Origin of the sequence: Promicromonospora sp. NPDC050262, from assembly GCF_040655935.1 — a bacterium.
In the GTDB taxonomy this organism is placed as follows: Bacteria; Actinomycetota; Actinomycetes; order Actinomycetales; family Cellulomonadaceae; genus Promicromonospora.
The window spans coordinates 115,343-172,779 of sequence record NZ_JBFAKX010000011.1 but is presented as its reverse complement, the minus strand read 5'-3'; the positions used below and the strand labels follow the sequence as shown (position 1 = coordinate 172,779).

Genomic DNA, 57,437 nt, shown 5'->3' with positions numbered 1-57,437 from the left:
CAGTGCCCGCCGTCTTGTCCGCATTTGCACCTGTCGTCGTGCTGGTACCGGTGCGCGTCGAAACGCCGGCGAGAAGCAGCGGGATCAGGCCGTTGACGGTCGCCCGCCGGACCGTCCGCCCCGTCGTGTCGTCGAGCGCGACGTACAGTCCCAGGTCGTCGTCCCAGAGGTGCTCGTCCATGGCGACGGCCACGCGGGCGGCGGCCGCCTCGTGTGCGCCGGACGCCCCGGGCGCCGCGCCCCCCTCGTCCACGCCGGCCCCACGCCCGCCGTCGGGCAGCGCCTCCGCCATCCGGGACAGGGCGACCTCAGAGACCGCCAGCACCGTGCTGAACAGCGGGCACACCATGGCGAAGCCGATCGGCACGTCGTCGGCGCAGCCGGCGTCGCGATACGCCTCGGCGAGCCGGTAGTAGCGGCGGTAGTCGCGGCTGCCCGGTCGTTCGCTGGCGCCCGCGTGCCGCAGGTCGGGCCGTCGGATGGCGGTGCGCGCCTCCGGCGGCACCCGGTCGAGGGCGGCGTCCCACAGGGGTGAGTTGTCCGTACCGGTCTCCCACGGATGCTTGGTCACCGGCAGGCCGACGCCGCCCGCGCGCGGCCCGTGCAGGTACCCGTGCCAGCGGGCGAGGCGGGGATACACGCGCGCGAGGAAGTTCTCCCGCGCGGACCCGGCCGGGTCCGCGCTGTGCACCAGCCAAGCTGCCCAGGCGTGGACCGGCGGCTGCACGAGCCCGGAGGTCGCCGCGCCCCAGAACCCGGCCCCGGGGGCGTAGTCGTCGTCGCGCTCGACGTCGTACACGATCTGCGGCACCCGCCCGTCGGGCCACTGGGCGTCGAGGAGCGCGACCAGCTCCGCCCGGGCGCGCGCCGGTGCGCGGTGCCGGGTGCCGATCGCGACGAACGCCGAGTCCCAGCTCCACTGGTGCGGGTACAGGCCGGTGGCCGGGACGGTGTGCCGGCCGGTCCAGTTGGTGTCCAGGACGCGAGCCGCGGCGTCGGCGGGATCTTCCTCAAAGTCCTTGTGCATCTTTCGACAGTAGGCTAGACATAAGTGCCAGATCTACTCACTCGACGACGAGGAGAAGTCATGCTCCGGCACCACCGCGCGGCCACTGCCCGCCTGACGATCGCGGCGTCGACCGCCGCGGCGGCGGTCCTCACGCTCACCGCCTGCGGCAGCGGCGGTCCCGAGTCCGACGGGACGATCACCGTCTGGACGGTGGAGACCCAGCCCGAGCGCCTCGCGATCCAGCAGGCCGCGATGGACGCCTGGGCCGAAGAGGCCGGCCTGGAGACGGACCTGGTGCCGGTCGAGGAGGACCAGGTCTCGCAGCTCCTGTCCGCCGCGGCCCTCTCCGGCGAGGACATGCCGGACGTGGTCAACGCGATCAGCCCGGGGCTGGTCCGCTCCTTCGACCGGGACGGCTACCTCGACCGGGACGCCGCCGCCGAGGTGGTCGACGCGCTCGGCGCCGACACCTTCACCCCGCAGGCGCTGGAGCTGACCAGCGACGGCGACGAGCTGATCGCCGTCCCCTCGGACGCCTGGCCGATGATGGTCTACTACCGCACCGACCTCTTCGAGGAGGCGGACCTGGAGCCGCCCAGCACCTACGACGACCTGCGCGCGGCCGCCGAGGAGCTCACGACCAGCGGGCGGTACGGGATCACGCTTTCGACCGACGCGGCCGACCCGTTCACCCAGCAGACGCTGGAGTTCCTGGCCCAGGGCAACGGCTGCGAGCTCGTGGACGACGCCGGGGAGGCGACCCTCGACAGCCCCGCCTGCACCGAGACCATCGGGCTGTACGGCGACCTGGCGAGCGAGTTCTCGCCCGAGGGCTCGCAGGGTGTCGAGTCCACGCGCGCGTCGTACTTCGCCGGGCAGGCCGCGATGACCGTCTGGTCGTCGTTCCTGCTGGACGAGATGGCCGGCCTGCGGGAGGAGTTCACGCCCTCGTGCGACGAGTGCGCCGACGACCCGGGCTGGCTCGCCGACAACACCGGCGTCGTGCCCGTGGTGGAGGGGCCGTCCGCGGGCGGAGACGGCGGGGACGCGGCCGGCTACGTCGAGTTCGTGTCCTGGGGCATCACCGACGGCGCGGACCCCGAGACGACGGACTTCGTGGAGTACATGATGTCCGACGCGTACGAGGACTGGCTGGCCATGGCGCCCGAGGGCAAGGTGCCCGTGCGCACCGGCACGGCGGAGAGCCCCACCGAGTACACCGACGCCTGGTCCGGGCTGGAGATCGGCATCGACAGCAGGGAGACGTTCTCCGACGTCTGGCCCGACGAGGTGACCGACACCCTGGCCGCCGCCCCCGAGTCCGCGGACCGCTGGGCGCTGCCGCAGGGCCAGGGCGCGATCCTGGGCCCGATCACGAGCGAGCTGCCGCTCGCCAAGGCGGCGGCCGACCTCGGGTCGGGCAGCGTCGACGCCGCCGAGGCGCAGGCGACGATGCAGGAGGCCGTGGCCGAGATCGCCGGCCGAGACTGACCGGGCCGGGGTAGAGACCGTGGACAGGGGTCGTGTGCGGAGAGGGCGGCGCAGGACGTCGAAGCTGCGCGGCCGCGAGAGCCGCGACGGGATCACGCTCGTCGCACCCGTCGTGCTGGTGGTCGCCGCGATCATCGTGGTCCCCATCGTGTGGACGGTGGTGCTCTCGTTCCAGGACGCGCGCTACGTGGACGTGGCCCGCAACGGCCTGTTCAACGAGCTCACGCTCGACAACTACGCCGACGTGCTCACGTCGCCGGCGTTCTGGCAGACGCTGGTGACCACGGTCCAGTACTCGGTGGCGACCACGGTGGGCTCCATCACCGTGGGTCTCGTGGCGGCGCTCGCGTTCCGTGACAGGTTCCGGTTCCGTGCGCCGCTGCGGGCCGTGATGCTGCTCCCCTATGTGGCGCCGGTCGTGGCCACCACGTTCGTGTGGCAGGTCGCGCTGAACCCGCAGTACGGCGTGGTGAACGCGTTCGGCACGCAGGTGCTCGGCTGGGAGCACCCGGTCAACTTCCTCTCGGCCGCACCCACGGCGCTCGGCACCGTCATCGTCTACGACATCTGGCGGTACTTCCCGTTCGCGTTCCTCTTCCTGGGGGCGGCCCTGACGGGCCTCAGCAAGGAGATCGAGGAGGCAGCCGTGGTCGACGGCGCCACACCGCTGCAGAAGTTCTGGTTCGTGGTGCTGCCGCAGCTGTTGCCCACGGTGGCCCTGCTGGTGCTGTTCCGCATGGTCATGGCCTTCAACGAGTTCGACGACGTCTACCTGCTCACGGGCGGCGCCGCGGGCACGCAGGTGGCCTCGGTGCGGGTGTTCGAGCAGCTCACCGGGTCGAGCGACATCGGCGGCGCCAGCGCGACCGCCGCGGTGATGGCCGTGTTCCTGGGGATCGCGCTGGCGATCTACCTGCGGCTCACGGCCCGGCAGCGGGAGGAGAACCGATGAGCGCCGTGTCCGTCCAGAGCAGCGTGCTGCGGGTGCTGCGCGTCGTCGTCATCGTGGCCCTCGTCGCGGCGACCGTGCTGCCGTTCGTCTACATGCTGAGCCTGAGCTTCGTGCGCATCGACGACCTGCTGCGCGACCCGTTGCGGGTGCTGCCGCAGCTCGACCGGATCACCACCGAGACCTACCGCGCCGTGCTGGCCTCCGAGGAGGACGGCGGGTACGGGTTCGCGCGGTTCATGCGCAACTCCGCGGTCGTCGCGGTCGCGGCGTCGGCGCTGACGGTCGCGCTCGTGGTGCCGGCGTCGTACGCGCTGACGCGCCTGCGGTTCGCCGGGCGCTCGCAGGTCTCGTGGCTCTTCCTGGCCGTCTACCTGTTCCCGACCATCATCATCGCGGTGCCGGTGTTCGTCGGGTTCCAGGTGCTGGGGCTCGGGTCGTCCCTGGTGGGGCTGGTGATCGCGTACGTGGCGCTGACCGTGCCCGTCTCGGTGCACATGCTGCGCAACTACCTCGCAGGCATCCCCGAGTCGATCGACGAGGCCGCGGTGATCGACGGCGCCTCCCGGTTCCAGATCATGACCCGCATCACCGTGCCGCTCGCGATGCCGACCATCATGTCTACGGCGCTGTACTCGTTCATGATCGCGTGGAACGAGTTCCTGTTCGCGCTCCTGTTCCTGTCCGCCAAGCAGGACCTGTGGACCGTGTCGCTCGGGCTGACCCGCCTCGCCGACGGTCAGGAGGTGTCGAAGACGGTTCTCATGGCGGGCAGCGTGCTCCTCACCGTGCCGATCGTGATTCTGTATGGAGTGGCCGAGCGTGCCCTCACCGAGGGACTGACCGCGGGGGCCGACAAGGGCTGATCGGCCCGGGAACGACGAGGGCCGGACGGCCCGAGAAGAACTGAGGAACGACGTGGCAGCAGGCGCGGGCGAGATCCTGCAGCTCATCCGGAGCGGACGGGCGACGACGCGTATCCAGGTCCTGGAGGCGACGGGGCTCTCCCGTGTCACCGTGGCGCAGCGGATGGACGCCCTGGTGGCCGCGGGGATCGTCCACGCGGCGGGCGACGCGGGGGCGACGGGCGGACGGCGCTCGGAGCGGTTCGTGTTCGACCCGACGGACTCGTTGGTACTGGTGGCGGCGCTGGAGCTTGACGCGGCGGTGCTTGCGGTCGTGGACCCGCACGGGACGCTGCTGGCCCGGATGCCGCTCGTCGTGGACGTCGCGGCGGGGCCGGAGGCGGTGCTGCCGCAGCTCCTGGACGGTTTCGACGACCTGCTGGCGGACGCCGGGATCAAGCCCGCCGCCGTCGGCGGGGTCGCGTTGTCGGTTCCCGGCCCCGTCGACCCGCACGACCACCGCCTGTCCGATCCGCCGGTGATGCCGGGCTGGGGTGCGTGGCCGGTCGTCGAGACCGTGCGCGACCGGTTCGACGTGCCGGTCCACCTCGAGAACGACGCCGACGCGATGGCGTACGGCGAGTTCACCGAGCTCGGTGCGGGGGGCGACGGCAGGCCCGAGCCGTTCGTGCTGGTCAAGGTGTCCCGGTTCCTCGGGGCGGGCCTCGTCATCGACGGGCGCACCTACCGCGGGACCGACGGCGGGGCGGGCGACATCGGGCACGTCGACGTCGGCGGCGACGCCGTCTGCCGCTGCGGCCGGCGGGGCTGCCTTGCCGCGGAGGCGGGCGGCACGGCGCTGCTGCGCCGCCTCGGCGAGGCGGGGTCCGACGTCGGTTCGCTGACCGAGCTGCGCGCGCTCGCCGAGCACGGGGACGCTCTCGTGACGGCCGAGCTCGAACGCGCAGCCGCACTCGTCGGGCGCGTGCTCGCGGTCGTGGTCGGGGTGCTCAACCCCGCCGACCTCGTCGTGGCCGGCGAGCTCGCGGTGCCCACCGTGATCGCGGGGATCCGCGCGGGCGTGTACGCGGGCGCACAGCCCCGGGCGACCGCGCGCCTGCGGATCCGGGCCGCCGCGCTCGGGCCGGAGGCGGTCCTCGTCGGGCTGGCCCGGGTCGCGATCGACGACCGCTTCTCGGCCGAGGCCGTGGACGCCCGGCTGGGCTGACTCCGGGTCAGTAGAACCGTTTCGCGCGAGCGGGTGATCTTCGCTCCTTTACTGAGTTGTGATCAGTAAAAGCGTTCCGCGGGGCCATACCCCCAGGTAACTTCTGCGCAGACGCCCACCACAACGGGCTTCGTGCTCGCCAACGACGGCGAGCCCGGCGGGCAGGGGCGCCGGTCCGACAACTTCCGCGGGGCGACGAAGCCCGCAGAACGAGAGGCGAACCGATGACGCAGCTTCATGCATCACCGAAACCACGATCAGGCTTAGGTCCAACGATCTTGACCGCGCTCGGCGTCGCGCTGCTGCTCGTCGGCGCGATCGTCGTCACGGCCTTCATGCTCCTCTTCCAGGGGCAGGTCGCGGACGGCGCGAACCGGTTGGCCGACGGCGCGGGCGAGCTGAACGACGGCGTCCAGGCCGACCTGGTCTCGGGCGTCGGCGATCTCAGCGCAGGGGCCACCGAGCTCAACAACGGTGTGCAGAACGACGTGGTACCGGGTACGGAGAAGCTCGCGGACGGAACCTCGGAGCTCGACGCCGGGGCCGCGGAGCTGCGTGCCGGTGTGATCAAGCTGCACGACGGGTCCAAGAAGATCGCCGACGGCACGGCCGAGACGGCGGAGGACGTCGCCGACCTGGCAGACGCGTCGCTGCAGCTCACCGCTGGTTCCACGAAGCTGAACGCCGGCCTCGGGACCCTGAACACCAAGGCTCCGGAGCTGGCCGACGGCGCGGAGCGGCTCGCCGGAGGTTCCGCCTTGGTCCAGGCGGGCGTCGTGAAGGTCAGTGATGGTGTATCACCGCTGGACGCGGGCGCGCGTCAGCTGGCCGCCGGTGCCGGGCAGGTGCAGGTCGGTGTCGCAACGGTCAGCGGCGGCGTCGGCTCGCTCGACGTAGGTGCGCGAAAGCTGGCTTCCGGATCGCTGCTGGTCAAGGCAGGGGTGGTCACGGTCAGCGACGGTGTGACCCCGCTGGATGCGGGTGCCCGTCAGCTGGCTCTCGGTTCCGGGGACCTGCAGGCCGGTGTGGTGCAGCTGAGCAACAAGGCACCTGAGCTGGCCGACGGCGCGAACCAGCTCGCGGACGGTTCCGCCCAGGTATACGGCGGCACCGCACGGCTCAACTCGGGGCTCTCGACACTTGCTGCCAGCAGCGACGCGATCCTTGGTGGCACCAACTCGCTCCAGGCTGGCGCCAGTGCTCTCGCACAGGGTGCCGCCACCCTGGATGGTGGCGCTGACCAGATCGCTGGCGGCCTTGCCCAGCTCAAGGCCAGTGCGCCGGCCCTCGTCAAGGGTGCCGGGGACACGGCGGCAGGCGCTGAGCGCGTGTCCTCAGGCGCTGGGTCGGTGGCCGAGGGCGCCGTTGCCGCAAAGAGTGGTGCGGACACGTTGGCCGCAGGAATCGGCGGCGTCGTCGCCGGGGCCGACAGTGTTGAGGGCGGCAACCGCGCCCTCCAGGAGAAGTTGACCCAACTCGCCGCCGCGACCGACGATCCGACATTGAAGGCTCAGCTTCAGGCGCTGGCCGCGTCGTCGGGCGACCTGGCAACTGGCGCGGGGCAGGTCAGTGCCGGCGCGACACGGGCTCACGGCGGTGCCGTCAGTCTCGCGTCCTCGCTCGGCACCTTGTCGGGAGGGGCTTCGCAGGTCTCCGACGGAGCAGCAGGAGTGGCCAAGGCATCCGCGCAGGTATCTGGCGGTGTCAACCAGGTAGCGGCAGGGCTGGACCCGCTGGCGGCCGGAGCCAACGACCTCGCAGCAGGCTCGGAGCAGCTGAAGGTCGGCAGCGCGTCGCTGAGTGCGGGTCTCGGGGAACTCGCTCCTGGGATCGAGCGGTACGTGGGCGGTGTCGGGTCGGCCTATGCGGGCAGCTCGGAGCTCGTTGAGGGCGCCCAGCGAACCGCGGTCGGCAGCGCGACGCTGGCGACCGGCGCTGGTGCGCTCAAGGACGGTCTGCCTGCGCTGCTCGATGGTGCGACCCGCGTGGCCGATGGCAATGCGACTTTGGCAGCCGGTACGGGGCAGCTGAAGAACGGCCTGCCTGCACTGCTTTCAGGTGCGACGCAGGTAGCGGGCGGCAACGTTGAGCTGGCGGCCGGCACGAGCCGGCTCAAGGGCGGCCTTCCCGCGCTCCTGTCCGGTGCCACCCGGGTCGCCGACGGCAACGCCGAGCTCGCCGCCGGTACCGGTCAGCTCAAGGGTGGCCTGCCCGCCCTGCTCTCTGGTGCCACGCAGGTAGCCGACGGCAACGCCGAGCTCGCGGGCCAGACGCCGGCCCTCGTCTCTGGGGTCGGGCAGCTGTACGACGGCTCCGGACGCCTCGTTGACGGCATCATCCAGGTGCGCGACCGCGTCGTCCCGAAGGTCGAGAAGTCGCAGAAGCTGGCCGACGGGTCGGTCAAGGTGCGCGACGGGCTGAAGGACGCCCGGGTGGGCACCCGCACACTCGTCCAGGGCACGGGTGCCCTGGACGAGGGCACCCAGACGCTGGCCGCCGGCGCGGTCACCCTGGCCGACGGCACGCAGCAGCTCGCCGACGGTTCCGCGAAGCTCGCGGCCGGTACGTCCGACGTGGCGTCCGGGACGAAACAGCTTTCCGACGGCACCGGCGAGCTCCGCACCAGAGTCGACGGTTCGCCGGCAGGCGCCCTCGGCATCGGCGTCGTCATCTTCGCGGCGCTCGGTGTGCTGGCCGCCGTCGCGGGCCTGATCCTGCTGGGTCGGCGCCGCGCCTGACGTGGCCGGCGGCAGCCTGGTGGGGCCGCCGCCGGTCACCCTCGATCGCCGGGAACGGAGCACCTGCTCCGTTCCCGGCGATCCTCATGTCAGTGGCCGGCTGTCACAGGTCGGCGAGCATCTGGTCCAGGCGATCGATCTCCGCCATCTGGTCCGCGGCGATGTTGTTCGCCAGCTCCAGCACCCGCTCCTCGCTGCCCGCTCCGGCGACGTCCTTGCACATGGCGAGCGCACCCTCGTGGTGCTTGATCATGCCCTCCAGGTACAGCCGGTCGAACTCCGTCCCGGACGCGTCCTCGATCTTCGCCATCTCGGCGTCGGTCAGCATGCCGGGCATGTCGGCGTCGTGCCCGTGCCCCGGCGCTCGCGGACCCGAGCCGTCACCGCCCTCCGCGGTCACGGGCACGGGGTAGTCGTTCTCCTCCAGCCAGCCGGACATGAGGTCGATCTCGCTGGCCTGCACGACGTCGATCCGGCTCGCGAACGTCTTGAGCTGCTCGGACTCGGCACGCTCCGGCGCGAGCACCGACATCTCGATCGCCTGCCCGTGGTGCCAGATCATGTCGGTCAGGAACTCGGCGTCCGCCTTCGAGAAGGGCGCCGCCGTGTTCGGCGCTCCCTCGTAGTCCTCGGGCGCGATGGTCTGCGCCGGCTCCCCCGGCTTGCCCGGCTGCACGACCACCGAGCTCGGCGTCGAGACCGCCTCCGGCTCCTCGTCCGGGCCGCAGGCCGACAGCACGAGGGTCGGCGCGAGCACGGCCAGGCCGATCACTGCCGTCCGGGCACGGGCTCGTCGTCCGGCACCTGTCAGCGTCTTCACGGGCGATCCTCTCGTACGGGCTGAAGTCCGCGTCATCGAGCGGTCATCGGCTCCCCTGCTCCGGGTCGCGACAAACCATGGACGACGCTGACGCCGGAATCTATCAAGGTGCTGTGACGTGGGAACACCATCGGCGGATGTCGCTTCCGCAGCACTAGGTGACGGTTTGTCACCACCATGTTAAAGATCCCGAAACTCCTGGTCCTGAGAGGTCCCTGTGAGCAACACTGCCCTCAACCGACCTAGGAGGTGTGACGCCCGTGCGTCGTCCAACCTTTACCCGACCTCGTGTGCGGGGCGCCGCCGGCGCCGCCCTGGCCGCGATGATCGCGGCTACGGCCTTCGCGGCGCCTGTTGCCGCGGACGTCGCAGCTCCGGACGTACCCCCGGGCGAGTCCGCGTCCGAGAACATGACCCACCTGAGCAACCAGCCCAAGAACGGCGCCCTCCAGGGCACCGGCTCGGACATCGCGTTCCAGGGCAAGTACGCGTTCGCCGGCAACTACGACGGCTTCACCGTGTACGACCTCTCCGACAAGGAGAACCCGGAGCAGGTCGTGCAGGTCTACTGCCCGGGCTCGCAGAACGACATCTCGGTCTACAAGGACATCCTGGTGCTGTCCACGGACTCGTCGCGCAGCGACGACTCGTGTGCCTCGACGTCGCTCCCTGCCACCGAGAAGGCGGCCTGGGAGGGCATCAAGATCTGGGACATCTCGAACCCGCTCGCCCCGGAGTACATCAAGTCGGTCGAGACCGAGTGCGGTTCGCATACGCACTCGCTCGCGCCGTCCAAGAACGGCAAGGACCTCTACGCCTACGTGTCGTCCTACTCGCCCAACGCGACGTTCCCGGACTGCCAGCCGCCGCACGACTTCATCTCGATCGTGAAGATCCCGGTGAAGCACCCGACGGCCGCGAAGCTCGTCTCCACGCCCGTGCTGTTCCCGGACGGCGGCTACGAGGGTGACCCCAGCCGCAGCGCCTCCACCACGAGCGGCTGCCACGACATCACCACCTACGCCAAGTACGACCTGGCCGCCGGTGCGTGCATGGGTGACGGCATCCTGCTGGACATCAAGGACCGTGAGCGTCCCCGCGTGATCAGCCAGGTGCGCGACACGGAGAACTTCGCGTTCTGGCACTCGGCCACCTTCAACAACGACGCGACCAAGGTCGTCTTCACCGACGAGCTCGGCGGCGGCGGTCTCGCCACTTGCACCGGTGCCTACGCGCCCGAGCTGGGCGCCAACGGCATCTACGACATCGAGCGCGGGCGTCACGGCAAGAAGGAGCTCGAGTTCGCGTCGTACTACAAGATCCCCCGGATCAACACCGCCAACGAGAACTGCGTGGCGCACAACGGCTCGCTGATCCCGGTCAAGGGCAAGGACATCATGGTCCAGTCCTGGTACCAGGGTGGCGTCTCGGTGTACGACTTCACGGACTCGGACAACCCGCGTGAGCTCGCCTGGTTCGACCGTGGCGAGGGCGTGAGCAGCGGCGGTACGTGGTCCACGTACTACTACAACGGCTACGCGTACTCGAACGACCTCGGCATCGGTTTCGACACGTTCGACATCGACGACTCGATCGACGGCCGGGCCGAGCGGGTCAAGCAGAAGTCGCTCAACCCGCAGATGCAGGAGCCGTTCGGGCACTGACCCGTTCCGAGCGTCCTACGACGTCTGACACCCGAGGCCCATCGGCAGTCCGCTGCCGGTGGGCCTCGGCATCTTCTTCGAGGCCGGGGTTGCTTCGCTTTGAGCGGCCGCAAAGCGGAGAAACCCCGGCCTCGAAGAGGAGTACCTGGTCACCCCATGGCGCCGAGCACACCGCATCAGGGTTTTCCGTGATGGCGCGGACGGTGCTTTGTGTGGGAACCTCCCGGACATGACGCCCCAGGACTCGACGACCGAGGAGGCCACCCCGCCGTCGGGCGAGGTGCCTGAGCACGAGCCCACGACCGCGACGTCCGCCTACGGGCTCGGACGGCGACTGCGGATCATGGGCGCCGTCCTTGCCGGCGGCCTCGCGGTGGTGCTGGCGCTGCTGCTCTGGCTCGGCGTGCTGGTCCCGGCCAAGCAGGAGGCGGCCGGGTACTCGGAGGCCGACTCCGGCTACGCCGCCGTGGCGATCGAGCACAACGCCCAGGCCGTGCAGCTCGCGGCCCTCGCGCCGGGACGCTCCACCGACGACGACGTGCTCGCCCTGGCCGTGGAGGTCGGCGAGGCGTCGGCAGGCCGGGTCGACGAGCTCGCCGCCTGGCTGGAGGCGCGGGACATCCCGGTGCCCGCCGCGGGCCGGGAGGCGCTCGCGCTCGCCGAGGGCGGCCTGACGACCGAGGTGCCCGACGACGGCAGCGGTCCCCGGGCCGGCGCCACCGCGCACTCCCACGAGGGCGGCAACCACGGCATGCTCACCGACGAGCAGATCGACGCCATGGCCGGTCTGAAGGGCTCGGAGTTCGACATCGCGCTGCTGGCCGCGCTGGTCGAGCACCACTACGGCGGGCTGCAGCCGGCCGACAAGGAGATCGAGGGCGGCACGGACGCCGATGCCGTGGCACTGGCGCAGTCCGAGGCGGACGCGATCCGGGTCGAGGTCGAGGACGTCCGCGACCTGCTGGCCGCCGTCGGCGGGCCGGGCTCCACGAACGACCAGACGAACTAGGTGTGACGGCGGGCGCGCCCTCGGGGCGCGCCGCCCCCGGTCAGGGCGCCGTGACGAAGATGTCGAACAGTTCCGGGTGGTGCCCGTGCACCAGGACGGCGAACACCACGGCGTCGAACAGCAGGTGCACCGCCACCACATAGCTGAGCGACTTGAACTTCGCGAAGATCCAGCCCTGGACCAGGGCGAACGGCACGGTGAGCAGCGGCCCCCACTCGCGGTAGCCGAGCTCCCACAGGAACGACACGAAGATCATCGACTGCAGCACGTTGGCCACCCACATCGGGAAGTGCTTGCAGTACAGGGCGAACACGACGCAGATGAAGAACAGCTCGTCCCAGATGCCCACGGCGTTCACGCCCACGAACAGCCGCCAGATGTCCTGCGTCCCGTCCAGGTCGGGCCAGTTCAGGTACGCGCCGGACCCCAGGAAGTAGAACGGCAGCAGGAGGTATCCGATGATCACCACGAGGGCGAGGTAGATCCACTGTCCGCGGGTCCAGCGCTGCCCGGTCGCCACGGGGAAACGGATCGTGTCCTGCTTGAACACGAACCGGGAAAGCGCCCACGGCACGAGCACCGACCCGCCGAGCGCGAGCGTGAAGCGCAGCATCCCGGCGTCGGACAGGTCGGCCTTCAGCGAGATCAGCGAGATGATCCCCATGCCCACGCCGATCAGCGCCAGGTCGCGGCCCAGCGCCCGGTCGGCCCACAGGCCCATCGCGATACCCAGCACCAGCGGCAGGTACGCGATCGGCCGGACGTGGATCGCGAACAGCAGGATCGCGGACGCCGACACGAGGAAGGCGGCCGTGAGGCGTGCCGGGCCGGCCAGCGGCGCGGGCAGGGTGAGGGTCACGGGGACGAGACTCCCACACCTCACGTGTCAGATGTACAGGTCACGGGAGGGATCTGTACGTCTGACACGTCGAGTCCCGGGGATCGGGCCTGGTTTCTCGTGTTACCGGAGAACTAGAGTCTGCGGGTAGTCAGGATTCACCCAGCATCCGGCCCGCCACGGGCCGGCCACCCCGGCAAGGAGGCCGTCGTGCGCTCACCCGAGCACGTTGAGCTCGTTCGGAACAATCCGGATCTTCCCCCGGTCGCGGTCATCGACCGCAGACCCATGACCACCAGCAAGAAGCTCATCTTCGCCGCGATCGGGCTCGTCACCGCCATCGCGTGGGCACTGGTCGCGTTCGTGCGCGGCGAGTCGGTCAACGGCGCGTACTTCGTGGTCGCCGCGGTGGGCACCTACGTCATCGCCTACCGCTTCTACGCCCGCCTGATCGAGTACAAGGTCGTCCGCCCGCGGGACGACCGCGCGACGCCGGGCGAGGAGCACGAGAACGGCCGCGACTACGCCCCGACCGACCGCCGCGTCCTGTTCGGCCACCATTTCGCGGCCATCGCGGGCGCCGGCCCGCTGGTCGGCCCCGTGCTCGCCGCCCAGATGGGCTACCTGCCGGGCACCCTGTGGATCATCATCGGCGCCGTGCTGGCCGGCTGCGTGCAGGACTACCTCGTCCTGTGGCTGTCGACCCGCCGCCGCGGCCGCTCGCTCGGCCAGATGATCCGCGACGAGATGGGCTCGGTCGGCGGCGCCGCCGGCCTGATCGGCGTGTTCGTCATCATGATCATCATCCTGGCCGTCCTCGCCCTCGTGGTGGTCAACGCCCTGGCCGAGTCGCCGTGGGGGGTGTTCTCGGTGGGCATGACCATCCCGATCGCCCTCTTCATGGGCGTCTACCTGCGGTACATCCGTCCGGGACGGGTGTCCGAGGTGTCGGTCATCGGCGTGGTGCTGCTGGTGCTCGCGATCGTCGCGGGCGGCTGGGTGGCGGACACCACCTGGGGTGCCGAGACGTTCACGCTCGACAAGGTGACCGTCGCCTGGCTCATCGTCGGCTACGGGTTCCTCGCCTCGGTGCTGCCCGTCTGGCTGCTGCTCGCGCCGCGCGACTACCTGTCGACGTTCATGAAGGTGGGCACGATCGTCCTGCTGGCCGTGGGCGTCATCGTCGCCCAGCCCGCCGTGCAGGCCCCCGCCGTGTCGAGCTTCGCCATCGAGGGCAACGGCCCGGCGTTCGCGGGGTCGCTGTTCCCGTTCCTGTTCATCACCATCGCCTGCGGTGCGCTGTCCGGGTTCCACGCGCTGATCTCGTCCGGCACCAGCCCCAAGCTGGTCGAGAAGGAGAGCCAGCTGCGGCTCATCGGCTACGGCGGCATGCTCACCGAGTCGTTCGTGGCCATCATGGCGCTGGTCACGGCCATCTCGATCGACCAGCACCTGTACTTCACGATGAACGCCCCGGCCACGCTCACGGGCGGCGAGCCCGGCACGGCGGCGGACTACGTGAACGGGCTCGGCCTCGCCGGCCCGCCCGCCACGGCGGCCGACATCCAGGGCGCCGCGGACTCGGTGGGCGAGGAGTCGATCGTCTCGCGCACCGGCGGCGCGCCGACCCTCGCCTTCGGCATGTCCCAGATCCTGGGCTCGTTCCTCGGTGGCTCCGCGATGACGGCGTTCTGGTACCACTTCGCGATCATGTTCGAGGCGCTGTTCATCCTCACCACGGTCGACGCCGGCACGCGCGTCGCCCGCTTCATGCTGTCCGACACGCTCGGCAACCTCGGCGGTCCGCTCAAGAAGTTCCGCGACCCGTCGTGGCGCGTGGGCGCGTGGATCTGCTCGATCGTCGTGTGCGGCCTGTGGGGCGCCATCCTGCTGATGGGCGTGACCGACCCGCTGGGTGGCATCAACACGCTGTTCCCGCTGTTCGGCATCGCCAACCAGCTCCTCGCCGCGATGGCGCTCGCCCTGGTCACGGTGGTCGTGGTCAAGAAGGGCTACCTCAAGTGGGCGTGGATCCCGGCGGTCCCGCTGGTGTGGGACCTCGCGGTGACCATGACGGCGTCGTACCAGAAGATCTTCTCGCCCGAGCCGAGCCTGGGGTACTGGGCGCAGCACAACGCGTTCCGCGAGGCGCGGGACGCCGGCGAGACGTCGTTCGGCACCGCCACCGACCCCGCGGCGATGGACGCCGTCATCCGCAACACGTTCCTGCAGGGCACCCTGTCGATCGTGTTCGCGCTGCTCGTGCTGATCGTCGCGCTCGTGGCGCTGTGGGTCTGCGTCAAGGCGATCCGCGCGGGCGGTCTGCCGACGACGGAGGAGCCCGACGCCGAGTCGGCCACCTTCGCCCCGTCGGGTCTCGTCACGACCGATGCCGAGAAGGAGGTGGCGGCCCAGTGGACCGCCTACTACGAGGCCAACCCGGACAAGATCAGGACGGGGACGCACGCATGAGTGCGCTCGTGGCACGGACCCCCGGGCCGTTCGACGTCGTGCGCCGGGGCTGGCGCGCCCTGACCTGGTACGTCACCGGGGTGCTGGGCGAGAGCGACTACCAGCGGTACGTGGCGCACCTGCGCCGCGCCCACCCGGAGGCCGCGGTGCCGACCGTCGGTGAGTTCTGGCGGGACCGGTACGCGGCCCAGGACGCGAACCCGGGCGCCCGCTGCTGCTGACCCGCGGCCGATGTGTCCGACGGACAGGTCACTCCGGTGACCTGTCCGTCGGGCACGTCCACGGTCACGTCAGGTGGTCGAAGTCGCCGTTCGTCCAGGCCGCGTGGCGGTCCGCCGAGCGCAGCACGATCTCGCGGGCGTCGACCGGGATGACGCCCCGGAAGTTGTTGTAGAGCCGGTCGAACTCGAACCGCGCCACGTGGTGCGCCACGCGCCGCACGACCGGACCAGACAGCGGGAGCCGGTTCGGGTAGCTGCGCATGAAGGACACCGACGTGCGGTCGGGGTTGGCGAAGATGGTGTCGCCGCTCAGCAGCACCCCCTTGCCCCCGGCGCCCGAGGCCCAGTGCGCCACCGCGGATCCCGGGAAGTGGCCGCCCGGCTGGCTCAGCGTCACGCCGGGCAGGATCTCGCGGTCGCCCTTCCACAGCTCGACGGCGTCGTCGGGCCGGGCGAGCCAGTCGGCGTCGGCCTCGCTGACCAGGATCGGGACCCCGCCGAGGCGGCGGCTCCACTCGACCTGCACCCCGTACATGTGCGGGTGGCTCGCCACGATGAACGCCAGCCCGCCGAGCTCGCGCACGGCGTCCACCGCGGCGTCGTCCACGTAGCCGGGGACGTCGAACATGAGGTTTCCCGCGGAGGTCCGGGCGATCTTCGCGGTGGGCCCGATGCCCACGTCGGGCACCGTGGTGAGGCCGTACAGGTCCGGCTCGAGCTCCTCGACCGCGATGCTCTGTCCCTCGGCCGCGAGCTCCTCCAGCGTGGTCCAGTGCTGCCCGTCGGCGGGCACCCACTGGCGTTCGTCGGCGCAGACGGCGCACACCTCGGGCCGGGACTCGTGCTCCACACCGCAGGTGCTGCAGATCCAGAACGTCATTCGAGGACTTCCCTTCGTCGGGCCGGTGCTCCGCCACGTCGCGTCAGCCGGTGCTTGCCACCTTGCGTCACCGTGCCGGCCGTGTCCAGCAATTCTCGGCCGGCCGGGGCCGGTCGCGGGGGCGAAACGGCGTGCCGGACCGGCGCGCCGCGGGTGAGACGTCTCGGATCGCGGCGAGACCTGGTGCGCGCGACGGGTCGTCCACCGTCTGCTGAGCGCGTCTCCGTCTCAAGGCGGAAGCGGTCGTGCCCCCGGTTTCCTACGCTGGGGGCATGGCCGTTGCCCTACCTCAGCCGGATCCCCGGCGCCCCGACGCCGACGCCCGGCAGCCCGCTACGGGTCCCGCCGCGCCGTCCGGCCGCGCCCAGAACGCCGCCGGTCGCCTGGCCGACTGGTTCGGCGTCGACTCCGACTGGGAGCGGGTGCCTGCCGGGCGCGACGCCTACCGCCGGGACCTGCTGCTGGGCGCCGGCTTCGCGGTGTTCGCGGCGGTCTCGATCGAGCTGGGCCACAGCATGGGCCTCTTCGAGGACGTCGACGTGCCGCTGTGGCTGGTCTTCGTGCTCGGTGTGGCCAGCACCGTCCCGCTCGCGTGGCGCCGCCGCTACCCCCTGATCTCGCTGGTGCTGGTGTACGCGGCGTGGCTCGCGCTCGGGCTGACCATCCCGCCCATCACGATGCTCATGCCGATGCAGATCATGTACTTCGTGGCGATGTTCACCGCGGTGGCCTGGGCGCGCGACCGGCGGGCCATGCTCATCGTGGTCAGCGCGTGCACCATGGTGATGCTGGGGTGGGTCGCCTGGATGTTCGCCGTGCAGCAGGGCATCGAGACGCTCCTGGAGGAGTATCCGACGCCGGCCGACTGGCCCGGTCAGGTGGACCCGTACCTCGCCAGCGCGGTGTACCAGGTCATCATGAACGTCGCGTTCTTCGGCGGCGCGGTGCTGGCGGGGCAGATGCAGTGGAACGCGGCGCGCCGCCGGGAGATCCTCGCCGACCAGGCGGTCACGATCGAGCGGCAGGCGGCCGCCCTCACCGACCAGGCCGTGGTCACCGAGCGGGTGCGGATCGCGCGCGAGCTGCACGACGTCGTCGCGCACCACGTGTCCGTGATCGGCATCCAGGCGGCCGCCGCGCGCCGCGTGCTGGACCGGGACCCCGCCCTCGCGGCCGAGGCCCTGGCCACGATCGAGCGCGAGTCGCGCGAGGGCGTCACGCAGATGCGGAACCTGGTGGGCACCCTGCGTTCGGTGCCCGACGGCGGCGCCTCCGCCGGGTCGGACGGCGCCTCCCGCGCGCCGGAACCGGGGCTGGCCGACATCCCGGCCCTGGCCGCCGCTGACGACGACGGCTTGGACACCACGTACCGCCAGGTCGAGGAACCGCCCGGCGCGGCCCGCGACGTGCCCGATCCCATGGGGCTGAGCCTCTACCGAACCGCCCAGGAGGCGATGGCGAACGTGCGGAAGCACTCGACGGCCCGGTCCGCGACAGTCACGCTCCGCGTGGTCCGCGGCCCGGAGGCACTGGCGGACGAGCGGTTCGCCCACGGTTACGCGGAGGTGGAGGTGCTCGACGACGGCCGGCCCCGCCACGGGACGTCCGGCTCCGGGCTCGGCCAGCTCGGGATCCGGGAGCGTGTCGCGACGCACCGGGGCGTGGTCGAGATCGGGCCGCGCGCGATCGGCGGGTACCGCGTGCGCGTGCGGCTGCCGCTGCCCGCGCCGGACGCCGCGTCGGAGGTTCTCCCCGCCGCCCGGACCGAGGCCGTCGGATGACGCGCGTGCTGCTGGTCGACGACCAGGCGCTCGTGCGTTCGGGCTTCTCCCTCATCCTCTCGGTGGAGGACGACCTCGAGGTGGTCGGCGAGGCGGGCGACGGCGCGACGGCGATCGAGCTGACGCGCGAGCTGCGCCCCGACATCGTGCTCATGGACGTGCAGATGCCCGTCATGGACGGTATCGAGGCCACGCGCCGCATCGTCGCGGAGGATCTCGCCAAGGTGCTCGTGCTCACCACGTTCGACCACGACGAGTACGTGTTCGACGGCCTCGCGGCCGGCGCCTCCGGGTTCCTGCTGAAGAACTCGGACGCGGAGCACCTCGTGGAGGCCGTACGCACGGTGGCGGCCGGGCACGCGCTGCTGGCCCCGCAGATCACGCGACGGGTGATCGAGCAGATGGTGGCGGGGGAGCGGCCGTCGTCGGGCACGATGGGTGCCCTGCGCGAGACGGCGAAGCCGGCGCCCGCGGGGCTCGCCCTCCTCACCCCGCGTGAGCGGGAGGTGCTGGAGCTGGTGGGCACCGGGCTGTCGAACGCGGAGATCGCCTCGACCCTGTTCCTCGGCGAGGCAACGATCAAGACGCACGTCTCGAACGTGCTGTCCAAGCTGCACCTGCGCGACCGCGTCCAGGCCGTGGTCCTGGCCCACCGACTGGGCCTGGTCTGAACGGGCCTGGTCTGAACGACGCGAGGTGCGCCTCTACCCCGCCATCTGGCCCGAAACAGTCCGTGTTCCGGGCCAGATGACGGGGTAGGCGAAGAAAGCGGGTCGCGCGCTTTCTTCGGTCCGGCAAGAACGCCGGAAATGGACTATTCAGCCTATTCCGCGGAAGGGCTCGCCGAGGGTTCCGGCGACGGGCTGGTCGACGGTTCCGGCGTCGGTTCCGTCGAGGGCTCCGGGGTCGGTTCGGGCGTGGGCTCCGGGGTCGGCGTGGGCGACGGCTCCGGGGTCGGGCGCGACGTCGGCTCCACGGACGGCTCCGGCGTGGGCTCCTGCGACGGTGGGTCGGAGGGCTCGGGCGTGGGCTCCGGGGTGGGAGTCGGAGTCGGGGTCGGCGTGGGCGTCGGCGTGGGTGTGGGCCGCGGCGTCGGCTTCTGCGTCGGCGGGTCGGTCGGCCTCGGCGTGGGCTTCGTGGTCGGCCGGGCCGGCGGGACGGGGTTGCCGGCTCCGGTGTCCGGCTCCGGCGCGATCGTGTAGTCGCTCGTCGGCGGCCCGTAGGTCTTCTCGGTGCTCTCCGGCGTGTTCTCCTGCGCCGACGGCGGCGGCGTGTACGTGAACGGGTTCTTCTGCGGCGCGGGCTTGCCGTGCACGTCGACCGTCGCGTTCTCGCCGGGCCCTGCCACGGGCTCACGCTTCAGCATCATGGGCGGCAGCCCCTGGAGGCTGTCGGCCGACGAGGCCCCTGCCGACGTCAGCCGGTTCTGGTCCTTGCCGGCCGGCTGCACGGCGACGGCACCCATGATTCCGGCCGTCAGCACCAAGGCCGCGGCCGTTCCTGTGATGAACAAACGCTTGCGCACGCTTCGCTCCCCCCTGCGGGTTCAGATGTTGCCCGGTGCCCCTGTGCCACGACGTCCCGGCCCGTGGGCCGAACCGCCATTCGTCCGGCGGAGTGCGTTGCACATTCCTCCGCGGACGGGCTTTCGAACAGTTCACGGCCGCCCTTGTTCTGAGCGGCGTTCCGGACGGGACAATACGTGGCAGAACGACGACGGCAACCGGAACCTGTAATACCAGGTCAATGCCCGCGCGCCGGGGTCGGGGTAAGGAGTGCGGTCGGCAGAATGTCACAAGTTTGGTACCTCGGAATGCCGACTTCCTGACATTTTGCCGACGACCATCCGGACCGGCCCGCCCAGGCCCGTCCAGCGGGGGAGTGCGGGTCCGACTTTCGGTGGATCCCGCGGGCGGCGTCGGCCTCTAGCGTGAGGGCCATGAGCGATCTGGAGGTGCGGGAGCTGACCCGCGTGTTCGCCTCGGGCGACACACCCCGGCGGGCGGTGGACGGCGTGAGCTTCACCGCGTCGTCGGGCCTGCTCACCGGGTTCGTCGGTGGGAACGGTGCCGGCAAGACCACCACCATGCGGATGATCATGGGCGTGCTGGCGATCACGAGCGGCGAGGTGCTGTTCGACGGCTCCCCCGTCACCCGGCACGACCGCCGCGAGTTCGGCTACATGCCCGAGGAACGCGGCCTCTACCCCAAGCAGCCCGTGCTGGACCAGCTCGTCTACCTGGCGCGGCTGCGCGGCATCGACGCCCCCGCCGCCCGCCGCGAGGTGCTGGAGCACCTCGACCGGCTGGGGCTCGCGAGCCGGGCGAAGGACCACGTGGAGAAGCTGTCGCTCGGCAACCAGCAGCGGGTGCAGATCGTCGCGGCGGTCATGGGGCAGCCCAAGGCGCTCGTGCTCGACGAGCCGTTCAGCGGGCTCGACCCCGCCGCCGTCGACGCGATGGCCGACCTGCTGCGCGAGCACACCCGGCGCGGCGTCCCCGTGCTGTTCAGCTCGCACCAGCTCGACCTGGTGGAGCGGCTGTGCGAGCGGCTCGTCATCCTGGGCGGGGGCCGGCTCCTCGCGAACGGCACCCCTGACGGCCTGCGCGCCCAGGGCGTCACCCGGCACCGGCTGGTCCTGTCGGGCGACGCCGGCTTCGTGCGCGGAGTGCCCGGCGTGCTCGCCGTCGACGTGGACGGTTCGTCCGCCCTGGTCGAGGTGCACGACGACGCCGCGGCCAGCCGCCTCCTGGCGGCCGCCCTGGACCGGGGCACCGTCCAGGAGTTCTCCCCGGTGCGGCCGACGCTGGCCCAGATCTACCGCGAGGTGACCGCGTGAGCCGGAGGCGCAGCGCAGGGTGGGGACCGAGGAACGAGGTGCGTGCCCGGAGCGGAGCCGCAGACTCACGCGGAGAGGACAGAGCGTGAGCCGGAGGCGCAGCGCAGGGTGGGGACCGAGGAACGAGGTGCGTGCCCGGAGCGGAGCCGCAGACTCACGCGGAGAGGACAGAGCATGACGAGTGCATGGATGCTGGTGGCGACCCGCGAGATCGTGGTGCGGGCGCTCAACAAGGGGTTCCTGATCGGCCTCGCGGTCACCATCGCGATGATCGGCGGGCTGGTCGGCTTCAGCGCCTACATGGACGGGCGCACCGAGTCGTTCGACGTCGCCGTCGTGGCCGGGGACGACGCCGCCCTGACGGCCGCCGAGTCCGCCCGCGACGGGGCGGCGGCGTCGGACCAGAACGTCGAGCTCGACGTGGTCCGGGTCGACGACGCGGCCGCCGCCGAGGCCGCCCTCGAGGACGAGACCGCCGACGCCTGGCTCAGCTCCGAGGCGACCCCCGGTGCCACCGGCGCCACGGGCGACGACGCGGCCACCGGCTGGTCCCTCTCCGGCTGGCGCGAGCCCGACGGCGACCTCGCCGGCCTGCTCGGCACCACCGTGCGCGACCAGGTCATGACCGACCGCGCGACCGGCGCGGGCACCACCATCGAGGCGCTCACGGCGGGCAGCGAGATCGAGACCCAGCGCCTCGACGGCAACCCCGTGGACCCGCAGGTCGTGTTCCTCGCGGGGTTCGTGCTCGCGTTCCTGTTCTTCACGGGCGCGGTCGGCTCGGGCGCGATGATCGCGGGCAGCGTCATCGAGGAGAAGCAGTCCCGGCTGGTCGAGATCATCGCGACCGCCGTACCGCTGCGGCAGCTCCTGGCGGGCAAGATCATCGGCAGCTCCGTGATCGCGCTGGCCCAGAACCTCCTGCTGGCCGCCATCGGGCTCGTCGGGCTCTCGTTCACGGACCTCTCGGCGGTCCTGCCCGCGATGACGGCCACGATGGTCTGGTTCGTCGTCTTCTTCACCGTCGGGTTCGTCGCCGTCGCGGCCCTGTACGCGGTCGCGGGCTCGCTCGCGTCCCGCACCGAGGACCTCCAGTACACGACGACCCCGCTGATGATGCTGCTCATGGGCGTCTACATCGTGACGTTCTCGGCCGACGGCGTGCTCGAACGGGTCCTGTCGTACATCCCGCCGGCGTCCATCGTGTCGATGCCGGTGCGGGTGCTCAACGGCGACGCGCTCTGGTGGGAGCCGGTCGTGTCGCTGCTCGTCCTCGTGGTCGCCACACTGGGCGCCGTGCTGGTCAGCGAGCGCGCCTACCGGGGCGCGCTGATGCAGACCGGCGGCCGGGTCACGTGGAGGTCGGCCCTGGCCACGGACCGGGGCACTACCCTCGGGGCGTGACCGAACGCACCCAGCCCGACTCCGCCGCGCCCGGGAGCTCCGACCCCGAGAAGGTGCACACCTTCGACCTGATCGACGAGGTCCCGGGCGCGTCCGGCAGGACCGCCCGCCCCGACGACGTCCGTCCGGACGGCGCCGACCCGGGCGACGGGTCCGGTACCGCGGCCGATGATGACGGAGCATCCGCGTCCCGGGAGCCCGGACGGGTCACGGTGGCGCTCGCGGGTGCCCGCACCGCCGTCGGGCGGACGGCGTGGCGGGGCGGGGCGGCCGTGCGGCGGCGGCTGCCGGGCACCCGCCGGGGCAAGGTGCTGCTGGCGGGCGGGACAGCCGTCGTCGTCGTGCTGGCGGTCGTGGCGGGGGTGCTGGTCGACGCCCAGGTGCGGCACCGGGATCTGCTGGCCGCCCCGGGCGGCGTGCGGAGCCTGGCGGAGAAGCCCACCGAGCAGTGGTCCATCGACCTGGAGAACCCGATCTCGGCGACCCTGGTCGAGATGCCGGGCCTCCTCGCGATCGTCGGGGACGAGCAGGTCCGCGGCGTGGACCCGGCCACGGGCGAGGTGCGCTGGACCGTGCACGTGGGACAGTACCCGGACTGCGGCCCGACGGGGCGGCTCGGCGTGGGCGGACCGGTGTCCGCGGAACCGGCCGACCCCCTGGTCTGCGTCAGCTCCGGTGAGGCTCCGCAGGAGGTGACCGTGATCCGGCCGGACGGCACGACGGCGAGCCGCGAGCTCGACGAGGGCGCCGTGGTCGCCCCGGCCGCCGACGGCACGCTGATCACGTTCGAGCTCACGGGTGAGGAGCAGGAGCCGCGGCCCGTCGTGGTCGACAAGATGGGCGCCGCCCACCTCCCGAAGGGGTTCACGGGGCCCGACCTGGTGGTGCGCCGGGAGGACGCCGCCACCGGCGCGGAGCGCTGGAGCGAGACCGTCGCGTTCGGCGCTCCGCTGCCCGAGAGCTGCGTGACCTACGACGACAACGCGCCGAACCTGGACGTCGCCGGAGCCCTGGGCTGGACCCTGCTCGACGGCGTCCTGGAGGTGCAGGGCTGCGGCGTCTCCGCGGCCTTCCTGCTCGACGGCACGCGGCTCGACGATCCCGAGGACCCCGCGGACGCCCCGGCCGGCGGCCTGGACACCGCGTCGTTCGCGGCCCTGCCCGACGGCGGCTGGGTGCAGCCCGCGGCGGAGCCCGCCGCCGACGGCGCCGCCCGTGACGCCGTGCACCTCCCGGACGGCGGCGCCGTGACCCTCGACGGCCGGGCCCTCGTGCCGTGGGCCACCGACGGCCGGGACCCGGGGCTGCTGCTGGCCCGCGTGGGCTCGCGGACGAGCGCCGTGTCCACCGACGGGAAGGACGCCGGGGAGGTGCTCTGGACCGTGCCCGACCTCGCGGTCGTCGCGGTGCTGGCGCGGGTCTCCGGTACCGCCGTGGTCATGGACGAGGAGGGCGAGGTGCACGGGATCGACCTCGGCACCGGCGCGGAGCGCTGGACCGTCGACGCGGACGTGCTCTCCACGCACGGCATGGCCTGGACCGTGGAGTCGATGATCTTCGGGGCATACACGGACGGCGACACCGTGCTGTTCCCGGCGTCCGCGGACCCCGCGGGCGACTCGTCGGGGCTGCGGCTGCTCGCGATCGACGTCCGCGACGGCTCGGTGCGCTGGGAGGTCGACCAGGACACCCCCTACACGCAGGTGATCAGCGTGGACGGCTACGTCGCACAGATCACCCAGCAGGGTGTGGTGGGGCTCGGCTGACTCGCGGGACCCGCGAGTAGGATCCGGCCATGTCGCGGCCTGACCAGCAGGAACCCATCGTCTTCGAGCTGGTCGAGCACAACGGGCCGGACGCGGGCACCGACCACGGCGACGCCGACCAGGACGGCTCCCCCGGCCGTCGTGCGCCCCGGCTGCCCCGCGTGCCGCGGCGCACCTGGCTGGTCGCCGTCGCGGCAGTCGCGGTCGTGGTGGTGGGCGTCACCGCCGTCGACCTGGTGCGCGACCACCGGCGGGCCGAGGTGATGCGCACCTCGCCCATCGGGGTGGCGTCGCTCGACGACCCGCTCGCGAAGGCCTGGACCGTGCCCTTCGACGTCGCCGCCCCGGGTGGGGACCAGACGTTCGTGGACCAGCAGCTCCTGACCATGGACGGGCTGCTCGTGGTGCCCCCGGGCACCACGCGCGGCTTCGCCCAGGTGGACGTCTCCACCGGGGCCACGAAACCCGCCCGGGTCGGGTTCGAGGACGTCGTGGCCGTCGACCCGGGTTCGGGTGAGGTCGCCTGGCGCGTGCCCCTGGGCGAGAACCCCGTGTGCGGGCCGTCCGGCTACGACGCGTCGGTGTCGGCCGACGAGCTGGTGTGCGTGCAGGGCCCGGCGGACGCGCGCGAGGTGCTGACCGTCGCGGCGGACGGCGGTACGCGGACCCGGGCGGCGGACCTGGCGGACGGCGAGCAGACCTTCCCCGGGCCGGACGGCACGGCGGTGCGGGTGGTCCGGACCGGTAGCGCCGCCGAGGAGGCGGTGTGCGACCTGGGCGTCTGCACGCCGTCCGTCCTCACCGAGGGGCGCGACGTGCTGGTCACCGCTGAGGACGCCGCGACCGGCGCCGAGCGCTGGACGAGCACCCTGGAGTTCGAGCCGGTCGAGGTGATCAACTGCCAGCCGCTGGGTGACGGGTTCGAGCAGGGGAGCGTCGACGCCGACCGGGTCACCGTCCTCACCGGCGCGGAGTCCGTCACCGTGGACGGCTGCGGCATCTCGGGCGTGCTGTCGGTGAGGGGCGTCCGGCTCGACCTCGCCGGCGAGTCCGATGCCGACGTCGCCGGCGATCCCGGCCTGTCCTCGCACGCCTGGGTGAACGAGCTCGGCCCGGACCTCTTCGCCGTCGAGTCCGATCCCATGAGGACCGTCGTCGTGGACGGCGCGGGGAAGGTCCTGCGCACCTTGGACGGCTGGATGCAGGGCGGGAACGTGTCCCCCGACGCTCCCGACGACCTCTGGTTCGTGACGGCCCGGTCGGGCGGCTACGGGTTCGAGGCGGTGCGCGAGGACGGGTCGGTGGCCTGGAAAGACATGAACAGCCAGCGTGTCCTGCTCGTCGGCCGCGACGTGGTGGTCGCGGACCGCGGGTCCCGGGTGGTCGGGCTGGCCCGGGACACGGGCGAGCAGGTCTGGTCGTGGGAGAGCGGGGACATGGCGGGCATGGCCCGCTACCGGGTGCTGACCGACGGCGAGACCGTGGTCCTGGAGCACATGCGCCAGGAGGGCACCGGCGCGGGCCTGCTGGTGGCGCTCGACCTCGGCACGGGCGAGCAGGTCTGGGACGCGCCGCTCGCGGGTTCCGCCGTCGCCGTGGACGGGCACGTCGTGGAGGTCGGCCCGGAGGGCCTGGCCGGCCTGGGATGACCTCCCGCGAGGGGCTGATCTGAGGCACCGGGCGGCGTTACGCTCGCCGCATGGCGCGCGACCCGGACGAGGGCGCTGCGTACGTCTTCGACCTGGTCGACGACGACGCGGCCGACCCGGGCGCGCTGCTCGGCGCCGCCCGGACGGACGGTACGGGCGGCCCGGGGAACCCCGACCGCGGTGCCGGTGCGGACGGTGCCGGAGCCGACGGCGCCGGAGCCGACGGCGCCGGGTCCCCGGCGGGCGGGCCGGCGGTGTCGGGCGGCCAGGTCGTCACGTGGCGCCGTGCGGCGCCGCTCGTGGCCCTGCTCGCGGTGGCGCTGGGCACGGGGCTGGCGGTCGACGGCGCGCGTGACGCCGCCCGGATGGAGCGGATGCGCGACGCCCCCGGTGGGGTCGCGGACCTGTCCGTGCCGCTCGACGAGACCTGGGTCTGGCAGGGCAAGGTCGACCTCGGCGAGGGCATGACCGACGTCGCGGTGCTCGGCGGCGACCTGGTGTTCGAGTCGGAGGGCGAGCTGGTCGCGCTTGACCCGGCCACGGGCGAGGAGTCCTGGACGGTCGAGCTCGGCGCGGGCCCGGAGTGCGGCCCCACGGTGTCGCCGGTGTGGGACGACCCGACGACGCCGTCGCTCGTGTGCCTTCAGGAGCGCGGCCGCGAGACCGAGGTGATCGTGGTGCGGCCGGGCGGCGAGACGTCGGCCCCGCGCCTGCTCCCCGCTGCCGACGCCGCCCGGTACGGGCAGCCGCACACCGGGCCGGACGGGACGGTCCTGCGCGCGCGGCGCGTCGGGCCCGAGACGTCGCTGGGCGAGGACGTCCGGTGCGACGAGTCGGGCGAGTGCAACGGGCAGATCGTCGACGGGCGTGACCTGGTGCTCCGCGCCGAGGACGCCGTCACGGGCGAGGAGCGCTGGAGCGTGACGGTGCCGTTCCACCCCACGGAGGCCGCGCAGTGCACCAGCTCGTTCAGCGCGGCCTGGGGGAGTTCGGAGAACCGCATCCACCTCAGCGGGCAGCTCGCCCCCGAGGCCTTCGGCGCCCGCGTCCGGGCCGACCTCGTGAACGTGGAGGGCTGCGGCGTCCAGGCCGCCGTCACGTCGTCCGGGGTGCTGCTCGGCAGCCGCCTCGAGCCGGGTTCGAGCGTGGTGGGACGGCTCGACTCGGGGGGATACCTCGGGATGACCTGGGACGGCGTGACGCGCACCCTTTTGTACGACGCCGACGGCGCGACCCGGGGCAAGGTGAGCGGGTACGTGATCGCCCCGAAGTCCACGGACGAGGCCGGCCCGGCCACCCTGCTCGCGATCGACGAGCCGCGGCGTCGCCTGTCGGCCCACGAGGCCGACGGGACCGCGCGCTGGGACATCGCGCTCCAGTCCGGCGGGCAGGAGTTCCTCGCCCAGGTGGGCGAGACGGCGGTGATCACCACGGGGGCGGGGACCGTCCGGGGCCTCGACCTGGCGACCGGCGAGGAGAGGTGGACCTGGGACGGCTCGGACCCCGACGTGCTGGCCGACGGCGGCTACTTCGGCACCGCCTACGTGGTCCAGTCGTTCACCGACGGCGAGGTCGTGCTCCTGCTGGCCGAGGGCAACGGCACCGTCGCGCGGGGCATGGTGGCCCTCGACGCGGGCACGGGCGAGGTGGTCTGGGACGAGGCCGGTGGCGGGCCGGGCACCACGCTCGACCCGCACGACGGCGACGTGGTCCGGCAGGGTGTCACCGGCGACCTGGTCGCGGTGGACGGGCACCTGATGGAGGTCGGGTCGGTCGGCGTCCGCGGTCTCGGGTGAGCCGGAGGCGGCTCCGGCATACCCTCGACCTCATGGCGCGAGAACCGGGCGAGGGCGGTCGGCTCGTCTTCGACCTGGTCGACGACGCCGCGGGTGCCGAGGCGCCGTTCACCCGGTCCGGCCCCGACGAGCCGCCTCCTCCGGACGGCGACGAGGGCGGCGCCGGTCCGGACCCGGACGGCCCGTGGCCGCCGCCGGGCGCGCCGAGCGGGAGGCTGCGCCTCCTGGTACCGGTCGCGGCGGTGCTGGCCGTCGTGCTCGGGACCGGCCTGGCCGTCGAGGGCGCGCGGGACGGCGCGCGGATGGAGCGGATGCGCGACGTCAGCGGCGGCGTCGCGGACGTGTCCGTCCCGCTGGCGGAGACATGGCGGTGGGAGGGCCTGGTCGGGTCCCGGAGGGCGATCGACGAGGGACGCGGCAACGAGGTGGCCGTGCTCGGCGACGTCCTGGTCTTCGAGTCCGACGGCGAGCTCGTCGCGCTGCGCCCGGCGACGGGCGACGAGGCGTGGGCCGTGCCGCTCGGGGAGAACCCGGACTGCGGCCCGTTCGGGGCCGCGGGCTGGGCCCGGACGACCACGCCGTCCCTGGTGTGCCTGGAGGGCTCGGGCCCGGACCGGGCGGTCACGATGGTCGGGCCCGACGGCGTCGTGTCGGCCCGGCGGGAGCTTCCGGCCGCGGACACCGACCGGTTCGGGCTGCCGCGGCCCGGGCCGGACGGCACCGTGCTGCGCGCGCGGCGGGCGGGACCCGGGTCGGCCGTGGACCTGGGCGACGCGCGGTGCACGGACACGGGTGAGTGCTCCGGCACGGTGGCGGACGGCCAGGGCCTCGCGCTCCGCGCCGAGGACGCCGTCACGGGCGACGAGCGCTGGAGCACGGTCGTGCCCTTCCGGCCCACCCGGGCCGACCAGTGCAACAACTGGCTCGGCTCGTCCTGGGACGGCTCGGGCAACGCCGTGGACCTCGCGCAGATGATCGATCCGAGGGTCTTCGGCGCGCGGATCGGCGCCGACCTCGTGCAGCTCTACGGCTGCGGCATCGAGACGGCCGTCACCCCGGGCGGGGTGCCGCTCGGCACGGAGATCGAGCCGGGGACGGGCGGTGTGAGCAGCCTCGTCTCGGGCGGGTACACCGGGTTCACCTTCGAGGGCATGGTGCGGACGGTCCTCTACGACGGCGACGGCGCCGTCGTCGGCGAGATCGAGGGGCACGCGCTGGAGCCGGGGGTGACGGACGGTCAGGGTCCGGGCGTGCTGCTGGCCATGGACACGGCCGGGCCGCGGCTGCGGGCCTACGAGACCGACGGGACGCTGCGCTGGGACGCCACGACGCGCGCCGGCGGCCAGCTCTTCCTCGCCCAGGTGGCCGGGACGATGGTCGTGATGACCGGGGCCGGGGACGTGCGGGGCCTGGACGCCGCGACCGGCGAGACGCGCTGGGTCTGGGACAGCACGGACGACGCCGACGGCCGGTACCCCGAGGACCTCTTCGTGTCCCGCACGTTCACGGACGGCGAGTCGGTGCTGCTGCTCACCGAGAACGGGTCCGGCGGTGCGGGCCTGGTGGCACTCGACGCGGCCTCGGGCGAGATCGTCTGGGAGCAGCACGGTGACACGGCGGTCACCGGCGGCATCTACCAGGGGTTCGACACCTCGCTCGTCGCCGTGGACGGACACCTGCTGGAGGTCACGCCGTCGGGCGTCCGCGGCCTGGGCTGACGGAGCGCCGCGGGCGGCCCGCGCTCTGGGTGAGCGGACGGCCCGTGCGGCATACGCTCGGTGGTATGGCTCGTCACGCGGACGACGACGCCGTCGTCTTCGACCTGGTCGACGACGAGGGACGCCGGACCGCGTCGTCCGCCCCGCCGTCGGCCGAGGGCGCCCCGGGCGAGGGTGCCCCGGACGGGGACGGCCCGGGCGAGGCCGGTCCGGCGTCCGGCGGGCCGCGTCCGGCGGGCGACCCGGCGCGTGCAGCGGTCCGGCGGCGGCGCACGCTCGTCGGCGCCCTCGTGGTCGCGGCGGTGCTGGGCACCGGGCTCGTCGTCGACGGCGTGCGCGACGCCGCGCGGGCCGAGCAGATCAGGTCCGTGCGCGGCGGCGTCGTGGACGTGTCCGCGCCGCTGGACGAGGTGTGGGCGTGGCGCGGCGCCGTCGGCTCGCGCCGGGCGTTCGTGCGGGGCGAGGGCAACCAGGTCGCCGCCCTCGGCCCCTTCCTCGCGTTCGAGTCCGACGGCGGGCTGCTGGCCCTGCGCGCGGCCAGCGGCGAGGAGGGGTGGACCGTACCGCTCGGTGAGGACCCGGACTGCGGGCCGACCGGCTACCTGGGCTGGTCGGGGGTGGCGACGGAGGTCCTGGTCTGCCTCCAGGGTTCGGGGGCGGAGCGCGAGGTCTTCACCGTGGGGCCCGACGGCGTGGCCTCCGCGCCGCGCGCGCTCGACGCCGGGGACGAGCAGCGGTATGGCTACGCCCGACCCGGCCCCGAGGGGACCGTGCTGCGCGCCCGGCGGATCGGGCCCGAGCCGCCGGACAGGGACGGCGCCCAGTGCCCGGACGAGGGGGAGTGCAGCGGGACGGTCGCGGCGGGCCGGGACCTGCTGCTGCGCGCCGAGGACGCCCTGACGGGCGAGGAGCGCTGGAGCGCCGTCGTCCCCTTCCGGGCGATGGCGGCCGAGGGCTGCCGGGCCGGACCCTTCCTGCCCTGGGACGGGAGGGACGACATCGTGCGGTCCGGCGAGCACCTCGACCCCGAGGGGTTCGGTGCGCGGATCGAGCCGGGCCTCGTCCAGGTGTGGGGGTGCGGCTTCCGGGCCGGTGTCACCGCGGACGGCGCCGTGCTGATGATGGAGGGCGTGCCGGGGTTCGCGTCGGTGGTCGGCCTCGACACGGGCGGGTACGTCGCGCAGACGATCGCCCAGCGGTACGCCGGCAGGATGGACAGCGCGCTCTACTCCCCGGACGGCGCGGCGGTCCGGAAGGTCGCCGGGACCCTGAACCGCCCGCAGACCACGGACGATCCTCGTGCGGCCACGCTCCTCTCGACGGAACCGCCCGGGGGTCGTCTGCGGTCGTACGCGGCGGACGGGACGCAGCGCTGGGACGTCGCGGTGCGGGACGGCACGGCCCAGTTCCTGGCCCAGGTGGACCGGACGGTGGTGACCACGACCTGGACCGGGGGCGTGCGCGGGCTGGACCTCGACACGGGCGCGGTCCGCTGGACGTGGCGCACGCAGGGCGGCCTGTACGACTGGCCGTACGAGAGCAGCTATGTGTCCCAGGCCTTCACCGACGGGCAGTCGCTCCTGCTGCTCCTGGAAAGCGGGAGCGGCGACCAGGGGCTCGTGTCGCTCGACGTGGCCTCGGGCGAGCTGGTCTGGGACGGGACCTCGTCGCACGTCCTCACCCCGAAGCCGGACACGATGCTGCTCGCGGTGGACGGGAACCTGCTGGAGGTCTCGCTGGACGGGGTCCGGCGGCTGGGCTGATCCGCGCTGCCCCCGCCGGATGTCGGTGAGCCGTCCTAGGGTGGGCCCATGGTGAGAATCGGCGCGCACGTGGACCTGGCCGACGCGATCGGGGCGGCCAAGGCGCTCGACGCGGACGCGGTGCAGGTGTTCCTCAGCGACCCGCAGGCCTGGAAGGTCCCGGACCTGCCCTACGAGGGCGGTGCGGAGGCGCTCCGGGCCGACGCCGCGGCGGCCGACGTGGACCTCTACGTGCACGCGCCGTACGTCATCAACGTGGCGTCGACCAACAACCGGATCCGGATCCCGAGCCGCAAGCTGCTGCAGCAGATCATGGACGGGGCGGCCGCGATCGGCGCCAAGGGCGTCGTGGTGCACGGCGGGCACGTCACCGCGAACGACGAGCCGGCCAAGGGCTTCGACAACTGGCGCAAGGCCATCGACGCACTGGAGACCGACGTCCCGGTGCTCATCGAGAACACCGCGGGCGGCGACTACTCGATGGCCCGTCGGCTGGAGCGCATCGAGCAGCTCTGGGCGGCGGTGACCGCCGCGAACGGCGGGGACAACGTCGGCTTCACGCTCGACACCTGCCACGCCTGGGCCGGCGGCATCGACCTCGCGACGGCCGCCGACCAGGTCCGCGCGATCACGGGCCGCATCGACCTGGTGCACGCCAACGACTCGCGCGACGACGCCGGCTCGGGTGCGGACCGGCACACCAACTTCGGCCGCGGCCTGATCCCCGAGGAGCTGCTGGTGGGCGTGATCGCGGCCGCGGGCGCCCCCGTCATCTGCGAGACCAAGGGTGAGATGGCGCCCGACATCGCCTGGCTGCGGGAGCGCCTCGGCTGATCCGTCGGCCCCCCGGTGGTCGAGCATGCCGGGACGACCTGGCAGGATCGGACGCATGGCGACGACGCAGCGGGTAGTGGTCACGGGCGCGAGCGGAAAGCTGGGCCGGTTCGTGGTGGAGCACCTGGTGGACTCCGGGTACGACGTGGTCTCGACCGACCGCGTGGCGCCCGCGCCGGGCAGCCCCGGTGACTTCACCGTCGCGGACCTGACCGACCTGGGCCAGGTCGTCGAGCTCCTGTCCGGCGTGGACGAGGGCGGGGCGGCGGACGCCGTCGTGCACCTGTCCGCGATCCCCGCGCCCGGCATGGCCACCAACGCGGCGACCTTCCGCAACAACGTGCCCAGCACGTACAACGTGCTGCGGGCCGCCCAGGTCCTGGGCATCCGGAACGTCGTGACGGCCTCCTCCGAGACCGTGCTCGGCCTGCCGTTCGACGTGCCGCCGCCCTACGTGCCGGTGGACGAGGAGTACGACGTGCTGCCGCAGTCCACCTACTCCCTGGGCAAGTCGCTCGAGGAGGAGATGGCCAGGCACTTCACGCGCTGGGACCCGGAGCTGAAGGTGGCCGCGCTGCGGTTCTCCAACGTGATGCGCCCCGAGGACTACGCGCGCTTCCCGTCCTGGCAGGACGACGCCGCGGCCCGGCGCTGGAACCTGTGGGGCTACATCGACGGGCGCGACGGTGCGCAGGCGGTGCGCCGCGCGCTGGAGGCGGACTTCACCGGGTTCGAGGCGTTCGTGATCGCCAACGACGACACGGTGATGGTGCGGGACTCGGCGGACCTGGTGGCCGAGCAGTTCCCCGACGTGCCGGTCCGTCGTCCGCTGCAGGGCCGCGAGACACTGCTGAGCATCGACAAGGCCCGCCGGGTGCTGGGCTACGCGCCGCGGCACCGCTGGCAGGACGAGGTCTGACGGCGGCGGCTACGCCCGGGCAGTCGCGCGGGCCGCGCTGCCGACGACGGCCCGGCAGCTCCGGAGGAACGAGTCCCCGACCCGGGACGGGTCGCCGAGGTAGCCGGCGACCATGACGCCGTCGCGGAGCAGCATCAGGTCCTCCGCGACCGCGGCCGGCTCGGCGAGCCCCAGCGGGGCGACGAGCCGCTCGAACGCGCGCACCCACCACCCGCGGTGCTCGTCGACGACCTTGCGGACCGGGCTGTCGCGATCGGGGTACTCGGCCGCGGCGTTGATGAACGGGCACCCGCGGAAGTCGGGTTCGCACGCCATGGCCCCGGTGTGCCCGGCCATCAGGGTCAGCGTGACGTCGACGTCGCCGTCGCCGTGGGCGATGGCCGCGTCCACGCCGGCGCGCTCCTGCGCCGCGCGGTGCTCCAGGTAGGCGACCACGAGGTCGTCCTTGGTCTTGAAGTGCCGGTAGAACGTCACCTTCGTGGTGCCGGCGCGTTCGATCACCTTGTCCACGCTCACGGCGCGCAGGCCGTGCGCGTAGAAGAGCTCGTTCGCCGCCTCGATCAGGCGGTCTGACATTGATCCGCGCACGGTCGCGATCATACGTGGCCCCTCTCGCCGTCCCCTTGCGCTCGACGCCCGGGGATGTGTACTGTCTCGGTAGGTAGAGTTACTAGTCAGTCTACCTAGACAAATGGCCGGGCGGATCGATTCCCGCTCGCGCCGCTACCGAGGGGAACTCACATGTCCACCACCGTGGAATCAACGTCGGCCGTTGCCACGGCCCGCGCGCTGCGGAACCTGTACTTCGTCCGGTTCGGCTTCGCGATCGTCTGGGCGGCCCTGCTGTTCGTCGTCGGGGGGAGCCTGGGCCCGGTCGCGATCGGGCTGCTGGTGCTCTACCCGCTGTTCGACGTCGCGGCGGCCGTGACCGACTTCCGGTCCTCGAAGTCCGCGCGCCCCACGGTGGGTCTGTACTTCAACATGGCGCTGAGCCTCGCCACGGCCATCGGCCTGGGCGTCGCGGTCACCTCCGGCATCCCCGCCGTGCTGCGGGTCTGGGGCGTCTGGGCGATCACCGCCGGCCTCGTGCAGCTCATCGTCGCGATCCGGCGCTACCGGCTCGGCGGCCAGTGGGCCATGATCCTCAGCGGCGGCATCTCGGTGTTCGCGGGCACGGGCTTCTTCATGATGGCCGGCGGGCCGGGCGCGGCTCTGACCTCGCTGGCCGGGTACGCCACGCTCGGCGGAATCTTCTTCCTGGTCTCGGCGTTGCGCCTGGGCCGCGTCATCAAGAAGGAGAGCTGACATGACCGAGAGCGTCTTCGACGTCGTCGTCATCGGTGCCGGACCCGTCGGCGAGAACGTCGCCGACCGCGTGGTCCAGGGCGGCCTGACCGCCGCGATCGTGGAGCGCGAGCTCGTGGGCGGGGAGTGCTCGTACTGGGCCTGCATGCCCACCAAGGCGCTCCTGCGCGACGCCGCCGCACTGCGTGCCGCGCGCAGCCTGCCCGGCGCGCGCGCCGCCGTGACGGGCGAGCTCGACGTGACCGCCGTCCTGGCCCGTCGCGACGAGTTCGCGGCCCACTGGCACGACGACGGCCAGGTCGACTGGCTGCAGGGCGCGGGGATCTCCCTGTTCCGCGGCGCCGGCCGCATCAGCGCCACCCGCACCGTCGAGGTGACGGACGCCGACGGTGGCACGACCGTGCTCACGGCCCGGCACGCCGTCGTCGTGGCGACCGGCAGCAGCGCCGTCCTCCCGCCGATCCCCGGCCTGGCCGACGCCGCGCCGTGGACCAGCCGCGAGGCCGCGTCCGCCCAGGCCGTCCCCGGACGGCTCGCGGTCATCGGCGGCGGCGTCGTGGGAACCGAGATGGCCACCGCGTTCGCCGCCCTCGGCGCGCAGGTCACGATGATCGCCCGCGACGGACTGCTCCCCAACGTGGAGTCGTTCGCGAGCGACCTCGTGGCCGAGTCGCTCAAGGCGGAGGGCGTGGCGCTGCACCTGCGCACCCAGCCCGTGGACGTCCGGCGCGACGACCAGGGCACGGTGCACGTCGCGCTCGCGGACGGCACGGACGTCACCGCCGACGAGGTGCTGGTCGCGACCGGCCGCCGGCCGAGCACGGACTCGATCGGCCTGGAGAACGTCGGGCTCATCCCCGGGGACTGGCTGACGGTCGACGACTCCCTCCGGGTGCTCGGCGGCGACGGCGTGCCGGTCGGCGACGGCTGGCTCTACGCCGCCGGCGACGTCAACCGCCGCGCGCTCCTGACGCACCAGGGCAAGTACCAGGCCCGGGCCGTGGGCGACGCCATCGCCGCCCGTGCCAAGGGCACGCCCGTCGACGTCGGCCCGTGGGGCCGGCACGCCGCCACGGCCGACGAGCGCGCCGTGCCTCAGGTGATCTTCACCGACCCCGAGATCGCGAGCGTCGGCCACACCGCCGCCTCCGCCGAGGCCGCGGGGCTGCGCGTGCGCTCCGTCGAGTACGACCTGGGCGCCGTCGCCGGCGCCTCGCTGCACGCCGACGGGTACACGGGCCGGGCCGCCATGGTCGTGGACGAGGACCGCAAGGTGCTCGTCGGGTTCACCGCGGTGGGTCCCGACGTGGCCGAGCTGCTGCACGCGGCGACGATCGCGATCGCCGCGGAGGTGCCGATCGACCGGCTGTGGCACGCCGTGCCCGCCTACCCCACGGTCAGCGAGGTGTGGCTGCGGCTCCTGGAGACCTACGGGCGGTCGGCATAGGCGGGACGCGGCCGGGCAGGGCGATCTGGTCGGGGGTCCTGATCTCCGACCACGCCCGTGCCCGCGGGAGCCGGTGGATCGTGATGTCCGTGGGCCGCGTGCCCGCCGGCTCCACGGGTGGCACCGCGAGCACGTCCGCGCCGGGCAGCGGGCCGAGGTCCAGCCGGGTCAGCGCCGCGACGTCGCGCACCGGCACCTGGTAGGTGCGGAACGGGCCGAGCGGCGGGATCTCGTCCCTGGCCAGGGCCTGGGCGGTGATCTCGTACAGCCTGGCGTCGTCGAGCTGGGGCGTCTGGTCCAGCACGAACGCCGTCGCCCGCAGCATGCCGGGCGCGACGCCGGCGGTGTCGCCGGGGCCGGCGCCGCCGGCAGGGCCGGTGATGCCGGCCGGGCCGGTGATGCCGGTGACGCCGGCAGGGCCCACCCAGGCGACGACCTTCCAGAACAGACGCGGGATGCGGACCCCGCGGTACGGTGGGTCGTCGGCGGCGAAGACGGGCCCGGTGTGGACCGCCAGTCGGTGGTCGTGGGCTGCGGCGTACCGCAGCACGTGGTCCTCGAGCCCGTTCCAGAGCTCCTTGGACTGGTTGAACCTGTTCACCTGCGGCGCGGCGTTCGTGTAGGTGAACGTGTCGTGGTTGGCCCGCGCGGCCGTCTCGGCGTCACCCCAGACGGGGTCGAGGCGGCGCACGAGGTGGCCGCGGTCCAGCGGGTTGCCCGCGTAGAGCGCGCTGCCGGCCTGCTCACCGCTCGGCACGCGGGAGTCCAGGCGCCAGCGGCCGGACCGGCGCAGCGCCTGGAGCGTGGCGCCGTCGATGGTGCAGGCCGTGGCCGCGGCGAGCCGGCGGACCGGGTCGAGCAGCACGGAGAAGTGGGTGTAGTCGAGCACACGCAGCTCGAGCGGGGAGGCGGGGAGCGGGACGCCGAAGCCGAGGAACTGTGCGTCATATCCGGTCACAGGCCGACAGCCAACCAGAGTGAGCCAGGTCATGACCAGACCAACAATCGGACGCGGTGGACGCCGCAAGGCAATCTCGGCCTAGGCTCTAGCCCGTGAGTGAATCAACTCAGACCGTCCGCGGCAACGCCCGGCACGAGGTACCTGACCCGCTGCGCGAGGACGTGCGCCTGCTCGGCGGCCTTCTCGGCAGGATTCTCCGCGAGGACGGGGGGCAGGGCCTGCTGGACGACGTCGAACGTCTCCGCGAGCTGACGATCCGCGCCTACGGTGACCCGTCGCCGCACGCGCTGGACGAGGCCGCCGACGTCGTGGCGTCCTTCTCCGTGGAGCGCGCCGAGCAGGTCGCCCGCGCGTTCACCTGCTACTTCCACCTCGCGAACCTCGCGGAGGAGTACCACCGGGTGCGCGTGCTGCGCGCCCGCGAGGCCGAGACGACGACCGGACCGGCCGTCCTGGAGGACACGATCCCCGCGGCGTTCGCACGGCTCACGGAGGAGGTGGGCCGGGACGAGGCGCTGCGTCGGCTCGACGAGCTGGAGTTCCGGCCGGTGCTCACCGCGCACCCGACCGAGGCCCGCCGTCGGGCCATCAGCGGGACCGTCCGCCGCATCTCGGACCTCCTGGCCGAGCGGGACATCCGCCGGCTCGGCGGCGTGACCCTCGCCGAGAACGAGCGGCGCATGCTCGCCGAGATCGACACCATGTGGCGCACCGCGCCCGTGCGGACCAGCAAGCCGTCCGTGATCGACGAGGTCAAGACGGTCATGGGCGTGTTCGACGCCGTGCTCGTGGACGTCTTCGGCGACGTGTACCGCCGCCTGGACGACTGGCTCCTGGCCGAGGACGCCGGCCGCGTGGCCCCCGTGGCCAAGCCGTTCGTGAAGCTCGGGACCTGGATCGGCGGCGACCGCGACGGCAACCCGAACGTGACGGCCGAGGTCACGCGGCAGGCCGCGAGCCTGGCCGCGGAGCACGCCCTCGCGGCGCTCGAGAGTCTCGCGGTCGAGACCGGGCGCAAGCTGACGCTCGACGCCGAGGGCACCACGCCGTCGTCGGACCTGAACGCGCTCTGGCGGCGCATCCGGCTCATCTCCGAGGAGGTGGCCCGGCGCTCCGAGGAGGCGTCGCCGAACGAGCCGCACCGTGCGGTCATGCTGGCGATCGCGGAGCGCATCGCCGCGACCCGGACCCGCGACGCCGACCTCGCGTACGCGAACGCGGAGCAGCTCGAGGCGGACCTGCTCGTGGTGCAGGACTCGCTGGTGGCGACCGGCGCGGCGCGTGCCGCGTACGGCGACCTGCAGCGGCTGGTCTGGCAGGTGCAGACCTTCGGGTTCCACCTGGCGGAGCTCGAGGTGCGCCAGCACTCGCAGGTGCACGCGGCGGCGCTCGACGAGATCCGCGAGCTGGGGGTCGACGGCGCGCTCGGTGACCGCACCCGCGAGGTGCTGGACACCTACCGGGCCCTCGGCGCCATCCAGAGCCGGTTCGGCGAGCGGGCCGCGCGCCGGTACATCGTCTCGTTCACGCAGGCGCCGGAGCACCTCGCCGCCGTCTACGAGCTGGCGGCGTACGCCTTCGCCGACGACCCCGACGGCGCACCCGTGATCGACGCCATCCCGCTGTTCGAGACCTTCGCGGACCTGCAGAACTCGGTGCCGATCCTGGACTCGATGCTGACCCTGCCCGCGGTGCAGAAGCGCCTGGCCGAGAACGGCCGCCGCGTCGAGGTCATGCTGGGCTACTCGGACTCGTCCAAGGACGTGGGCCCCGTCGCGGCCACGCTCGCGCTGCACGACGCGCAGTCGCGGATCGCGGAGTGGGCACGGTCCAACGACCTGAAGCTCACCCTGTTCCACGGCCGCGGCGGTGCGCTCGGCCGCGGGGGCGGCCCGGCCAACCGCGCGGTGCTCGCGCAGCCGCCGCACTCGGTGGACGGCCGGTTCAAGCTGACCGAGCAGGGCGAGGTCATCCTGGCCCGCTACGGCGACCCGGTCATCGCGTCCCGGCACATCGAGCAGGTCGCCGCGGCGACGCTGCTGGCCTCCGCGCCGTCCGTCGAGGCGGTCAACGAGAGCGCGACGGCCAAGTTCGCCGAGCTCGCCGAGTCCCTCGACGCGACGTCCCGCGCCAGGTTCCACGAGCTCGTGAAGGCCGACGGGTTCCCGCAGTGGTTCGCGCAGGTCACGCCCCTGGAGGAGGTCGGTCTGCTGCCCATCGGGTCGCGCCCCGCCAAGCGCGGCCTCTCCGTGAACTCGCTCGACGACCTGCGTGCGATCCCCTGGGTCTTCTCCTGGTCGCAGGCCCGCATCAACCTCGCCGGCTGGTTCGGCCTCGGCACCGCGCTGGCCACGGCCGGTGACGTCGAGCTGCTGCGCGCGGCCCGTGCCGAGTGGCCGCTGTTCGCGACCATGCTCGACAACGTCGAGATGTCGCTCGCCAAGACCGACGAGCGGATCGCCGCCCAGTACCTGGCGCTGGGCTCGCGCGACGACCTCGCCGAGATGGTGCTCGACGAGCTGCGCCTCACCCGGGAGTGGGTGCTGAAGATCAGCGGCAACGAGTGGCCGCTCGCGTCCAAGCGGGTGCTCGGCCGCGCCGTCCAGCTCCGGTCGCCGTACGTCGACGCCCTGTCGCTGCTGCAGGTCCGCGCGCTGCGCGGGCTGCGTACCGGGTCCGACGGCGGTTCCGCCGTGGACGGCGACTACGCCGGCCGGCTGCAGCACCTCCTGCTGCTGACGGTCAACGGCGTCTCGGCGGGCCTGCAGAACACGGGGTGACGCCGGTCTGGCCCGACCGGGCTCGGCAACACCCATGACCTGAAGGACCGATGGGAGAGACGATGAGCGCGACCTTGATCGGGACGTCGCACGGGACCGACGACGCCGCGGGTCAGGCGGCCGTGCGTGCCCTGCTCGACGGCGTCCGCGCCGCGCGGCCCGGCCTCGACGTGCGCGAGGCGTTCGTGGACGTGCAGCAGCCGGAGGTCGGCGACGTTCTCGCGGAGGCGGTGCGGGACGCCGGGACAGTGCGTGACGCCGGGGCGGTGCGTGACGCCGGGGCCGCCGCCGAGACGTCGGCGGAGGGACCGGTCGCCGTCGTCGTGCCGCTGCTCCTGTCCACCGGCTATCACGTGCGGCATGACATCGCGCAGGCCGTCGCCGCGGTGAACGCGGCCGGCGACGGCGTGGCCGTCGCGGCCGACCCGCTCGGCCCGCACCCCCTGCTCGTCGACATCCTGGCCGACCGGTACGCCGCCGCGGAGGCCGTCCACGGCCCGTTCCGGTCGGACGACGCCGTGGTGCTCGCCGCCGCCGGGTCCTCGGTGGCGGCCGCGGCGACGGCGGTCGAGGAGGTGGCCAGCGGGCTGGCCCAGCGCCTCGGGCGACCCGTGACGCCGTCGTACGGGGCTGGCGCGGAGCCACGCGTCCCGGACGCGGTGGCCGCGGCGCGTGCCACGGCTGCACCTGGGGCGACGGTCCCCGGTCGCGTGATCGTCGTGTCCTACCTCCTCGCGCCCGGGTACTTCCTGGACCGGGTGCTGGAGGCGGGCGCCGACGTCGTGACCGACCCGGTCGCCGGCCCGGCCGGAGCCGAGAAGGCCGACCCGCGGCTCGTGCAGGTGGTGCTGGACCGCTACGACGCGGCCGTCAGCGCCTGATCACGCCCCGCCTGATCACGCCCAGCCGAACGCCGTCCGGACCCGGTCGACGCTGGAGCGCAGGCCCCACCGCGCGACGAGCGCCTCCAGCGCCTCGGGGTCGGCGGGCGCCTTCGGGACCGCCGGATCGAACGTGGGCAGCGGAGCGTCCCGTGCCACCTGCACCACGACGGGCGCGACCTTCAGGTACTCGTCGGCCTCCAGCAGACGACGGCGCTGCGTGGTGGTGAGCCCCTTGTCGCCGGCGTCCCGGGCCGCGAGGATCCCGGCCAGCGTGCCGTACTGGGCGAGGAGCTTGGCGGCGGTCTTCTCGCCGACGCCCGGCACGCCCGGCAGGCCGTCGCTCGGGTCGCCCCGGAGCGTCGCCATGTCGGCGTAGGCCTGTCCCGAGGCGACGGCGTACTTCTCGGCCAGCCGCTTCTCGTCCACCACGTCGGGGTCGCGGATGCCGCGCGCGGGGTACAGGACACGCACCCCGGCGGCGTCGTCGACGAGCTGGAACAGGTCACGGTCGCCCGTGACGATGTCCACCGGCCCGGCGCCCTGCTCGACCGCCCGGGTGGTCAGGGTGCCGATGACGTCGTCGGCCTCGTAGCCGGGCACGCCGACACGCGCGATGCCGAGCGCCGCCAGCACGTCCACGATGACGGGCACCTGTGCGAGCAGCGTCTCGGGCACCTCCTCGATGCCCGTGGTGCCGGGCACCTCCTGCGCGACGCGATGCGCCTTGTAGCTGGGGATCGCCTCGACGCGGAAGGCGGGCCGCCAGTCGTCGTCCCAGCACGCGACCATGCGGTCGGGCCCGTGCGTCGTGGCGAGCCACGCGATGGTGTCCAGCAGGCCGCGGACGGCGTTCACCGGCACGCCGCTGGGCGCGCGCAGCGAGTCGGGCACACCGAAGAACGCACGGAAGTACAGCGAGGCGGAGTCGAGGAGCATGAGGCTCATGCAGCGAAGCCTGCCACGCACCACCGACAAGCGGGCCGTCGAGCGAGCGAGACCCTGCGCGGCGGGCTTGGCCAGGCCGTCGAGCATGGATGCCCGGTGAGGGCGGAATGCGGGACGACACGGGCGAAATAACCGCAGAAGACCGGTTCCGGCCCGGTGTGCCCGTAGTGTCCGACCATGGCAAGCAAAGTGCAGCAGGTGACCGAGGTCGTCGAGGGCCTCGGCCTCGGGATGGCAGCGGTCGGCGCGACGCGGGTGACCTCCACGAAGGCGGAGCTCGAGCGTGCCCTGAGCTACGCGTGGTCGGGCTGGGAGCACAGCGGCGACTACCCGTTGATCGAGCGGGCGCAGAAGCCGGAGAACGAGCTCTGGGCCGGGATCAACGGATCGACCCGGCGGACCAACGCCGCGGTCGTCTGGCGGGAGGGCGGCGACCTGTACGTCGTCGACATCGCGCTGGTGAACCGTACGCCGGTGGAAGCAGCGCGCTTCGTCGGCAGTCGGCCTCTGACGGAGTGGGTGCTGCTGGCAGAGCTCTTCCTCAGCGCGCTCAACCCCGGCGACGTACCGGTGAGCGACGTCAAGGTGTGAACAGGCCGCCCATCGCCACGCCTGCGCTCGCCGCGAGCACCGTCACCAGCAGCGTGCCCAGGGTGTTCGCCAGCGCGAGCCGCAGCCGGCCGGACTGCGCCAGGCGCACGGACTCGATCGTGGCCGTGGAGAACGTGGTGTACCCGCCGCACAGGCCCGTGGTCAGGGAGAACTGCACCAGCTGCGCGACGTCGGTGGACACCCCGTACCAGGTGAGCGTGGAGAACAGGGTCGAGAACACACCGATCAGGAACGAGCCGGTCACGTTCACCACGAACGTGCCCCACGGGAACCCGCCGTTGTGCCGGGCCCGGACCTCGCCGTCGACCACGAACCGGGCGGCGGCGCCCAGGCCGCCGCCGACGGCCACGAGGAGAAGTGCGAGCACCGCCGTCACCTGCCCTTCCGGCGCCGGTCGGCGCGTGCCGCCAGCGCGATCCCGCCGAGGCACGTCGCCGTGCCGCCCACCAGGGTGAGCGTCACGTACAGCAGCGCGAGCCACGCCATGTCCTGGCCGATCAACGTCTGGACCTCCAGGGCGAGCGCGGAGTAGGTGGTGAACCCGCCGAGCACGCCCGTGCCGATCCCGAGGCGAATCTTGCGGCGCCGGACGGTCTCGCGGCCCCGGCGGGCAAGGGCCTCCAGGAGGTAGCCCAGAGCGAACGCGCCCACGAGGTTCACGACCAGGGTCCCGACCGGGAACCAGAGGATCGTGTGGCCCGCGTCCGGGAACAGGATGGTCAGGGGCGTCAGCACGATCCCCGACCACATGCTGACGAGATACCGCGCGACCGAACCACCCGCGCCACCCAGCGCGACCAGGCCGACGTACCGCCAGTCGCGGTGCGGTGCTCGTGTCACGCGGTGTGTTCCCTCGTGGAGGCTCGAAAGGTCTGGGACGAACCTACCGCTCACGAGGCCGACATCGTCTCGGGGAGCACCACGACCGGGCGCGACTGGTTGTGGATGAGTCGTCCCGCCACGGTCCCGCTCACGAGGTTGGTCGTCCAGCCGCGCAGGCCCGAGCGGTGGGCGCCGACGACGATCATCGCCGCCCCCACCTCGTCGGCCACCCGTCCCAGCTCGGCGGCCGGGTCGCCGGCGCCGCGCCGCGCGCACCAGGGCAGGCCGACGTCGGCCATCGCCCGGTTCAGCCCGGCCAGGACGTCGGCGCCGTACGCGTCGGAGGGCACGGCGATGTCCGGGTCCACCGACACGGTGAATCCCCGTGAGTCCGAGACCGCTGACTCGTCGACCCACACGCACACGAGCTCGATCAGGCTTCCACCCAGCGACTGGACGAGCGACGCTGCCCGCCGAGCCAGGTCTGGGTGCTTGTGGTCCACGCCGACCACCACGGATCGCACAGTCACCCTGACGAGGGTATGGCCAATTTCCTAATCGAGGTGGTCCGGCAGGCCGAATCGGGGGAACCACTTCTCCGTGTCGATGAAGGTGGTGATGCCGGTGATGTGCTTGCCGTCGTTCTCCAGCACCACGATCCCCCACGGGAAGTGGCCGCCTTTCGGGTCCGCCCGGTACTGGGCGAACCCCGGGGTGCCGTTGACGTGGATCGGCATGCAGCGCGAGCCCTCGCACCCGTTGCCGGGTCCGGTCATCCACGCCTGGATGTTCTCGATGCCCTCCAGCCACATCGCGTACGGCGGCATGTTCATCACCGCGTCCTCGCGCAGCAGGTTGGCCAGCGCGGTCATGTCGTAGCGCTCGAACGCCGCGACGTACCGCTCCAGGAGCTCGGTCTCGTCGGCCGACGCCTGCTCCGGCGCCTCCGAGGTGCCGGCCCGGTCGGGGGCCTTCTCGGCGAGCGTGGCCCGTGCCCGCTGGAGCGCGCTGTTCACCGACGCCACCGAGGTGTCGAGCAGCGTGGCCACCTCGGCGGCGGGCCAGCGCAGCACCTCGCGCAGGATCAGCACGGCGCGCTGCTTGGCCGGCAGGTGCTGCAGGGCCGCGACGAACGCGAGCCGCACCGACTCCCGCGCGACGGCGGTGTCCGCGGGGTCGCTCGCGCCGGGGAGCACGTGCTCGGTCGGGACCGGCTCCACCCACGCGTACTCGGGCAGCACCATCGCGAGGCTCTCCTCGACCGGGTCGGCCGCGGCGCCGAGTCCCATGGGGCGCTCCCGCTTGGCGCGGCTCGAACCGAGCTGGTCGAAGCAGACGTTGGTGGCGATCCGGTACAGCCAGGTGCGGAGCGAGGAACGACCCTCGAACCGGTCGTACGAGCGCCACGCGCGCAGCAGGGTCTCCTGCACGGCGTCGTCGGCGTCGAAGGTGCCGCCCAGCAGGCGGTAGCAGTATCCGGTCAGCTCGCGGCGGTACACCTCGAGCTGAGCGGAGAGCTCGGCCCCGGCCAGGTCCTCACCGGTGCTCTGCTTGGGTCGTGACGCTGTCTGTGCCATAGCTCACACCGTACGCGGAGCCACTGACACGCGATCCTGGATTCGACCCTGGCCGAAGCCCGGGGCCCAAGTTCACCCGAGGTCGAGCTCGAACCAGACCGTCTTGCCCGTCCGCCGGCCCTCGCGCGGCGGACCGTGCCGGTGGCTCGGGCGTGGCGCCCCGCCGTGCCTGTCCACGCCCCACCGGGACGCGAGCCGTTCGAGGAACTGCACGCCGCGACCGCCGAACTCGGTGACCGCCGGGTCGCGCAGCTCGGGCTGCACGGTCGACGAGTCGCGCACCCCCACCCGCAGCCGGTCCAGGTCCACCTCGACCGTGGCGGTGAACGGCGCCTGCCCGTGGTCGACGGCGTTGGTCAGCACCTCCGACGTCAGCAGCATCACCGTGCGGCGCAGCGGCATCGGCACGCCGCAGCTCTCCAGCACGTCGTCGACCCAGATGCGGGCCGGCCCGACGTCGCACAGCGACGGGGCCAGCTTGCGCTCCGCCGTGGCGGGGCGCCCGGGCGACGGTGGGCCCGACGGCGCCGCCGCCCGCACCCGGACGGCGAGCACGGCGACGTCGTCCCGCTGGTCGTCCGAGGCGAGGCGGCGGACGAGGGTGACGGGCAGCGCCGCGGTGGCCGTGTCGCCGAGCGCGCCGAGCGTCTTCTGCAGGCGGTTCAGCCACTGGTCCGGGGTGGTGCCGCGCTGCTCGGCGAGCCCGTCCGTGTAGAGCAGGAGGGTGTCGCCCGGGCGCAGCGTCGTGACGTGGTCGGTGCGCTTCGACGTGGGCCGTACACCGAGCATCATGTCCGGGAGCACCGAGAGGCGCTCGACCGTGCCGTCCTCGCGGAGCACGAGCGGTGGCGGGTGACCGGCGGTGGACCAGGTGAGCTGGTACGCGCCGGCGACCCGTTCCAGCCGGGCCACCACGGCGGTCCCGCTGGCGAGCAGCCCCAGCCCGGAGTTGGCCTTGTCCAGCAGCGACAGCAGGGCCGACGGCGACTCGTCGTGGCTCCACGCGAACGCGCGCAGCAGCGACCTGAGCTGGCCCATCTTCGCCGCGGCCCGCATGTCGTGGCCGGTCACGTCCCCGATCATGAACATGGTCGCGTCGTCGTCCACCGCCACGGCGTCGTACCAGTCGCCGCCGATCTGGTCGGAGCGCGTGGCGGGCGAGTAGGTCGCCGCCATGTCGAGGTGCGGCACCTCGGGCAGCCGGCTGAGCATCGCCCGCTGCAGGGTCTTCGCGGACTCGCGCCGCTCCTCCAGGAGCCGGGCCCGCTCCAGCGCGTGGCCCGTGTAGTGGGCGAGCCCGGTCTGGAGCGCGTACGAGTCCTGGTCGGGCCCGCGGTCGCGCTCCCAGGCCAGCATGATGACGGCGACGACGTCGCCGGCCGTGACCACGGGCAGGTACGCGCGGGCGCCGACCTCCGGGTCGCAGAGCTCCTCCGAGCCCGGGAACGCCGTGAACATCTCGTCGGCCGACCGGAAGAACAGGGGCCGGCCGGTGCGGGCCGCCTCGGCCAGGGGGCGCTGCTCGTCGAGCTTGGTCTGGCGGAGCCGCTGGGGAAACTGCGGCTCGGCGTGGACGAGGGACCGGTAGGTGATGCCCCGCCCGTCGGCGTCCGCGAGGGCGAACGCGCAGTAGCGCGCGCCGATCCCCGCGGTGCCGACCTCCACGATGACCTCTTCGACCTGGTCCATCGTGTTGGCGTTCGCGAAGGCCTCGCTCAGCGAGAGCAGGAACCGGCTGCGGCGGTTCGCCCGGACGGCGGTCTCCTGGATGCGGCGTGCGCGCTCGCGCTCGGCGCGCAGGCGCAGCTCGGCGGTGCAGGCCGCGGCGAGGTCGGCGAGGGAGTCCAGGTCGTCCTGCGACCACTCGCGGGGTTGGTCGTCGACGGCGCACAGCGCGCCGACGGCGCGCCCGCGCAGGTCGAAGACGGGAAAGCCGGCGAGGGCGACCAGGCCCATCTCCCGGACCAGGTAGTTGTCGCACAGCAGCGGGTCCGCGCGGGCGTCCACCGTGACGACCGGCTCGCCACGCGCCGTGATGACGTTGGTGAGCGTGCCCGGGTGTTGCAGCAGCCGGTTGGACTGCATGGGCTCCGGCACCCCGGACGCTCCCGCGAGGACCTGGCCCTCCCGGACCACGAAGTAGACGACGGCCGCCGGGACCCGCAGATGCCGACGCACCAGGCGAGCAAACCGGTCAAAGGCCTCATCCGCTGTGGGAGCAGCAAGACCGACGTGCTCGAGGTCTCGCAGCGCCTGGAGGTCCGTCGGCATCCCATCAGTATTGCGAGAGAAGGACGCCTGCGCGACAGATGTACCGGATGTGTCCCTTTTGCACCGGGCAGGTAGCCTGCCCGTTCCCGGTCACACCTCCAGCAGACCGCGCTGGTGGGCGAGGCTCACCGCCTCAGCCCGGCCCGAGGCGCCGAGCTTGGCCAGCAGGTTGGACACGTGCACGCTCACCGTCTTGGTCGAGATGAACAGCCGTTCGCCGATCTGCCGGTTGGACAGCCCCTGCGCGACCAGGCCGAGGACCTCCTCCTCGCGCTCCGTGAGGGTCGACGCCGTCGCGCGGCGGACCCCCGGCAGGTCGAGCCGTGCCCGCCGCGCCAGCGCACGGACGGCGTCGGCCAGCGGCTGCGCGCACATGTCCTCCGCCTCCGAGAGCGCCTCGGCGGCCTCTACCTCGGCGGCCTGTCGCTCGCCGGCGCCGAGCAGGGCCTCGGCCCAGCGGTAGCGCGACCGCGCGACCTCGTAGCGGTACCCGAAGCCGAACGCGTTCACCGTGTCCTGCCAGCTCGCGGCGGCCTCGCGCCACAGGTCGCCGGCGGCCCGCTCGCCGCTGTCGGCGCCCGCGGTGGTGCCCACGATCGCGTGGAGCCGGGCGTTCTCGGCGGCCGCCCGCTGCAGCCAGGCACGCCCCTCGGGGCCGAGCACTCCGCCACGCGGACGTCCGCGCTGCGCCGTCTCGCGGGCGATCGCCAGGAGCGAGTCACCGCTGTCGAGGCGTTCGGCCGCGCGAGCCTCCACGGCAGTGGCGGCGGCCGAGCCGGGGGCGCCCGCGCGGCCCGCGGACCGGTCGGCCTGCGCCGCGTCGGCCAGGGCCGCGATCGCCAGCGCGGACAGCCAGATCCGGCCGAGGAACACCTCGGTCCACACCTCGCCGAGGTGGTCGGTGATCCGCACGGCCAGCGCCGCGGCGTCGTCGTACCGGCCCGCCCAGGTCAGGGCGTCGACCAGGCTGCCGCCGCCGATCAGGGCGATCTGGCCGTCGCTCTGCCAGTGGTCGAAGAGGGCCTCGCCGCGTGCGATGACGTCGGCGTCGCCGCGGGCCACCGCGGCGTACATCTGCGTCGCCTCCAGGACGTGCTTGTGCGTGGCCGGCACCCCGCCGGCGGGCCGCGGCGTCAGGTCGCCGCGGAAGTAGAGCATGACCTCCTGCAGGATCCGCAGGAAGACGGTGGGCGTGCTCCAGGCCAGCCCGAGCTCCTCGGCCCGGGCGAGCGCGTGCTCCACCCGCTGCTGAGCGGCGTCGAGCTCGCCGGCGTAGAACCGGTTGGCCGTGGCGTTGTAGAGCGTGCGCATCTCCGTGAGCACGTCGCCGGCCTCCGTGGCCGCCGTGCGCGCCTCGTCGAGGAGCGCCGCCGCCCGGTCGGGGTCGGCCACGTCGAGCACGGCGAGGGTCGAGAGCGCGGCGGCGAGCGCGCCGGGCTGACCGACGGACCGCGCCTCCTCGATGGCGCACCGGGCGTGGTCGCGGGCGTCGTCGTCCAGGTCGATGATCATCGTGACGCGCGCCAGCAACGCGTTGGTCCAGATCCGCTCGGGGCTGCGCTCCGGCAGCACCTCCAGGGCGGCGCGCAGGTCCTCGATCGCGGCCTCGACCTGGCCGGGCGTCTCGTCCCAGGTGGGCAGGTCGAGGTACCGGTGCACGAGCACGTGCCGCAGCCCGGCCCGCCGCACGGGGTCGTTCACGCCCTCGACCGCGCGCTCGGTGAGCTTCACCGCGCGCATCGGGTCACCGGCGCGTGCGGCAGCCTCGCCCGCGGAGAGCGCGATGTCGACCCGGTCCTGGCCGATCCGCTCCTCGGCGTCGGGCACCGACTCCCACAGCGCGAGCACCTGCTCCCAGTGCCTGAGCTCCTCCTCGGGGGCGAGCAGGCGGCGGGCCCGCAGGGCCGCGTCGCGCGACGCGGTCAGGGCCGCGGGCAGGTCGTGGCCCTCGTAGGCGTGGTGGGCGCGCTCGGCCGCGCTGCCGATCGGCATGCCGTCGGGCCCGTCCTGCTCGATCACCGCGAGGTAGGCGCGGTGCACCGATGATCGCTCGCCGGGCAGCAGGTCGGCGTACAGGGCCTCGGCGAGCAGCGCGTGCCGGAACTCCAGGTGGACCCCGGAGACCACCAGCACCTGCTGGGTCACCGCCTCGCGCAGCGCGGCGTCGACGTCGTGCGCGCCCCAGCGGGCGGCCGCGGCTCGGAGGAGCTCCTCGCGCACGCGGCGTCCGGCGACCGACGCGATGCGGAGCACCTGCTGCACCCCGGGGTCCAGTCGTTCCAGCCGGGTGCGGAGCACCTCGGTGAGCGTCCAGGGCAGGCTGGCCGAGTCCGGCCCGGCGTCCAGGAGCTCCTCCGCGAAGAAGGCGTTGCCCTCGGACCGGTCCAGCACGTCGGCGAACCCGGCGGCGGGCAGGGGCTGCCCCGCCAAGGCGGTCGTGAACTCGCGCAGCTCGTTCTCGGTGAACGGCTGCAGGTCGATCCGCTCCACGTGCTCCAGCCGGGACAGCTCGGCGAGCAGGGGGCGCAGGGGGTGCCGGCGGTCGACGTCGTCCGCCCGGTAGGTCACCACGATCAGGACGTTCTCGGTCCGGGCACGGGCCGCGAGGAACCGCAGCACGTCGCGCGTGGACGCGTCGGCCCAGTGCGCGTCCTCGACGACGAGCACGAGCGGGCGCTCGGGCGCGCCGGCGACCGCCAGGCTGCGCGCGATGCCCTCGAAGAGCTGGAGCCGCTCGTCGTGGTCGGCGTCGGCGCTGCTGCCGGGCTCCAGGAGCCGCCACAGGGCCGGCCGCTCCGCGACGAGTTCCGTGACCCGCGCGGCGGCGTCGGGCCCCGCGGCCCCGGCCTGCAGCTGGGTCAGGGCCTCGGTGAAGGGAAGGTAGGGGATGCCGACCTGGCCCAGGTCGACGCAGTGCACGACGACGGCACTGGCTCCCGCCTGCTCCGCCGCCTGTGCCACATGCCCGATCAGACGGGTCTTGCCCACGCCGGCGTCGCCGCCCACGAGCACGAGACCTGGCCGGCCGGCCGAGGCGCGACCCACCGCCAGCAGGAGGGAGGCAACCTGCTCCTGCCGGGAGACCAGGGGGATCGTCGTAGACCTTCGCACCTGCACATCGTGCCACCGGTCACTGACAATCCCCCTGGCCTGGCCTTTCCCCGGGTTCGCCGCGGCGGCTCCCGCCGCCCGGGCGCCCACGGCGTCGGCGCCCACCGTGGTCACGCGAACAGGCCGTGCCGCTTGGCGGGCGCGGGGCGCATGCCCGCTATGCCCTCCCTGATCTGCTCCGTGCGGTTCACCCGCGCGGCCCACCGCTCCTGGCGGGCGGCGCGGTCCGCCGCGGTCGGCCGCTTGCTGCGCCAGGCCCTCTTGGCCTCGGCCTGCCGGTACTCGATCTCCGCGTCCACCGCGGGTCCCCACAACGACATGATTCCTCCGATGTCCCCGGCGGGCCGTGTGCCCGTCCGGCTGATGAGGAAGACACTCGTCCTGAGTCGTGGGGTCGCGGATCGGGAGGTCGGCCAGTCCTGGCCGTCGGGGTACCTCAGAGCGGCGTCTGAGGTACCCCGGCGCGGGCCTGAGGTGGCCCTGAGGTGCCTTAGTGCACCTCAGGGGCACCGCGACGCGGTTCGTCCGGCGCCCGAGATGCCCGACGGGCCGGGTGGCGAGACACTGGGCGGGCGAGATTCAGGGAGTTCACAGCCCCACTATTGCGATCTACGTCACAGCAGACGCACACTGGAAGTAGCAGCGGACCCAATTCGGGGGTGGATCGTGACCGGAACCGAAGCTGGAACGTACGACATCTTGCCCATGCTGGGCCGTGGGAAGCACCGCAATCCAAAGAAGGGCGCGTGCTTCATGGAGCTCGCCTCCTTCCTCGCAGGCGAGAAGTGGAGCGACCATCCAGCCTGCACGCACCCGCTCATCGCGATGCTGGCTCGTGCGGTGAACGACCTGACGGCGGACCACGCTCGCCCGCAGCTCGCACCGCTGATCCCGTCGGTCATCGGCCTGACCAGCACCGACCCGCGCTGGGACGTGCGGATCGCGCTGCGCGCCGCGCAGACGGCGCTGCCGGTGTCGCCCGCGGACCGGCAGCAGACGCTCGCCGTCGCCGTCCTCGGCTCCGAGCGCATGCTCGACGTCCTGGAGGACCGTCCGGCTGGCACCCTCGCACCGGAGAGCAAGGACGCGCTGGCGTCCGTGCCGAAGACGGCGGCCTGGGCCGAGCGGTTCTGCGCCGGCACCAGCGTGCGGCCCAAGAGGTTCGTCCGTGACGCCGCGCCGAGCGTGGTCTCCACCGCGGTACAGGGCATCTCGGAGGCGTTCGTGCCGGACGTCGACGCACGCCTGAGGGACCTGCTCGCAGCAACGATCGCCGATGCGCGCCGCTGGACCGGGAACGCGGACGATGACGCCCGCATGCTCGACCCGCTGGCGTGGGGCCCGGTGGTCAAGGCGGCTCCGACAACTGCCTGACACACCTGGCCGGACAGGGGGAACCGGGTCGGGGCGCACCAGGGGGCGCCCCGACCCGAGTCATGTCCGGACGGGCTCCCCGGGCAGGTCGCGCAGCTCGGCGAGAGATCGTGTCGAGACCTGTCGATCGGGCGGCGGCGAGATCGTCACCACCGTGTCAGACAGACCCGACCGGAGGACGGAACCATGCGATACACGATCCTGCTGCACTACCCGGAGATGACGCCCGAGGAGCTCGCGCCCGGCGGCTGGGAGGAGGGCGAGCGCGAGTTCGAGGCCTACGCCACGGCGCTGGACCAGGCCGGGGTGCTGCTCTCGGCGGAGGTGCTCCAGCCCTCGTCGTCCACGACCACCGTCGCGGTGCGCGACGGCGAGCTGCGGGTCCAGGACGGCCCCTTCGCCGACACGAAGGAGCAGCTCGGCGGCACGTTCGTCGTCGACGTGCCCGACCTCGACGCCGCGCTCGCCTGGGCGCAGAAGGCGCCGTCGGTCCAGTGGGGCACCGTGGAGGTGCGCCCCAGCGCCACCCACTTCGAGAACGGCGCGTGGACGCGCTGACCGACCGCGCGGACGTGCGGGCCGTCGCGGAGGCGGCGGCCCGCACGTCGTACGGCCGCCTGCTCGCGCTGCTCGCGGCCCGCGACGGCGACATCCAGCGCGCCGAGGACGCCCTCGGCGAGGCCTTCGAGTGCGCCCTGCGGCACTGGCCCGACGACGGCGTGCCGCACAACCCCGACGGCTGGCTCCTCACCGTGGCCCGCAACCGGCTGCGCGACCTGTACCGCTCCGCCGCCCACCGCACCACCGTGCCGCCCGAGGCCGGACCCGAACCCGCCGCGCCGCCCGAGGACGTCGACCCCGACGCGATCGGGGACCGCCGGCTGGAGCTCATGTTCGTCTGCGCCCACCCCGCGGTCGAGGCGGGCATCCGCACCCCGCTCATGCTGCAGACCGTGCTCGGCGTGGAGGCCACGGACATCGCGGCGGCGTTCGCCGTCCCCGCGCCCACGATGGCGCAGCGCCTGGTCCGGGCCAAGCGCCGCATCCGGGACGCGCGCATCCCGTTCCGGATCCCCGGCCGGGACGAGGTGCCCGACCGCCTGCCGCCCGTGCTGGAGGCGGTGTACGGCGCCTACGCCATCGACTGGCGCGGCGCCGCGCCCGAGGTGCGCGGATCGCTCACCGGCGACGCGCTCACGCTGGCCCTGCTCCTGGCCGACCTGCTGCCCGAGCCCGAGGTGCTCGGCCTGGCCGCCCTGCTCTGCTTCTCGCTGGCGCGCGCCGACGCGCGCGAGGCCGACGGCGCCTTCGTGCCGCTCGACGAGCAGGACGTCGCCCGCTGGGACACCGGCCTGATCGAGCGCGGCGAGGCGCTGCTCCGCCGGTCGCTCGCCGACCCGGCCTCGCCCGCCGGGCAGGCCTCGCCCGCCGGACCACCCGGCCGGTTTCGCCTCGAGGCCGCGATCCAGTCCGTGCACTGCGCGCGGGCGCGCACCGGCCGCACCGACTGGCCCGCGCTCGTCACCCTGCACCGGGCGCTGCTCCGCGTCGCGCCGACGCTGGGCGGGCGGGTGGCGCTCGCGGCGGTCGTCGCCCGGGTCGACGGCGCACGAGCGGGGCTGGCCGCGCTGGACGAGATCGTGGCGACGGAGCCGGCGTCGGGCCGGTTCCAGCCGCTGTGGGCGACCCGCGCGCACCTCCTGGCCGAGGCCGGCGACATCGACGCGGCCCGGGTCGCCTACGACAAGGCGCGCTCGCTCACGACGGACCCTGCCCTGCGGGAGTTCCTGGCCCTGCGGAGCGCCGCCATCGGATAGGGCCACCGAGTGAAGTCGGCCACGCCGGTCCCGAAACCCGGATCCACTCCTCCCTACCAACGAAGCGAGCTCCTGGTTCGTCCTGTTCCACGAGGGGCGCCCACACGAGGGGGCCTGAGAACGGGGAACGACCATGACGACCAGCACAGCGATGATCACCGGCAAGGACGTCGCGGCGGTCGAGCGCGATCTGCGGCGCATGGAGCTGCTCAACCGACGCGAGCACAGGATCCGCGCGGCCGGCCGGTCGGCCCCGATGACGTCCTACCTCACGCTCGCCTCGCGCTCGCGGGACCGCAGGCGGTACGCGGACGCGTGACGTCGGAGGGGCGGGGCCGCAGATCCAGGGGGTTCGGCGGCCCTGCCTCATTTCACCCAGGAATTTACACGGAGCGATCCTGACCTGCCCCTTAGGCTCCTTGGCATGAGCGGACACCCTTCACCCCATCTGCCAGCGGACGGTCATGCGCCCGTCCCGCCCCCGCCAGGTGGGTACGACGCGGTGCCTCCGGCCGTCGGACCGCCACCGCCGCCCGTCCCGGTACCCGTCGGTACGGTGCCCGGACCGCCTCCTCCGCCCGGTGTCCCGGTGCCCGGAGGCGGCCAGCCACCCGTCCCGCCCCGGAAGAACGGGCGGCGCGCGCTGATCATCGCCGTCGTGGTGATCCTGCTGCTCGCGGCCGGCGCGGGGGTCTGGTACCTGCTGCGGCCGCCGCCGATCCCCGACCCGGAGCCCGCCGCGGAGCAGCTCGCGGCCGCGCTCCAGGCGGGGACGCCGGCCGAGTTCCCGCTGACCATGGAGACGTCCGCGTCCCCCGACGAGCAGTACGCCTCGGTGTTCGAGCAGCTCGTGGCCGCCGTCGGCGAGGACGCCGGGACCGTGGCCGTCAAGAGCGTCACCCCGCTCGAGGAGGGCGACGGCGGTACCGCGACCGCCACCGCGACGCTCGCCTGGACCTGGCCCGTGGCGACCGAGGAGGCCTGGGAGTACGAGACGGTCGTGCAGCTCGCCTACCCGGGCCCGGCCGACGGCGAGGCCGGCGCCTGGGAGGCCGCCTGGAACCTCGGCGTGCTGGTCCCGGGCCTGGAGGCGGGTGAGCGGCTCGCGGTGGAGCGCACCGAGCCGGTGCGCGGCGACATCGTGACCACGAGCGGCGAGACGATCGTGGGGCTCACCCCCGTGCACCGCGTGGGTATCGACAAGACCCGGCCGGGCTGGGACACGGCCGCCGCGCAGCTCGGCGCCGTGCTGGGCTTCGACCAGGCGACGACCGACGACATCGCGGCGCAGGTCCAGTCCGCGGGCGACAAGGCGTTCATCGACGTCATCACCATCCGGGACAACGACCCGGAGTACGACTTCAACGCCGCGATGGCGATCGCCGGCGTCGTCGGGATCCCCGACGAGATCCCCCTCGCGCGGGACCGCGACTTCGCACGCGCGCTGCTCGGCACGGTCGGCGAGGCGACCGAGGAGATCGTCAAGGACTCCGAGGGCACCATCAAGCCCGGCGACATGGTGGGCCTGTCCGGCGTGCAGGCGGCCTACGACGAGCAGCTGCGTGGCGTGCCCGGCCTGGCGGTGACCATCGAGCCCGGCGAGGACGCGGAGGGCGGCGAGAGCCGCGAGGCCTTCACGATCGAGAAGAAGGACGGCGAGCCCGTGGCCATCTCGCTCGACCCGGAGACGCAGCTGCGCGCCCAGGCCGCGCTGGCCGACTTCGGCGACCTGGCGAGTGCGATCGTCGCCATCAAGCCGTCCACCGGTGAGGTGCTCGCGGCGGCGTCGGGCCCCGGCTCCGAGGGGTTCAACACGGCGACCCTGGGGCAGTACCCGCCGGGTTCCACGTTCAAGATCGCGACGTCGCTGGCGATGCTCCGCGCCGGGACGACGCCGGACTCGACGCTGCCCTGCACCGCCACGATCAACGTGGAGGGCCGCGAGTTCCAGAACGTGCCCGGTTACCCGCAGTCCGCGATGGGCGACGCCGTACCGTTCCGGACCGTGTTCGCCAACTCGTGCAACACCGCCTTCATCTCGCAGCACCAGGCGATCTCGCAGCAGCAGCTGCACGACGCCGCGGCGTCGCTCGGCCTGGGCACCGAGCACACGGTGTCCTTCGGCGGTGCGGCGGCGTTCGGCGACGTGCCCACCGATGCCTCGGGCACGGAGCACGCGGCGTCGATGATCGGACAGGGTCAGGTGCTGGCCACCCCGCTCGCGATGGCGACCGTCGCCGCGAGTGTCTCCGCAGGCCACACTGTGTCCCCGTGGCTGGTCGAGCCGACGGGGGAGGAGGCGGACGCCGAGCCGGTGGGCGACCTGACCGCGGACGAGGCGGCCACGCTGCGCGACCTCATGGGTGGTGTGGTGCAGGAGGGCTCGGCCGAGCTGCTCCAGGACGTGCCGGGGATCGTCGGCGCCAAGACGGGCACCGCCCAGTTCGGCGACGGCTCCAAGGCGCACGTCTGGATGCTCGCGATCGCGAACGACCTGGCGGCGGTCGTGTTCATCGAGGAGGGCGAGCTCGGCTCGACCACGGCCGGCCCGGTGATGCACAAGTTCCTCACGGGGAGCTGAATCCCCTCACGGGGAGCCGATCCCCGAGCACGTACGACAGAGCGCCTGTCCGACGGTCCCCGACGATGCCGGGGCGGGTCGGGCAGGCGCTCTGTCGTACGGCCTCGGCGGGCGGTCAGCCCTTGAAGCCGCCTTCGGTGCACGTGGCCTTGTAGGACTCGATGGCGCCCATGATGGCGTTCGGGCGGGCGATCGAACCGCCGAGGGCCTGGTCGAACGGCGCGCGCACGGCCTCGAGGTGGGCGATGCTCACCTCGTCCGCCTTGCCGATGATCAGGCCGATGTTCGTGCTCACCTTCGTGGCGTTACCGGTCTTCTCCTCGTCGAGCGGGGAGGCGACGTCCATCGCCGCGGCCTGGATGCTCGACACGAGCGGCCCGGCGAAGAACGCGTTGCACGTCTCGACGAGGTCGTACTCGCCGGTGCTGATGGGGGCCTCGACCACGGGGGACGGCGCGGCCTGCTGCACCTCCTCGCCGGACGGCGTGAAGTCGCTGGCCATGTCCTCGAGAGCCGAGCATCCGGACAGCAGAAGTGCACAGGCGACCACTGCCGCGGTCGCCCAGTTCTTGCTGGTGCTCACGATCTACATCCCTCACGTCATCGGGTCAGAAAAGTGCGGTTCGGCCGCACTCGCCCGCGAGTCTAGCGCCACGGCCGCCACCGAAGGCCAGCGGTCCCGTGGGGAACGTCGGACGCTCAGGTCACGGGAGTGGCCTGAGCGTCCGACGTCCGGTGCGGGGCGGCGGTCAGCGCTCGCCGTCCGCCGGGGGCTGGTCCTGCGGCCCGGGAGCCGCGGGAGGTGCGGGTTCCGCCGTCGTCGTCGGGCCGGAACCCTGGCCCGAACCGGGGACGGGTCCCACCGAGCGGAGCACGGCGAGCCGGGAGCGGTACTCGGCCTCGTCGATCTCGCCGCGGGCGAAGCGGTGGCCCAGGAGCGTCACCGGGTCGGCCCCGGCCGCCGTGTGCGCGGCCCACGGGCCGCCCCACCCGCCGCGTGCGCCGCGGCGGGCCCGGCGCGCGATCAGGAAGACCACGGTCGCGAACAGCAGGAACCACAGCAGCGGGAAGATGAAGAAGAACGGGCCGGGTCCGCCCCAGCCGTAGTGCGGCCCGTTGGCGAGGACCTCTGTCGTCGCGGTGAGCATGTCGACCTCCAGCAGTCGGTTCGGCCGGTCGTTCCGGCCACACCACCAGGCTGCCGCCGTCCGCCGCCGGGGGCGTCAGCCCGGTGTACCTGCCGTGCTACCCCTCTGGTGCCGCCCAGCCGGGGCGTACGAGGCCCGCCTCGTACGCCAGCACCACGAGCTGCGCGCGGTCGCGCGAACCGGTCTTCATGAGCACCCGGGAGACGTGCGTCTTGACCGTCGACTCCGACAGGTACAGCCGGCCCGCGATCTCGTCGTTCGCGAGGCCGCCCGCCACCTCGACGAGCACCTCGCGCTCCCGCGGGGTGAGGTCGGCGAGCGCGGGCACCGGCCGCACGGTCCGGGTCGCGTCGGCGACCTTGGCCAGCAGGCGCCGCGTCACCGTGGGCGACAGGAGCGCGTTGCCTGACGCCGCCACCCGCACCGCGCGGACCAGCTCCGCGGGCTCGGTGTCCTTGACCAGGAACCCGGACGCCCCGGCGCGGATCGCCTCGGTGACGTACTCGTCGAGCTCGAACGTCGTCACCACCACCACGTGCACGCCCGCCGCGCGGGGTTCCGCGATGATCCGCCGCGTCGCCGCGAGCCCGTCCAGGCCGGGCATGCGGATGTCCATGAGCACCACCTGGGGCAGGTGCTCCAGGGTGAGCGCCACGGCGTCGTCGCCGGTCGCGGCCTGTGCCACGACGTGCATGTCGTCCTCGGAGTCGATCAGGGCGCGGAACCCGCCGCGCACCAGGGCCTGGTCGTCGGCGAGCAGGACGTCGATCATGCGGTATCTCCGGTCTCGGGTGCCTCGGGTGCCTCGGGTGGTGCGGCGTCGTTCGACGGGGTGATCCCCGTGGGCGGGGTCCCGGTCCGCCGGGCGACCGGGAGGCGGGCGCGGACCTCCCAGCCGGGTCCGTCCGCGCGCGGGCCGGCGGTCAGCGCGCCGCCCGCGCCCTCGACGCGCTCGCGCATCCCGAGCAGCCCGTAGCCGGCCACCACCTGCTCGGCCTGCTGCGGGGAGGCGGCACCGTCGTCGGACACCGTGACCTCGACGGCGTCGCCCCTGGTCACGCGCAGCGTGACCCGGCGGGCCGACGGCGCGTGCCGGCGCACGTTGGTCAGCGACTCCTGGACCACCCGGTGCACGACGCCGGCGACGTGGTCGGGCAGGTCGTCGACGT

Annotated in this window: 49 protein-coding genes (2 of these 49 running past the window's edge); 30 read left to right on the top strand and 19 right to left on the bottom strand. The window is 73.1% G+C overall.

Going from position 1 to position 57,437, the window contains the following annotated elements; all coding sequences use genetic code 11:
• A protein-coding gene (locus AB0I29_RS17785; RefSeq protein WP_357483788.1) for a hypothetical protein crosses the window boundary here: on the bottom strand, positions 1-1,027 show its 5' portion. Its footprint begins 389 nt before the window's first position; only the first 1,027 of its 1,416 coding nucleotides appear in the window; it begins with the start codon at positions 1,025-1,027; its stop codon lies beyond the left edge, outside the window.
• A 60-nt stretch (positions 1,028-1,087) separates the two neighbouring features.
• On the opposite strand from AB0I29_RS17785, the gene AB0I29_RS17780 reads away from it, so the two are divergent.
• The 5 genes from AB0I29_RS17780 to AB0I29_RS17760 all read left to right on the top strand — a co-directional run bounded on the left by AB0I29_RS17780 (position 1,088) and on the right by AB0I29_RS17760 (position 8,260).
• Positions 1,088-2,500, top strand: a complete 1,413-nt coding sequence (locus AB0I29_RS17780) for an extracellular solute-binding protein (protein ID WP_357483785.1) — start codon at positions 1,088-1,090, stop codon at positions 2,498-2,500.
• 19 nt (positions 2,501-2,519) lie between these two features.
• Complete coding sequence (locus tag AB0I29_RS17775) at positions 2,520-3,452, top strand: sugar ABC transporter permease (protein ID WP_357483782.1); 933 nt, start codon at positions 2,520-2,522, stop codon at positions 3,450-3,452.
• Positions 3,449-4,315, top strand: coding sequence for a carbohydrate ABC transporter permease (locus tag AB0I29_RS17770; protein ID WP_285101731.1), 867 nt, complete (start codon positions 3,449-3,451; stop codon positions 4,313-4,315). The genes AB0I29_RS17775 and AB0I29_RS17770 overlap by 4 nt, the downstream gene beginning before the upstream one ends.
• 52 nt (positions 4,316-4,367) lie before the next feature.
• The gene (locus tag AB0I29_RS17765) at positions 4,368-5,522 is read left to right on the top strand and encodes an ROK family transcriptional regulator (RefSeq protein WP_357483778.1); all 1,155 of its coding nucleotides are present in this window, start codon (positions 4,368-4,370) and stop codon (positions 5,520-5,522) included.
• Between the two features lie 278 nt (positions 5,523-5,800).
• Entirely contained in the window at positions 5,801-8,260 is a 2,460-nt protein-coding gene (locus AB0I29_RS17760; RefSeq protein WP_357483775.1) for a hypothetical protein, read from the top strand.
• A 103-nt stretch (positions 8,261-8,363) separates the two neighbouring features.
• On the opposite strand, the gene AB0I29_RS17755 is transcribed toward AB0I29_RS17760, so the two are convergent.
• A complete protein-coding gene (locus AB0I29_RS17755; protein WP_357483772.1) occupies positions 8,364-9,080 on the bottom strand; it encodes a DUF305 domain-containing protein in 717 nt (238 codons plus the stop codon).
• A 290-nt stretch (positions 9,081-9,370) separates the two neighbouring features.
• On the opposite strand from AB0I29_RS17755, the gene AB0I29_RS17750 reads away from it, so the two are divergent.
• Positions 9,371-10,744 carry a hypothetical protein gene (locus AB0I29_RS17750; protein ID WP_357483769.1) on the top strand — a complete coding sequence of 458 codons (1,374 nt, stop codon included), beginning with the start codon at positions 9,371-9,373 and terminating at the stop codon, positions 10,742-10,744.
• A 229-nt stretch (positions 10,745-10,973) separates the two neighbouring features.
• Positions 10,974-11,753, top strand: coding sequence for a DUF305 domain-containing protein (locus AB0I29_RS17745; RefSeq protein WP_357483766.1), 780 nt, complete (start codon positions 10,974-10,976; stop codon positions 11,751-11,753).
• 40 nt (positions 11,754-11,793) lie between these two features.
• On the opposite strand, the gene AB0I29_RS17740 is transcribed toward AB0I29_RS17745, so the two are convergent.
• Positions 11,794-12,612 (bottom strand): CPBP family intramembrane glutamic endopeptidase, encoded by an 819-nt coding sequence (locus AB0I29_RS17740; RefSeq protein ID WP_357483763.1) that lies wholly within the window; start codon positions 12,610-12,612, stop codon positions 11,794-11,796.
• Positions 12,613-12,879: 267 nt separating this feature from the next.
• Here AB0I29_RS17740 and AB0I29_RS17735 point away from each other — a divergent pair, with 267 nt between their 5' ends.
• Positions 12,880-15,063, top strand: coding sequence for a carbon starvation CstA family protein (locus AB0I29_RS17735; protein WP_357483760.1), 2,184 nt, complete (start codon positions 12,880-12,882; stop codon positions 15,061-15,063).
• Positions 15,060-15,284 (top strand): YbdD/YjiX family protein, encoded by a 225-nt coding sequence (locus AB0I29_RS17730; RefSeq protein WP_357483757.1) that lies wholly within the window; start codon positions 15,060-15,062, stop codon positions 15,282-15,284. Before AB0I29_RS17735 ends, AB0I29_RS17730 begins: the two co-directional genes overlap by 4 nt.
• Positions 15,285-15,348: 64 nt before the next feature.
• Here the strand turns inward: AB0I29_RS17730 and AB0I29_RS17725 are convergent, their stop codons facing one another.
• Complete coding sequence (locus tag AB0I29_RS17725) at positions 15,349-16,164, bottom strand: hydrolase (protein ID WP_285101742.1); 816 nt, start codon at positions 16,162-16,164, stop codon at positions 15,349-15,351.
• A 272-nt stretch (positions 16,165-16,436) separates the two neighbouring features.
• On the opposite strand from AB0I29_RS17725, the gene AB0I29_RS17720 reads away from it, so the two are divergent.
• Both AB0I29_RS17720 and AB0I29_RS17715 read left to right on the top strand, forming a co-directional pair.
• Positions 16,437-17,945 (top strand): histidine kinase, encoded by a 1,509-nt coding sequence (locus AB0I29_RS17720; protein WP_285101743.1) that lies wholly within the window; start codon positions 16,437-16,439, stop codon positions 17,943-17,945.
• Positions 17,942-18,616 carry a response regulator transcription factor gene (locus AB0I29_RS17715; protein ID WP_357483753.1) on the top strand — a complete coding sequence of 225 codons (675 nt, stop codon included), beginning with the start codon at positions 17,942-17,944 and terminating at the stop codon, positions 18,614-18,616. The genes AB0I29_RS17720 and AB0I29_RS17715 overlap by 4 nt, the downstream gene beginning before the upstream one ends.
• 152 nt (positions 18,617-18,768) lie before the next feature.
• Here AB0I29_RS17715 and AB0I29_RS17710 read toward each other — a convergent pair whose 3' ends face one another.
• The gene (locus tag AB0I29_RS17710) at positions 18,769-19,470 is read right to left on the bottom strand and encodes a hypothetical protein (RefSeq protein ID WP_357483750.1); all 702 of its coding nucleotides are present in this window, start codon (positions 19,468-19,470) and stop codon (positions 18,769-18,771) included.
• Between the two features lie 414 nt (positions 19,471-19,884).
• Here AB0I29_RS17710 and AB0I29_RS17705 point away from each other — a divergent pair, with 414 nt between their 5' ends.
• The 9 genes from AB0I29_RS17705 to AB0I29_RS17665 all read left to right on the top strand — a co-directional run bounded on the left by AB0I29_RS17705 (position 19,885) and on the right by AB0I29_RS17665 (position 32,633).
• Positions 19,885-20,784 (top strand): ATP-binding cassette domain-containing protein, encoded by a 900-nt coding sequence (locus AB0I29_RS17705; protein WP_285101747.1) that lies wholly within the window; start codon positions 19,885-19,887, stop codon positions 20,782-20,784.
• A gap of 174 nt (positions 20,785-20,958) precedes the next feature.
• Positions 20,959-22,188, top strand: a complete 1,230-nt coding sequence (locus AB0I29_RS17700) for an ABC transporter permease (RefSeq protein WP_357483745.1) — start codon at positions 20,959-20,961, stop codon at positions 22,186-22,188.
• Positions 22,185-23,954 (top strand): PQQ-binding-like beta-propeller repeat protein, encoded by a 1,770-nt coding sequence (locus AB0I29_RS17695; protein ID WP_357483742.1) that lies wholly within the window; start codon positions 22,185-22,187, stop codon positions 23,952-23,954. Before AB0I29_RS17700 ends, AB0I29_RS17695 begins: the two co-directional genes overlap by 4 nt.
• Positions 23,955-23,983: 29 nt before the next feature.
• Entirely contained in the window at positions 23,984-25,603 is a 1,620-nt protein-coding gene (locus tag AB0I29_RS17690) for a PQQ-binding-like beta-propeller repeat protein (protein ID WP_357483739.1), read from the top strand.
• A gap of 50 nt (positions 25,604-25,653) precedes the next feature.
• Positions 25,654-27,399, top strand: coding sequence for a PQQ-binding-like beta-propeller repeat protein (locus AB0I29_RS17685; RefSeq protein ID WP_285101753.1), 1,746 nt, complete (start codon positions 25,654-25,656; stop codon positions 27,397-27,399).
• Between the two features lie 32 nt (positions 27,400-27,431).
• Positions 27,432-29,117 carry a PQQ-binding-like beta-propeller repeat protein gene (locus AB0I29_RS17680; RefSeq protein ID WP_357483735.1) on the top strand — a complete coding sequence of 562 codons (1,686 nt, stop codon included), beginning with the start codon at positions 27,432-27,434 and terminating at the stop codon, positions 29,115-29,117.
• 65 nt (positions 29,118-29,182) lie between these two features.
• Entirely contained in the window at positions 29,183-30,880 is a 1,698-nt protein-coding gene (locus AB0I29_RS17675) for a PQQ-binding-like beta-propeller repeat protein (RefSeq protein ID WP_357483732.1), read from the top strand.
• A gap of 48 nt (positions 30,881-30,928) precedes the next feature.
• Positions 30,929-31,714: a deoxyribonuclease IV gene (locus AB0I29_RS17670; protein ID WP_285101757.1), complete on the top strand. Its 786-nt coding sequence runs from the start codon at positions 30,929-30,931 to the stop codon at positions 31,712-31,714.
• Positions 31,715-31,769: 55 nt separating this feature from the next.
• A complete protein-coding gene (locus AB0I29_RS17665) occupies positions 31,770-32,633 on the top strand; it encodes an NAD(P)-dependent oxidoreductase (protein WP_285101758.1) in 864 nt (287 codons plus the stop codon).
• Between the two features lie 9 nt (positions 32,634-32,642).
• Here the strand turns inward: AB0I29_RS17665 and AB0I29_RS17660 are convergent, their stop codons facing one another.
• On the bottom strand, positions 32,643-33,209 hold the full coding sequence (locus AB0I29_RS17660; RefSeq protein WP_285101759.1) for a TetR/AcrR family transcriptional regulator: 567 nt from the start codon (positions 33,207-33,209) through the stop codon (positions 32,643-32,645).
• 165 nt (positions 33,210-33,374) lie between these two features.
• On the opposite strand from AB0I29_RS17660, the gene AB0I29_RS17655 reads away from it, so the two are divergent.
• Together AB0I29_RS17655 and AB0I29_RS17650 are read left to right on the top strand one after the other, a co-directional pair.
• Positions 33,375-33,938, top strand: a complete 564-nt coding sequence (locus tag AB0I29_RS17655; protein ID WP_285101760.1) for a hypothetical protein — start codon at positions 33,375-33,377, stop codon at positions 33,936-33,938.
• A gap of 1 nt (position 33,939) precedes the next feature.
• Positions 33,940-35,385: an NAD(P)/FAD-dependent oxidoreductase gene (locus tag AB0I29_RS17650; protein WP_285101761.1), complete on the top strand. Its 1,446-nt coding sequence runs from the start codon at positions 33,940-33,942 to the stop codon at positions 35,383-35,385.
• Here the strand turns inward: AB0I29_RS17650 and AB0I29_RS17645 are convergent.
• The gene (locus tag AB0I29_RS17645) at positions 35,336-36,343 is read right to left on the bottom strand and encodes a DNA/RNA non-specific endonuclease (protein ID WP_357483725.1); all 1,008 of its coding nucleotides are present in this window, start codon (positions 36,341-36,343) and stop codon (positions 35,336-35,338) included. The two genes, AB0I29_RS17650 and AB0I29_RS17645, sit on opposite strands and share 50 nt — an antisense overlap.
• Before the next feature lie 95 nt (positions 36,344-36,438).
• On the opposite strand from AB0I29_RS17645, the gene AB0I29_RS17640 reads away from it, so the two are divergent.
• Entirely contained in the window at positions 36,439-39,126 is a 2,688-nt protein-coding gene (locus AB0I29_RS17640; protein WP_285101763.1) for a phosphoenolpyruvate carboxylase, read from the top strand.
• A 62-nt stretch (positions 39,127-39,188) separates the two neighbouring features.
• The gene (locus AB0I29_RS17635) at positions 39,189-40,007 is read left to right on the top strand and encodes a CbiX/SirB N-terminal domain-containing protein (protein ID WP_357483722.1); all 819 of its coding nucleotides are present in this window, start codon (positions 39,189-39,191) and stop codon (positions 40,005-40,007) included.
• 15 nt (positions 40,008-40,022) lie between these two features.
• On the opposite strand, the gene AB0I29_RS17630 is transcribed toward AB0I29_RS17635, so the two are convergent.
• Positions 40,023-40,955 carry a 5'-3' exonuclease gene (locus AB0I29_RS17630; protein WP_357483720.1) on the bottom strand — a complete coding sequence of 311 codons (933 nt, stop codon included), beginning with the start codon at positions 40,953-40,955 and terminating at the stop codon, positions 40,023-40,025.
• Positions 40,956-41,132: 177 nt separating this feature from the next.
• On the opposite strand from AB0I29_RS17630, the gene AB0I29_RS17625 reads away from it, so the two are divergent.
• Positions 41,133-41,546: a hypothetical protein gene (locus AB0I29_RS17625; protein ID WP_357483717.1), complete on the top strand. Its 414-nt coding sequence runs from the start codon at positions 41,133-41,135 to the stop codon at positions 41,544-41,546.
• Here AB0I29_RS17625 and AB0I29_RS17620 read toward each other — a convergent pair.
• The 7 genes from AB0I29_RS17620 to AB0I29_RS17590 all read right to left on the bottom strand — a co-directional run bounded on the left by AB0I29_RS17620 (position 41,536) and on the right by AB0I29_RS17590 (position 49,668).
• Positions 41,536-41,934, bottom strand: a complete 399-nt coding sequence (locus tag AB0I29_RS17620; RefSeq protein ID WP_357483714.1) for a CrcB family protein — start codon at positions 41,932-41,934, stop codon at positions 41,536-41,538. The two genes, AB0I29_RS17625 and AB0I29_RS17620, sit on opposite strands and share 11 nt — an antisense overlap.
• Before the next feature lie 5 nt (positions 41,935-41,939).
• Positions 41,940-42,407 carry a CrcB family protein gene (locus tag AB0I29_RS17615; protein WP_357483711.1) on the bottom strand — a complete coding sequence of 156 codons (468 nt, stop codon included), beginning with the start codon at positions 42,405-42,407 and terminating at the stop codon, positions 41,940-41,942.
• 50 nt (positions 42,408-42,457) lie between these two features.
• Positions 42,458-42,919 (bottom strand): universal stress protein, encoded by a 462-nt coding sequence (locus tag AB0I29_RS17610; protein WP_285101770.1) that lies wholly within the window; start codon positions 42,917-42,919, stop codon positions 42,458-42,460.
• A 24-nt stretch (positions 42,920-42,943) separates the two neighbouring features.
• Positions 42,944-43,966, bottom strand: a complete 1,023-nt coding sequence (locus AB0I29_RS17605) for a sigma-70 family RNA polymerase sigma factor (protein WP_285101772.1) — start codon at positions 43,964-43,966, stop codon at positions 42,944-42,946.
• A gap of 72 nt (positions 43,967-44,038) precedes the next feature.
• Positions 44,039-46,237 (bottom strand): SpoIIE family protein phosphatase, encoded by a 2,199-nt coding sequence (locus AB0I29_RS17600; RefSeq protein ID WP_357483707.1) that lies wholly within the window; start codon positions 46,235-46,237, stop codon positions 44,039-44,041.
• A gap of 90 nt (positions 46,238-46,327) precedes the next feature.
• Positions 46,328-49,348, bottom strand: a complete 3,021-nt coding sequence (locus AB0I29_RS17595; RefSeq protein ID WP_285101774.1) for a helix-turn-helix transcriptional regulator — start codon at positions 49,346-49,348, stop codon at positions 46,328-46,330.
• 110 nt (positions 49,349-49,458) lie between these two features.
• A complete protein-coding gene (locus tag AB0I29_RS17590) occupies positions 49,459-49,668 on the bottom strand; it encodes a hypothetical protein (RefSeq protein WP_285101775.1) in 210 nt (69 codons plus the stop codon).
• Between the two features lie 433 nt (positions 49,669-50,101).
• Here AB0I29_RS17590 and AB0I29_RS17585 point away from each other — a divergent pair, with 433 nt between their 5' ends.
• The 5 genes from AB0I29_RS17585 (at position 50,102) to AB0I29_RS17565 (ending at position 55,120) form a co-directional block, all read left to right on the top strand.
• The gene (locus AB0I29_RS17585; RefSeq protein WP_285101777.1) at positions 50,102-50,722 is read left to right on the top strand and encodes a hypothetical protein; all 621 of its coding nucleotides are present in this window, start codon (positions 50,102-50,104) and stop codon (positions 50,720-50,722) included.
• A gap of 186 nt (positions 50,723-50,908) precedes the next feature.
• Positions 50,909-51,280 (top strand): YciI family protein, encoded by a 372-nt coding sequence (locus AB0I29_RS17580; RefSeq protein WP_285101778.1) that lies wholly within the window; start codon positions 50,909-50,911, stop codon positions 51,278-51,280.
• Complete coding sequence (locus tag AB0I29_RS17575; RefSeq protein ID WP_357483702.1) at positions 51,268-52,539, top strand: DUF6596 domain-containing protein; 1,272 nt, start codon at positions 51,268-51,270, stop codon at positions 52,537-52,539. Before AB0I29_RS17580 ends, AB0I29_RS17575 begins: the two co-directional genes overlap by 13 nt.
• Before the next feature lie 133 nt (positions 52,540-52,672).
• Positions 52,673-52,858 carry a hypothetical protein gene (locus AB0I29_RS17570; RefSeq protein WP_285101782.1) on the top strand — a complete coding sequence of 62 codons (186 nt, stop codon included), beginning with the start codon at positions 52,673-52,675 and terminating at the stop codon, positions 52,856-52,858.
• Between the two features lie 270 nt (positions 52,859-53,128).
• Complete coding sequence (locus tag AB0I29_RS17565) at positions 53,129-55,120, top strand: penicillin-binding transpeptidase domain-containing protein (RefSeq protein ID WP_357483699.1); 1,992 nt, start codon at positions 53,129-53,131, stop codon at positions 55,118-55,120.
• A 115-nt stretch (positions 55,121-55,235) separates the two neighbouring features.
• Here the strand turns inward: AB0I29_RS17565 and AB0I29_RS17560 are convergent, their stop codons facing one another.
• The 4 genes from AB0I29_RS17560 to AB0I29_RS17545 all read right to left on the bottom strand — a co-directional run.
• Positions 55,236-55,703 (bottom strand): hypothetical protein, encoded by a 468-nt coding sequence (locus AB0I29_RS17560; RefSeq protein ID WP_285101785.1) that lies wholly within the window; start codon positions 55,701-55,703, stop codon positions 55,236-55,238.
• A 166-nt stretch (positions 55,704-55,869) separates the two neighbouring features.
• A complete protein-coding gene (locus tag AB0I29_RS17555; protein WP_285101786.1) occupies positions 55,870-56,268 on the bottom strand; it encodes a hypothetical protein in 399 nt (132 codons plus the stop codon).
• A 97-nt stretch (positions 56,269-56,365) separates the two neighbouring features.
• On the bottom strand, positions 56,366-57,040 hold the full coding sequence (locus AB0I29_RS17550; protein ID WP_357483694.1) for a response regulator transcription factor: 675 nt from the start codon (positions 57,038-57,040) through the stop codon (positions 56,366-56,368).
• On the bottom strand, positions 57,037-57,437 hold the end of the coding sequence (locus tag AB0I29_RS17545; protein ID WP_357483690.1) for a histidine kinase. The gene runs 1,120 nt beyond the window's last position; only the last 401 of its 1,521 coding nucleotides appear in the window; its start codon lies beyond the right edge, outside the window; it ends in the stop codon at positions 57,037-57,039. The genes AB0I29_RS17550 and AB0I29_RS17545 overlap by 4 nt, the downstream gene beginning before the upstream one ends.

Excerpts from the sequence above, each read along its gene's own strand:
- AB0I29_RS17780 (WP_357483785.1), top strand. The coding sequence starts at position 1,088 with ATGCTCCGGCACCACCGCGCGGCCACTGCCCGCCTGACGATCGCGGCG.
- AB0I29_RS17770 (WP_285101731.1), top strand. The coding sequence starts at position 3,449 with ATGAGCGCCGTGTCCGTCCAGAGCAGCGTGCTGCGGGTGCTGCGCGTC.
- AB0I29_RS17745 (WP_357483766.1), top strand. The coding sequence starts at position 10,974 with ATGACGCCCCAGGACTCGACGACCGAGGAGGCCACCCCGCCGTCGGGC.
- AB0I29_RS17735 (WP_357483760.1), top strand. The coding sequence starts at position 12,880 with ATGACCACCAGCAAGAAGCTCATCTTCGCCGCGATCGGGCTCGTCACC.
- AB0I29_RS17730 (WP_357483757.1), top strand. The coding sequence starts at position 15,060 with ATGAGTGCGCTCGTGGCACGGACCCCCGGGCCGTTCGACGTCGTGCGC.
- AB0I29_RS17725 (WP_285101742.1), bottom strand. The coding sequence starts at position 16,164 with ATGACGTTCTGGATCTGCAGCACCTGCGGTGTGGAGCACGAGTCCCGG.
- AB0I29_RS17720 (WP_285101743.1), top strand. The coding sequence starts at position 16,437 with ATGGCCGTTGCCCTACCTCAGCCGGATCCCCGGCGCCCCGACGCCGAC.
- AB0I29_RS17715 (WP_357483753.1), top strand. The coding sequence starts at position 17,942 with ATGACGCGCGTGCTGCTGGTCGACGACCAGGCGCTCGTGCGTTCGGGC.
- AB0I29_RS17705 (WP_285101747.1), top strand. The coding sequence starts at position 19,885 with ATGAGCGATCTGGAGGTGCGGGAGCTGACCCGCGTGTTCGCCTCGGGC.
- AB0I29_RS17700 (WP_357483745.1), top strand. The coding sequence starts at position 20,959 with ATGACGAGTGCATGGATGCTGGTGGCGACCCGCGAGATCGTGGTGCGG.
- AB0I29_RS17690 (WP_357483739.1), top strand. The coding sequence starts at position 23,984 with ATGTCGCGGCCTGACCAGCAGGAACCCATCGTCTTCGAGCTGGTCGAG.
- AB0I29_RS17685 (WP_285101753.1), top strand. The coding sequence starts at position 25,654 with ATGGCGCGCGACCCGGACGAGGGCGCTGCGTACGTCTTCGACCTGGTC.
- AB0I29_RS17680 (WP_357483735.1), top strand. The coding sequence starts at position 27,432 with ATGGCGCGAGAACCGGGCGAGGGCGGTCGGCTCGTCTTCGACCTGGTC.
- AB0I29_RS17675 (WP_357483732.1), top strand. The coding sequence starts at position 29,183 with ATGGCTCGTCACGCGGACGACGACGCCGTCGTCTTCGACCTGGTCGAC.
- AB0I29_RS17670 (WP_285101757.1), top strand. The coding sequence starts at position 30,929 with ATGGTGAGAATCGGCGCGCACGTGGACCTGGCCGACGCGATCGGGGCG.
- AB0I29_RS17665 (WP_285101758.1), top strand. The coding sequence starts at position 31,770 with ATGGCGACGACGCAGCGGGTAGTGGTCACGGGCGCGAGCGGAAAGCTG.
- AB0I29_RS17660 (WP_285101759.1), bottom strand. The coding sequence starts at position 33,209 with ATGTCAGACCGCCTGATCGAGGCGGCGAACGAGCTCTTCTACGCGCAC.
- AB0I29_RS17655 (WP_285101760.1), top strand. The coding sequence starts at position 33,375 with ATGTCCACCACCGTGGAATCAACGTCGGCCGTTGCCACGGCCCGCGCG.
- AB0I29_RS17650 (WP_285101761.1), top strand. The coding sequence starts at position 33,940 with ATGACCGAGAGCGTCTTCGACGTCGTCGTCATCGGTGCCGGACCCGTC.
- AB0I29_RS17635 (WP_357483722.1), top strand. The coding sequence starts at position 39,189 with ATGAGCGCGACCTTGATCGGGACGTCGCACGGGACCGACGACGCCGCG.
- AB0I29_RS17630 (WP_357483720.1), bottom strand. The coding sequence starts at position 40,955 with ATGAGCCTCATGCTCCTCGACTCCGCCTCGCTGTACTTCCGTGCGTTC.
- AB0I29_RS17625 (WP_357483717.1), top strand. The coding sequence starts at position 41,133 with ATGGCAAGCAAAGTGCAGCAGGTGACCGAGGTCGTCGAGGGCCTCGGC.
- AB0I29_RS17605 (WP_285101772.1), bottom strand. The coding sequence starts at position 43,966 with ATGGCACAGACAGCGTCACGACCCAAGCAGAGCACCGGTGAGGACCTG.
- AB0I29_RS17600 (WP_357483707.1), bottom strand. The coding sequence starts at position 46,237 with ATGCCGACGGACCTCCAGGCGCTGCGAGACCTCGAGCACGTCGGTCTT.
- AB0I29_RS17590 (WP_285101775.1), bottom strand. The coding sequence starts at position 49,668 with ATGTCGTTGTGGGGACCCGCGGTGGACGCGGAGATCGAGTACCGGCAG.
- AB0I29_RS17585 (WP_285101777.1), top strand. The coding sequence starts at position 50,102 with ATGGAGCTCGCCTCCTTCCTCGCAGGCGAGAAGTGGAGCGACCATCCA.
- AB0I29_RS17580 (WP_285101778.1), top strand. The coding sequence starts at position 50,909 with ATGCGATACACGATCCTGCTGCACTACCCGGAGATGACGCCCGAGGAG.
- AB0I29_RS17570 (WP_285101782.1), top strand. The coding sequence starts at position 52,673 with ATGACGACCAGCACAGCGATGATCACCGGCAAGGACGTCGCGGCGGTC.
- AB0I29_RS17555 (WP_285101786.1), bottom strand. The coding sequence starts at position 56,268 with ATGCTCACCGCGACGACAGAGGTCCTCGCCAACGGGCCGCACTACGGC.
- AB0I29_RS17550 (WP_357483694.1), bottom strand. The coding sequence starts at position 57,040 with ATGATCGACGTCCTGCTCGCCGACGACCAGGCCCTGGTGCGCGGCGGG.